The sequence below is a fragment of the Brevibacillus sp. YAE8 genome (assembly GCF_057543335.1).
The window spans coordinates 54,982-109,913 of sequence record NZ_BAAIYG010000010.1 but is presented as its reverse complement, the minus strand read 5'-3'; the positions used below and the strand labels follow the sequence as shown (position 1 = coordinate 109,913).

At 53.5% G+C, this 54,932-nt stretch carries 61 protein-coding genes, 3 pseudogenes and 1 riboswitch (2 of these 65 only partly in view); of the genes and pseudogenes, 27 read left to right on the top strand and 37 right to left on the bottom strand.

Features of this window, described 5'->3' with window-relative positions; translation table 11 throughout:
- Nucleotides 1-231: the 5' portion of an MFS transporter gene (locus tag AC27IT_RS14765; protein ID WP_005827679.1), read on the bottom strand. 63 nt of this gene lie to the left of the window's left edge; the window shows 231 of its 294 coding nt (coding positions 1-231); it begins with the start codon at nt 229-231; its stop codon lies beyond the left edge, outside the window.
- A 156-nt stretch (nt 232-387) separates the two neighbouring features.
- On the opposite strand from AC27IT_RS14765, the gene AC27IT_RS14760 reads away from it, so the two are divergent.
- Together AC27IT_RS14760 and AC27IT_RS14755 are read left to right on the top strand one after the other, a co-directional pair.
- Nucleotides 388-1,383, top strand: a complete 996-nt coding sequence (locus tag AC27IT_RS14760; protein WP_025845497.1) for a metal-dependent hydrolase — start codon at nt 388-390, stop codon at nt 1,381-1,383.
- Nucleotides 1,384-1,545: 162 nt separating this feature from the next.
- Complete coding sequence (locus AC27IT_RS14755; protein WP_005827675.1) at nt 1,546-2,091, top strand: pyridoxamine 5'-phosphate oxidase family protein; 546 nt, start codon at nt 1,546-1,548, stop codon at nt 2,089-2,091.
- Between the two features lie 97 nt (nt 2,092-2,188).
- On the opposite strand, the gene AC27IT_RS14750 is transcribed toward AC27IT_RS14755, so the two are convergent.
- From AC27IT_RS14750 to AC27IT_RS14735, 4 genes are all read right to left on the bottom strand, one after another.
- On the bottom strand, nt 2,189-2,635 hold the full coding sequence (locus AC27IT_RS14750) for a carboxymuconolactone decarboxylase family protein (RefSeq protein ID WP_025845496.1): 447 nt from the start codon (nt 2,633-2,635) through the stop codon (nt 2,189-2,191).
- Between the two features lie 39 nt (nt 2,636-2,674).
- Nucleotides 2,675-2,965 carry a sigma-70 family RNA polymerase sigma factor family protein gene (locus AC27IT_RS14745; protein ID WP_005827671.1) on the bottom strand — a complete coding sequence of 97 codons (291 nt, stop codon included), beginning with the start codon at nt 2,963-2,965 and terminating at the stop codon, nt 2,675-2,677.
- 158 nt (nt 2,966-3,123) lie between these two features.
- Nucleotides 3,124-3,918, bottom strand: a complete 795-nt coding sequence (locus AC27IT_RS14740; protein WP_025845494.1) for a dioxygenase family protein — start codon at nt 3,916-3,918, stop codon at nt 3,124-3,126.
- Between the two features lie 227 nt (nt 3,919-4,145).
- Complete coding sequence (locus AC27IT_RS14735) at nt 4,146-4,754, bottom strand: superoxide dismutase (RefSeq protein ID WP_005827667.1); 609 nt, start codon at nt 4,752-4,754, stop codon at nt 4,146-4,148.
- A 192-nt stretch (nt 4,755-4,946) separates the two neighbouring features.
- Here AC27IT_RS14735 and AC27IT_RS14730 point away from each other — a divergent pair, with 192 nt between their 5' ends.
- A complete protein-coding gene (locus AC27IT_RS14730) occupies nt 4,947-5,717 on the top strand; it encodes a TSUP family transporter (RefSeq protein ID WP_005827665.1) in 771 nt (256 codons plus the stop codon).
- Nucleotides 5,718-5,852: 135 nt separating this feature from the next.
- Here AC27IT_RS14730 and AC27IT_RS14725 read toward each other — a convergent pair whose 3' ends face one another.
- Nucleotides 5,853-6,038, bottom strand: a complete 186-nt coding sequence (locus AC27IT_RS14725) for a hypothetical protein (RefSeq protein ID WP_005827663.1) — start codon at nt 6,036-6,038, stop codon at nt 5,853-5,855.
- Nucleotides 6,039-6,056: 18 nt separating this feature from the next.
- A complete protein-coding gene (locus tag AC27IT_RS14720) occupies nt 6,057-6,287 on the bottom strand; it encodes a YneF family protein (protein ID WP_005827661.1) in 231 nt (76 codons plus the stop codon).
- A 152-nt stretch (nt 6,288-6,439) separates the two neighbouring features.
- Here AC27IT_RS14720 and AC27IT_RS14715 point away from each other — a divergent pair, with 152 nt between their 5' ends.
- Nucleotides 6,440-7,255: an N-acetylmuramoyl-L-alanine amidase family protein gene (locus AC27IT_RS14715; RefSeq protein ID WP_025845491.1), complete on the top strand. Its 816-nt coding sequence runs from the start codon at nt 6,440-6,442 to the stop codon at nt 7,253-7,255.
- 19 nt (nt 7,256-7,274) lie between these two features.
- Nucleotides 7,275-7,568 carry a hypothetical protein gene (locus tag AC27IT_RS14710; protein WP_487091874.1) on the top strand — a complete coding sequence of 98 codons (294 nt, stop codon included), beginning with the start codon at nt 7,275-7,277 and terminating at the stop codon, nt 7,566-7,568.
- Here AC27IT_RS14710 and prpE read toward each other — a convergent pair.
- The 7 genes from prpE to AC27IT_RS14675 all read right to left on the bottom strand — a co-directional run bounded on the left by prpE (nt 7,553) and on the right by AC27IT_RS14675 (nt 13,021).
- On the bottom strand, nt 7,553-8,374 hold the full coding sequence (prpE, locus tag AC27IT_RS14705; protein ID WP_005827655.1) for a bis(5'-nucleosyl)-tetraphosphatase PrpE: 822 nt from the start codon (nt 8,372-8,374) through the stop codon (nt 7,553-7,555). The genes AC27IT_RS14710 and prpE overlap by 16 nt on opposite strands.
- 109 nt (nt 8,375-8,483) lie before the next feature.
- The gene (locus tag AC27IT_RS14700; protein WP_005827653.1) at nt 8,484-9,113 is read right to left on the bottom strand and encodes a response regulator; all 630 of its coding nucleotides are present in this window, start codon (nt 9,111-9,113) and stop codon (nt 8,484-8,486) included.
- A 7-nt stretch (nt 9,114-9,120) separates the two neighbouring features.
- On the bottom strand, nt 9,121-10,269 hold the full coding sequence (locus tag AC27IT_RS14695; protein ID WP_283858763.1) for a HAMP domain-containing sensor histidine kinase: 1,149 nt from the start codon (nt 10,267-10,269) through the stop codon (nt 9,121-9,123).
- Nucleotides 10,270-10,282: 13 nt separating this feature from the next.
- Nucleotides 10,283-11,170, bottom strand: coding sequence for a cell wall-active antibiotics response protein LiaF (gene liaF / locus AC27IT_RS14690; RefSeq protein WP_005827649.1), 888 nt, complete (start codon nt 11,168-11,170; stop codon nt 10,283-10,285).
- Nucleotides 11,171-11,184: 14 nt separating this feature from the next.
- The gene (locus AC27IT_RS14685) at nt 11,185-11,763 is read right to left on the bottom strand and encodes a class I SAM-dependent methyltransferase (protein ID WP_283858762.1); all 579 of its coding nucleotides are present in this window, start codon (nt 11,761-11,763) and stop codon (nt 11,185-11,187) included.
- Nucleotides 11,764-11,855: 92 nt separating this feature from the next.
- Nucleotides 11,856-12,551 (bottom strand): PspA/IM30 family protein, encoded by a 696-nt coding sequence (locus AC27IT_RS14680; protein WP_005827645.1) that lies wholly within the window; start codon nt 12,549-12,551, stop codon nt 11,856-11,858.
- A gap of 65 nt (nt 12,552-12,616) precedes the next feature.
- Nucleotides 12,617-13,021 carry a LiaF transmembrane domain-containing protein gene (locus tag AC27IT_RS14675; RefSeq protein WP_005827643.1) on the bottom strand — a complete coding sequence of 135 codons (405 nt, stop codon included), beginning with the start codon at nt 13,019-13,021 and terminating at the stop codon, nt 12,617-12,619.
- Nucleotides 13,022-13,330: 309 nt separating this feature from the next.
- Nucleotides 13,331-13,468: riboswitch (cyclic di-AMP (ydaO/yuaA leader) on the top strand.
- A 4-nt stretch (nt 13,469-13,472) separates the two neighbouring features.
- Between AC27IT_RS14675 and AC27IT_RS14670 the strand changes: the two genes are divergently transcribed.
- The 3 genes from AC27IT_RS14670 (at nt 13,473) to AC27IT_RS14660 (ending at nt 16,299) form a co-directional block, all read left to right on the top strand.
- A complete protein-coding gene (locus tag AC27IT_RS14670) occupies nt 13,473-13,994 on the top strand; it encodes a C40 family peptidase (RefSeq protein ID WP_007777201.1) in 522 nt (173 codons plus the stop codon).
- A gap of 220 nt (nt 13,995-14,214) precedes the next feature.
- Complete coding sequence (locus tag AC27IT_RS14665) at nt 14,215-14,934, top strand: response regulator transcription factor (RefSeq protein WP_005827638.1); 720 nt, start codon at nt 14,215-14,217, stop codon at nt 14,932-14,934.
- Nucleotides 14,935-16,299: a sensor histidine kinase gene (locus AC27IT_RS14660; protein WP_005827636.1), complete on the top strand. Its 1,365-nt coding sequence runs from the start codon at nt 14,935-14,937 to the stop codon at nt 16,297-16,299.
- Nucleotides 16,300-16,453: 154 nt separating this feature from the next.
- Here the strand turns inward: AC27IT_RS14660 and AC27IT_RS14655 are convergent, their stop codons facing one another.
- The 3 genes from AC27IT_RS14655 to AC27IT_RS14645 form a co-directional block, all read right to left on the bottom strand.
- The gene (locus AC27IT_RS14655) at nt 16,454-17,797 is read right to left on the bottom strand and encodes a cytochrome P450 (RefSeq protein ID WP_487091873.1); all 1,344 of its coding nucleotides are present in this window, start codon (nt 17,795-17,797) and stop codon (nt 16,454-16,456) included.
- Between the two features lie 114 nt (nt 17,798-17,911).
- Nucleotides 17,912-18,481, bottom strand: a complete 570-nt coding sequence (locus AC27IT_RS14650; RefSeq protein WP_487091872.1) for a biotin transporter BioY — start codon at nt 18,479-18,481, stop codon at nt 17,912-17,914.
- A gap of 79 nt (nt 18,482-18,560) precedes the next feature.
- Entirely contained in the window at nt 18,561-19,124 is a 564-nt protein-coding gene (locus AC27IT_RS14645) for a hypothetical protein (protein WP_283858761.1), read from the bottom strand.
- 175 nt (nt 19,125-19,299) lie between these two features.
- On the opposite strand from AC27IT_RS14645, the gene AC27IT_RS14640 reads away from it, so the two are divergent.
- Nucleotides 19,300-19,605, top strand: coding sequence for a hypothetical protein (locus tag AC27IT_RS14640; protein WP_007777213.1), 306 nt, complete (start codon nt 19,300-19,302; stop codon nt 19,603-19,605).
- Between the two features lie 234 nt (nt 19,606-19,839).
- Here the strand turns inward: AC27IT_RS14640 and yhfH are convergent, their stop codons facing one another.
- The 3 genes from yhfH to AC27IT_RS14625 form a co-directional block, all read right to left on the bottom strand.
- Nucleotides 19,840-20,001 (bottom strand): protein YhfH, encoded by a 162-nt coding sequence (gene yhfH, locus AC27IT_RS14635; protein ID WP_005827625.1) that lies wholly within the window; start codon nt 19,999-20,001, stop codon nt 19,840-19,842.
- 182 nt (nt 20,002-20,183) lie between these two features.
- The gene (ilvA, locus tag AC27IT_RS14630) at nt 20,184-21,431 is read right to left on the bottom strand and encodes a threonine ammonia-lyase IlvA (protein ID WP_007777217.1); all 1,248 of its coding nucleotides are present in this window, start codon (nt 21,429-21,431) and stop codon (nt 20,184-20,186) included.
- A gap of 500 nt (nt 21,432-21,931) precedes the next feature.
- The gene (locus tag AC27IT_RS14625) at nt 21,932-22,273 is read right to left on the bottom strand and encodes a hypothetical protein (RefSeq protein ID WP_005827620.1); all 342 of its coding nucleotides are present in this window, start codon (nt 22,271-22,273) and stop codon (nt 21,932-21,934) included.
- A 175-nt stretch (nt 22,274-22,448) separates the two neighbouring features.
- Between AC27IT_RS14625 and rlmD the strand changes: the two genes are divergently transcribed.
- Entirely contained in the window at nt 22,449-23,828 is a 1,380-nt protein-coding gene (rlmD, locus tag AC27IT_RS14620; RefSeq protein ID WP_487091871.1) for a 23S rRNA (uracil(1939)-C(5))-methyltransferase RlmD, read from the top strand.
- A 145-nt stretch (nt 23,829-23,973) separates the two neighbouring features.
- Nucleotides 23,974-24,681, top strand: coding sequence for a DNA alkylation repair protein (locus AC27IT_RS14615; RefSeq protein WP_327920732.1), 708 nt, complete (start codon nt 23,974-23,976; stop codon nt 24,679-24,681).
- A 153-nt stretch (nt 24,682-24,834) separates the two neighbouring features.
- Here AC27IT_RS14615 and AC27IT_RS14610 read toward each other — a convergent pair.
- A pseudogene (locus AC27IT_RS14610) lies at nt 24,835-25,129 on the bottom strand (DUF418 domain-containing protein); the annotation flags it as partial.
- A 28-nt stretch (nt 25,130-25,157) separates the two neighbouring features.
- The gene (locus AC27IT_RS14605) at nt 25,158-25,622 is read right to left on the bottom strand and encodes a cytochrome-c oxidase (protein WP_327945238.1); all 465 of its coding nucleotides are present in this window, start codon (nt 25,620-25,622) and stop codon (nt 25,158-25,160) included.
- 596 nt (nt 25,623-26,218) lie between these two features.
- Between AC27IT_RS14605 and AC27IT_RS14600 the strand changes: the two genes are divergently transcribed.
- Nucleotides 26,219-26,812, top strand: a complete 594-nt coding sequence (locus AC27IT_RS14600; RefSeq protein WP_487091870.1) for a YdeI/OmpD-associated family protein — start codon at nt 26,219-26,221, stop codon at nt 26,810-26,812.
- A gap of 120 nt (nt 26,813-26,932) precedes the next feature.
- On the opposite strand, the gene AC27IT_RS14595 is transcribed toward AC27IT_RS14600, so the two are convergent.
- Nucleotides 26,933-28,672 (bottom strand): ABC transporter ATP-binding protein, encoded by a 1,740-nt coding sequence (locus AC27IT_RS14595; protein WP_487091869.1) that lies wholly within the window; start codon nt 28,670-28,672, stop codon nt 26,933-26,935.
- A gap of 99 nt (nt 28,673-28,771) precedes the next feature.
- Here AC27IT_RS14595 and AC27IT_RS14590 point away from each other — a divergent pair, with 99 nt between their 5' ends.
- The 3 genes from AC27IT_RS14590 to AC27IT_RS14580 all read left to right on the top strand — a co-directional run bounded on the left by AC27IT_RS14590 (nt 28,772) and on the right by AC27IT_RS14580 (nt 33,665).
- Nucleotides 28,772-30,226: an ABC transporter permease gene (locus tag AC27IT_RS14590; protein ID WP_025845463.1), complete on the top strand. Its 1,455-nt coding sequence runs from the start codon at nt 28,772-28,774 to the stop codon at nt 30,224-30,226.
- Between the two features lie 13 nt (nt 30,227-30,239).
- Nucleotides 30,240-31,748, top strand: a complete 1,509-nt coding sequence (locus AC27IT_RS14585) for an ABC transporter permease (protein ID WP_327920737.1) — start codon at nt 30,240-30,242, stop codon at nt 31,746-31,748.
- A gap of 84 nt (nt 31,749-31,832) precedes the next feature.
- Entirely contained in the window at nt 31,833-33,665 is a 1,833-nt protein-coding gene (locus tag AC27IT_RS14580) for an ABC transporter substrate-binding protein (protein WP_487091868.1), read from the top strand.
- 58 nt (nt 33,666-33,723) lie between these two features.
- Here AC27IT_RS14580 and AC27IT_RS14575 read toward each other — a convergent pair whose 3' ends face one another.
- Nucleotides 33,724-34,305 (bottom strand): hypothetical protein, encoded by a 582-nt coding sequence (locus AC27IT_RS14575; RefSeq protein WP_025845457.1) that lies wholly within the window; start codon nt 34,303-34,305, stop codon nt 33,724-33,726.
- Nucleotides 34,306-34,333: 28 nt separating this feature from the next.
- Between AC27IT_RS14575 and AC27IT_RS14570 the strand changes: the two are divergent.
- Nucleotides 34,334-35,388, top strand: a pseudogene (locus AC27IT_RS14570) (RNA-guided endonuclease TnpB family protein).
- 167 nt (nt 35,389-35,555) lie between these two features.
- Nucleotides 35,556-36,416, top strand: a complete 861-nt coding sequence (locus AC27IT_RS14565; protein ID WP_327945230.1) for an alpha/beta hydrolase — start codon at nt 35,556-35,558, stop codon at nt 36,414-36,416.
- A gap of 310 nt (nt 36,417-36,726) precedes the next feature.
- On the opposite strand, the gene AC27IT_RS14560 is transcribed toward AC27IT_RS14565, so the two are convergent.
- Nucleotides 36,727-36,813, bottom strand: coding sequence for a putative holin-like toxin (locus tag AC27IT_RS14560; RefSeq protein WP_221175368.1), 87 nt, complete (start codon nt 36,811-36,813; stop codon nt 36,727-36,729).
- A 261-nt stretch (nt 36,814-37,074) separates the two neighbouring features.
- Here AC27IT_RS14560 and AC27IT_RS14555 point away from each other — a divergent pair, with 261 nt between their 5' ends.
- Entirely contained in the window at nt 37,075-37,950 is an 876-nt protein-coding gene (locus AC27IT_RS14555; protein WP_005830093.1) for a radical SAM/SPASM domain-containing protein, read from the top strand.
- Nucleotides 37,951-37,984: 34 nt separating this feature from the next.
- A complete protein-coding gene (locus AC27IT_RS14550; protein WP_005830091.1) occupies nt 37,985-38,512 on the top strand; it encodes a DinB family protein in 528 nt (175 codons plus the stop codon).
- 43 nt (nt 38,513-38,555) lie between these two features.
- Here the strand turns inward: AC27IT_RS14550 and AC27IT_RS14545 are convergent, their stop codons facing one another.
- Nucleotides 38,556-39,479, bottom strand: a complete 924-nt coding sequence (locus tag AC27IT_RS14545; RefSeq protein ID WP_487091867.1) for a GNAT family N-acetyltransferase — start codon at nt 39,477-39,479, stop codon at nt 38,556-38,558.
- A 178-nt stretch (nt 39,480-39,657) separates the two neighbouring features.
- On the opposite strand from AC27IT_RS14545, the gene AC27IT_RS14540 reads away from it, so the two are divergent.
- Together AC27IT_RS14540 and AC27IT_RS14535 are read left to right on the top strand one after the other, a co-directional pair.
- The gene (locus AC27IT_RS14540) at nt 39,658-40,257 is read left to right on the top strand and encodes a hypothetical protein (RefSeq protein ID WP_487091866.1); all 600 of its coding nucleotides are present in this window, start codon (nt 39,658-39,660) and stop codon (nt 40,255-40,257) included.
- Nucleotides 40,258-40,351: 94 nt separating this feature from the next.
- Nucleotides 40,352-40,798, top strand: a complete 447-nt coding sequence (locus AC27IT_RS14535) for an NUDIX domain-containing protein (RefSeq protein ID WP_487091865.1) — start codon at nt 40,352-40,354, stop codon at nt 40,796-40,798.
- A 176-nt stretch (nt 40,799-40,974) separates the two neighbouring features.
- Here AC27IT_RS14535 and AC27IT_RS14530 read toward each other — a convergent pair whose 3' ends face one another.
- The 9 genes from AC27IT_RS14530 to AC27IT_RS14490 form a co-directional block, all read right to left on the bottom strand.
- Nucleotides 40,975-41,211, bottom strand: coding sequence for an ankyrin repeat domain-containing protein (locus tag AC27IT_RS14530; RefSeq protein ID WP_005830083.1), 237 nt, complete (start codon nt 41,209-41,211; stop codon nt 40,975-40,977).
- On the bottom strand, nt 41,184-41,444 hold the full coding sequence (locus tag AC27IT_RS14525) for an ankyrin repeat domain-containing protein (RefSeq protein ID WP_242507406.1): 261 nt from the start codon (nt 41,442-41,444) through the stop codon (nt 41,184-41,186). Before AC27IT_RS14525 ends, AC27IT_RS14530 begins: the two co-directional genes overlap by 28 nt.
- Before the next feature lie 204 nt (nt 41,445-41,648).
- Complete coding sequence (locus AC27IT_RS14520) at nt 41,649-42,134, bottom strand: RrF2 family transcriptional regulator (protein ID WP_007779530.1); 486 nt, start codon at nt 42,132-42,134, stop codon at nt 41,649-41,651.
- Nucleotides 42,135-42,153: 19 nt separating this feature from the next.
- On the bottom strand, nt 42,154-42,876 hold the full coding sequence (locus AC27IT_RS14515) for a DsbA family oxidoreductase (RefSeq protein ID WP_005830077.1): 723 nt from the start codon (nt 42,874-42,876) through the stop codon (nt 42,154-42,156).
- A 133-nt stretch (nt 42,877-43,009) separates the two neighbouring features.
- Nucleotides 43,010-43,651, bottom strand: coding sequence for an ABC transporter ATP-binding protein (locus AC27IT_RS14510; RefSeq protein ID WP_005830076.1), 642 nt, complete (start codon nt 43,649-43,651; stop codon nt 43,010-43,012).
- Nucleotides 43,648-45,303, bottom strand: a complete 1,656-nt coding sequence (locus AC27IT_RS14505; protein ID WP_487091864.1) for an ABC transporter permease — start codon at nt 45,301-45,303, stop codon at nt 43,648-43,650. Before AC27IT_RS14505 ends, AC27IT_RS14510 begins: the two co-directional genes overlap by 4 nt.
- A gap of 3 nt (nt 45,304-45,306) precedes the next feature.
- Entirely contained in the window at nt 45,307-46,416 is a 1,110-nt protein-coding gene (locus AC27IT_RS14500; protein WP_005830072.1) for a Fe(3+) ABC transporter substrate-binding protein, read from the bottom strand.
- A gap of 117 nt (nt 46,417-46,533) precedes the next feature.
- The gene (locus AC27IT_RS14495) at nt 46,534-47,958 is read right to left on the bottom strand and encodes an ATP-binding protein (RefSeq protein ID WP_026558240.1); all 1,425 of its coding nucleotides are present in this window, start codon (nt 47,956-47,958) and stop codon (nt 46,534-46,536) included.
- Nucleotides 47,955-48,632 carry a response regulator transcription factor gene (locus tag AC27IT_RS14490; protein ID WP_005830069.1) on the bottom strand — a complete coding sequence of 226 codons (678 nt, stop codon included), beginning with the start codon at nt 48,630-48,632 and terminating at the stop codon, nt 47,955-47,957. Before AC27IT_RS14490 ends, AC27IT_RS14495 begins: the two co-directional genes overlap by 4 nt.
- A gap of 161 nt (nt 48,633-48,793) precedes the next feature.
- Between AC27IT_RS14490 and AC27IT_RS14485 the strand changes: the two genes are divergently transcribed.
- On the top strand, nt 48,794-49,318 hold the full coding sequence (locus AC27IT_RS14485; protein ID WP_197187288.1) for a superoxide dismutase family protein: 525 nt from the start codon (nt 48,794-48,796) through the stop codon (nt 49,316-49,318).
- A gap of 216 nt (nt 49,319-49,534) precedes the next feature.
- Here AC27IT_RS14485 and AC27IT_RS14480 read toward each other — a convergent pair whose 3' ends face one another.
- On the bottom strand, nt 49,535-50,380 hold the full coding sequence (locus AC27IT_RS14480; protein ID WP_005830065.1) for a 1,4-dihydroxy-6-naphtoate synthase: 846 nt from the start codon (nt 50,378-50,380) through the stop codon (nt 49,535-49,537).
- On the bottom strand, nt 50,381-51,040 hold the full coding sequence (locus tag AC27IT_RS14475) for a futalosine hydrolase (RefSeq protein WP_005830063.1): 660 nt from the start codon (nt 51,038-51,040) through the stop codon (nt 50,381-50,383).
- Nucleotides 51,041-51,331: 291 nt separating this feature from the next.
- Here AC27IT_RS14475 and AC27IT_RS14470 point away from each other — a divergent pair.
- The 5 genes and pseudogenes from AC27IT_RS14470 to AC27IT_RS14450 form a co-directional block, all read left to right on the top strand.
- A pseudogene (locus AC27IT_RS14470) lies at nt 51,332-51,594 on the top strand (nitroreductase family protein); the annotation flags it as partial.
- 348 nt (nt 51,595-51,942) lie between these two features.
- The gene (locus AC27IT_RS14465; protein ID WP_005830059.1) at nt 51,943-52,143 is read left to right on the top strand and encodes a cold-shock protein; all 201 of its coding nucleotides are present in this window, start codon (nt 51,943-51,945) and stop codon (nt 52,141-52,143) included.
- A gap of 409 nt (nt 52,144-52,552) precedes the next feature.
- Nucleotides 52,553-53,833 carry an ethanolamine utilization protein EutH gene (gene eutH, locus AC27IT_RS14460; RefSeq protein ID WP_005830057.1) on the top strand — a complete coding sequence of 427 codons (1,281 nt, stop codon included), beginning with the start codon at nt 52,553-52,555 and terminating at the stop codon, nt 53,831-53,833.
- Nucleotides 53,834-53,966: 133 nt separating this feature from the next.
- Entirely contained in the window at nt 53,967-54,476 is a 510-nt protein-coding gene (locus tag AC27IT_RS14455; protein ID WP_487091863.1) for an FkbM family methyltransferase, read from the top strand.
- Between the two features lie 249 nt (nt 54,477-54,725).
- A protein-coding gene (locus tag AC27IT_RS14450) for a YitT family protein (protein ID WP_005830053.1) crosses the window boundary here: on the top strand, nt 54,726-54,932 show its start. It continues 675 nt past the right edge of the window; only the first 207 of its 882 coding nucleotides appear in the window; the start codon lies at nt 54,726-54,728; its stop codon lies off the right edge, out of view.

Below are 54,932 nucleotides of genomic sequence, written 5' to 3'. Positions count from 1 at the left end.
ACAGTCGCAAAACGCGCGGTCTGCCAAGCGGTGTGCCTTGATCTGTTCGTATTCGTGCACAGTCTCAACTTCAAAGGCTTCGACAAACAAGCCCGGCTGATCCAGTCCTTCCATACAGCGGTACTGGCGCGCCCCCAACGCCTCCATGCTCTCAGCCATGGATGCGAGCAGCCGCAGAGCCTGATCGCGTTTTTCCGATTGCAGCTTGTATTCGATAAACACGGTTAGCATGCGACATGTCCCTCCTTGATCTATTCATCATACCCTTTTTGCAAAAGCGGGAACAAGCTCACAATTTTTTTCAGCGGAGGAGGGAATTATGTCGCCTCACACGCTATAATAAACAATAACAACAGCCTGGAAGGAAAGGAGGAAGACAACGATTCCATGGATACTGCCACACACTTTGCCATGGGCTTCGGATTGGCCGGGCTCGCCTACCTCGATCCTGTCGTAGCTTCTTCTCCCTCGCTTGCGGCTGCCGTTATGATCGGCACGGTCATCGGTTCGCAAGCACCCGATCTGGATGGGTTGGTCCGCCTCCGCGGCACGGCTGCCTATATACGCAACCATCGGGGCGTTTCTCACTCTGTACCGGCCTTGTTTTTATGGACAGGAGCCATTTTTGGGCTCATTCAGGCATTGATGCCGCAGACCTCCTGGCTGCATCTGCTGGGCTGGATCTTTCTGGCCGTCTGCCTGCACGTCTTCGTCGATTTGTTCAATTCCTATGGCACAAAGGGCTTGTATCCGTTTCGCGACAAATGGGTCGCCCTCAACGCCATTTTCATTTTTGACCCGTTCATTTTTGCCGCTCATCTCGTCGGCTTCATGCTCTGGGCAGCGGGCGCTCACCCCGGGCGAAGCTTTCTCTTGATTTACCTCGTGATCGCCATGTACTACTACTGGCGCTGCCAGGTGCAAAAGCGGACGACAGAGCTTGTTCGCGCGCGCATCGGCAAGCCTGGCATGTACACGATCATCCCTACCCTTTCCTGGACGCACTGGACGTTTGTCGCCAAAACCGAGCAGCACTGGTACGTGGGCGAAGTGCACTCCGGCGACGTGGCGATTTTGGACACTTTCTCCATCAAGCCTGAAAACGAAGTGATCGCCGCTGCCAAAAAAAGCTTCAAGGTCCAGTCCTTCCTCGCCTTCACGCACCACGTTCACGTAGAAACGAAGGAACGCCCCTTCGGCTACGAGGTAAAATGGATTGACCTGCGCTACCGCTCCCGTTTTCAAGGAAAAAGCCACTACATGTTCGTCGCCGTTGTCCATCTCGACTACGAATTGAATATCCGGGACTCCTTCGTCGGCTGGATTCACCGCGGAGAGGAACAGCTCGCCAAAAAGCTCGACTCCAAGCGCCAGCTCGGGTAGCCCGCAAGACAAGACCGCCAACCGCTCTTTTGGGAAAAGGGCGGTTTTTTTGCATCTGACCTGCTCAACTTGATGAAAATTGCACCTTTTTCCCAAGTCAAAAACCGACTACGATCAGGCTACACCCAAAAAACGTTGAGCTGTCAGACGGGAGGACTTTACATGATACCGATTCGCTATTCCAAACGCACGATTACGGACCAGGAACAGATCGCACAGTTTTTGCAGCAGGCCAAGGTCGGCCATCTCGGGCTGTCCAATGAGCGCGAGCCGTATGTGTTGCCGCTCAATTTCGCCTGGTGGAACGGCTGTATTTACTTTCACGGCGCGGACTCCGGTCGCAAGGTCGAGATGATAAACGCCAACAGCCGGGTATGCTTCAGCGTCTGCGAAGAGTACGGCACGATTGCCTCGCCTGTGCCTGCCCATGTGGATACGGCGTACATGAGCGTCTTTTTGGCGGGGACGATTGAACGCGTGCAGGAGCCATCCGAAATGCGCGAGGCGATGCAGGCGCTGCTGGACAAATACGTGCCGGGCTACTTTTCCGAGCCGCTGCCTTTGCAACATGTGCTCAAATACCGCTCGTCCGTGGGCAGCGCGACCGCCATCTTCCGCATCACGCCGGAGACGCTTACAGCCAAGGGCAATCCGCTGGCCGAAGAAAAGCAATTTTATCCGGGGCGAAAAGTGGAGATGGACGTGTAGCACGGCTGAAAGCATAAGCAAAGCAAAACGACACGCCCCTTACGTGGGAACGTGTCGTTTTCGCTTCGGTGGTCACCTGACAAGCCAGACGCCTGCTTTAGCGGTTGTACGGAGCAGACATGCCTGTAGTAATCGCAAGCCGGTTCCAGCTATTGATCGTGTTGATCGCCATAATCAGCGCGACGTACTGGCTCTCGTCAAAATGCTTTCGCACTTGCTCGTAGAGGGCATCGGAAACGCCATTTTGCGCGATCTGCGTCACCGCCTCGGTCAAGGCCAGAACCGCACGTTCCGCATCGGTATAGACAGCGGCTTCGCGCCAGGCGTTCAGCAGGTAAATGCGCTGCTCCGTCTCGCCGAGCTTGCGCGCATCCTGCGTATGCATATCCAGACAAAAGGCGCAGCCGTTGATTTGCGAAGCGCGAATTTTAATCAGCTCGACCAGCTTCTTGTCGAGCCCGCTCTCGTTCACGAATTTTTCAAGCTGCAGCATGGCTTGGTACGCCTGGGGGTTGGCTTGGTGGTAGTTGAATCTCGCTTGCATGTTCATCTTCCCTCTCCACTCGAATTTGACCTTTCAGTCTCAAAGACGAGCGACCTCCCCCGTTTGTGACCGATTGCCGCCATTTATTTTTTGCAGATGCGCCAATTTGTCCGGATTGACGATCAGGTACATCCGTTCGATCCGGTCTTCCTGCTGGTTCAGACTGATCTGTACGATTATTTTCAGCTCGCCTTGCGAAAAGACCGCGATGCCATCCTGCCCATTGATGGAGCGAATTTCCATCGCGGAATGATTCGCCCATCTCGGCCAGATGCCCAGCCAGAACGACGCCACCCGTCTGCCGGAAAAATCGGGCGCAGTGTGCACCAATAGCTTTTCACGTGCCGGATTTCGCTGAGGTCTGCCCCGGCCAGCGCCGCAAACGTTTCCTGTACGATGTCCTCTGCCGCAGAGCCCGTCATCCGGTAGGCGAGCGAAAACAGCAAGCCCTTGTACTCCATGTAAACTTGCTCGATGCTCGCACTCATTTATTCGGCATGACCAAACTGCCAGATCGTATGGCTCAGGCTGCCGTAGCGAAAGCTCATGTGCAGCCGCTGCGCCGCTCGCTCGTCGTCTGCTGCTCCCATCGCGTAAACGAGCGGCACAAAATGCTCGCTGCCGTAGACCGGGACCGCTTTTTCCGCATGCGGCGCAAGCTCGCGATAGCGCGCCAACTCATCGACCTTCCAGCCGGTCAGCGTCTGCTGCAGCCACTCTTCGAACTGCAAGGCCCAGTCGAAGGCGCCTTCCGACGTTTCGCGCATATTCAGGTAGGAAAAGTTGTGAATCGTGCCGCCAGAACCGACAATCAGCACGTCTTTTTGCCGCAGAGGGCTGAGCGCTTTGCCGATCGCGTACTGCTGCACAACCGTCAGATTCGGGTTGACGGACAGAGCCACGACAGGCACATCCGCTTGCGGGAATATATGGCGCAGCACGACCCAGTGGCCGTGGTCAAGCCCTCTTGTCGTGTTCAAGCCGACAGGCACGCCTGCGTCGCGCAGCAGTTGCACTGTCTCTTGCGCGATAGCTTCGTCGCCTTTTGCCGGGTACTGAATCTCGTACAGCTCTTGCGGAAAGCCGCCAAAGTCGTGAATCGTCGGAAACGTCTCCATCGTCCCCACCATCTGGTCAAAAGCTTCCCAGTGAGCGGAAAACATCACGATCGCGCGCGGGCGGCGCGGCAGTTGGCTGGACAGTTGTTGCAACGCTTGTGTATAGGAATTGTTTTCAATCGCAAGCAGTGGAGCGCCATGTGCAACGAACAAAGATGGCATCATGAGAAACACTCTCCTCTATATTTTTAAAACCAGGTTACTTTTCGTAAGTATTATAACCGATCTTTGTTCGCCTGACTATCCTCTGGAAAAAATAAAGCACGGCCCGCCCGAGGCGCTGCGCTGATGCACTAACCCCTACGGCAGCATTGCGCTTTTTTGACACGATAAAAAAGGCTTGTCGCCCATACAGATGCGACAAGCCCTTTATGATTGCTCAAAAACCAAGATTACTTCGCAGCAGCAAAGCGTTTGCTTACTTCATCCCAGTTTACTACGTTCCAGAACGCGCTGATGTAGTCAGGGCGTTTGTTTTGGTAGCGCAGGTAGTAAGCATGCTCCCAAACGTCCAGGCCGAGGATAGGTGTTTTGCCTTCCATGATCGGGCTGTCTTGGTTAGGAGTGGAGGTGATTGCCACTTTGCCGCCTTCAGCAGTCAGCCAAGCCCAGCCGGAACCGAAGCGAGTAGTTGCTGCTTTTGCAAATTCAGCCTTGAAGTTGTCGAAGCTGCCAAAAGCCGCGTTGATCGCGTCAGCCAGTTCGCCAGTTGGTGCGCCGCCGCCGTTCGGGCTGAGGATTTCCCAGAACAGAGTGTGGTTAGCATGTCCACCACCGTTGTTGCGAACAGCAGTGCGGATCGACTCAGGCAGAGCGTCCAGGTTGCTAATCAGCTCTTCCACGCTTTTTTGTTGCAGGTCAGGATGAGCTTCCAGAGCTGCGTTCAAGTTGTTCACATAAGTAGCATGGTGGCGTCCGTGGTGGATTTCCATGGTTTGCGCGTCGATATGAGGTTCCAGTGCGTCATGTGCGTAAGGCAATGCAGGAAGTTGATGTGCCATTGTAACATTCCTCCTCAAAATATGTATGGGTCAAGCTACGACCTTATTATACTGCAAGACAACTACTTTTACAACAAATCGGTATGCAAAGTATATTAATCTAGCAATTCTTTTTAAACATTTCCAACTTGCAATCAAAAAGGAGAGTGCTAGACTTGGTTTATTACATACTTAGAGAATCAGGTGATTTCAATGGAAATGGACTTACTCACGGTATTGTTTCTCGCATTCTTCGGATTTGTCGCCGCTTTCATCGACAGCACGGTCGGCGGCGGCGGTCTTATCTCCCTGCCTGCGCTGCTCGGTCTCGGCCTGCCTCCCTATCTGGCGCTCGGCACCAACAAGCTCGCAGGCACGATCTCTTCTGCGACCAGCTCCTTCACTTTTATCCGCTCGGGCAAATACGACAAGAAACTGATGTTCATTCTTTTCCCGGTTTCGCTCGTAGGCGCTTATTTCGGAGCAAAGACGGTGCTGTTCGTTCCCCAGGAGCTGTTGAAGGTGCTCGTCATCGTGATGATGGCGCTGATTTTTGTCTATACCTTGTTCAACAAACGGTTCGGGCAAGACTCCAACTACAAAGGGATGACCAAGTTTACCCTTGGCATCGGCATTCCTTTTACCTTTTTGATCGGATTTTACGACGGCTTCTTCGGACCGGGCACCGGTTCTTTTTTCGTTTTTTTGATGGTGCTGCTGTTCGGCTATGACTTCGTGATCGCGGCAGGAAACGGGCGGATTTTGAATCTGGCCAGCAACCTCTCTGCGCTGTTCGTCTTCTGTCTGGAGGGCAAGGTCATTTTCCTGACCGGGCTTGTCATGGGGATCGCCATGCTGCTCGGCGCGAGCATCGGCGCCAAGGTCGCTATCAAAACCGGGGTTCGCTACGTCCGGCCGCTGTTTTTGATCGTCTCGATCACCTTGATTACGAAAATGATCTACGAGCTGATTTTTACCCAATAAGCAAAACCGCTATCGAGGCATGCTCAAGAATGAGCGACCGCGGGCAGTTTCCTCCCGCAAGTTTAGCCGGATTGCCGTATGGCGATCCGGCTTTGTCATGCCAAAAATAAAAAGCCTGGCCAAAGCCAAGCTCCCCTACTCTTCTTTCCCTTTTCGTTGCTTCATGCGCAATATGATGCCGTCGATGAGAAGACCAATGCCCGCTCCGTAAAAAGGTGCTGCGAATCGGGTCCCTTCCCCCATCGGCAGATCTTTTAAATACACGACCAATACACCTGCAATAAAACCGATCATCGTGTAACGCAGACGGGTCGGTCCCATAACGACACCCCCTCCGCACTACTTCCCGAATTTATTTGGCATTTTCATATTTTTCATGGTACGGCTCATTTGTTTGAGCTGCTTTTGATTGAGGTTCATCCCCATAGAACGGGCCATGGCTTGCAGTTGTTTTTCGTCCATCTGCATGTTGGACATTTGTTTTTTCAAGTAATAAGTGCCTCCGGCAAAACCGCCCACGAGGCCGAGTAACAGTGTAACGATCGGGATTACCCAGTTGTACCAAGCCATCAATACATTACCATCCTCTTTGCGTAGTTACGAACTCTTTTATTGTACCATAGATGGGCATTCTGTACATTGCAACCCGCGAAATTGGTGAGACTGCCCCAAGCCATCTCGGCCATTCCAAGCATATCCTAATGGCAAGAGGTGATGCACAAATGGCTCCTATCCTGATTGTGGACGCCGGGCACGGTGGAGTCGATCCTGGCGGCGGCAACAACGCCCAGTTTCTCGAAAAAGATATGACTCTGCAAATTTCTTTGTATCAGTTCAATCGCTTCAAGGAACTGAACATTCCGGTCGCGATGACGCGAACAAACGATACTACGCTTTCCAGCGATGCACGGACGACTCTTGTGCGAAACAGCGGCGCGCGCTACTGCATATCCAACCATATCAACGCAGGTGGCGGCCGAGGCTCCGAGGTCATCTACTCGATCTATGGCTCCGCCGCCTTTCCCCGCATAATCCAGGAGGAGCTGGAAGCGGAGGGAATGCCCAATCGCCGGATTTTCACCCGGACGCTCCCGAACAATTCCAACCGGGACTACTACTACATGCACAGGGAAACCGGCAGCGTCGAAACCGTGATTATTGAGTACGGCTTCGCCGACAACCCGCTGGACGCCGACAAGCTCGCCAGGGATTGGAAACGGCTCGCCGAAGCGGTCGTCCGCGCTTTTTGCGAATACGCCAAGCTGCCTTACCGTCCTCCGGCCACACCAACCCCTGCTCCGACCCCCGCTCCGACTCCAGCCCCTACTCCCGCTCCCACGCCGTCGCCAACGACTACTCCCAGCCCAGGAAACGGAGGTGGAGGAACGTTGCCAGATTGGAAACAGGAAGCAATCGACTGGATGTTTGACCAGGGTCTTTTGACCAACGAAGATTGGCGCAGCCAGGCTGACAAGCCTTTGCCGCTCTGGGCGGAGGCGATCATCTTGAAGCGCCTGTATGAGCTATTGAAAAAATAAGAAATGGAGGCAGTGTCCCGTGGGCTTCGATCTCGGCTTAATCATCGCCTTTGCCCTGGCAGGCACCGCTACCTTGTCTGATGTGCTTCGCATCCCCAAAAAGCTGCGCAGTTGGGTAGCCGTTGTCTTGATTGTCGGGCTGTACATGGTCAACCAATGGCTGTACTCGTCGGGCTTTGACTGGAAAACAGCGCTGATGGAAGGCGTAACAGCGGGCTTGGCCAGTGTCGGTATTCACTCGTCCGCGAAGAATACGATCGAGCAAGTCAGCAACAGAAAAAACCAGAAAAACGATTCTCAATCCGCCGTATAGCGCGTCAGCGGCGTATCTGCCAGACCTGAATAATTTTTCTTGGCCGGCACACTCAACACCTCGTCCTCCGGAAAGCGATAGGCGGTCAGCATTCCGCCAAACACGCACCCTTGGTCGATGTTGATTGTGCCGTTTTTTCGTTTCGGCTCCGGGTGGGGATCGTGTCCCCAGACGATAATCGGGCTTGTCACTTTTCGTTCCTTGGCCCACTCCCGGCGAATCGGACGGCCATCAGGCCCGGTCCCGGCTACGTCCCCGTAACGGCAAAACGTATAGACAGCCGGCGATTCCATGCCGATGTAGTCATCCTTAATGCCTGCGTGCACGGCAACGGCTTCCAGCTTGTCATGGCGGCGAATCATCATGTGCGATGGCGAGGAGAACAAGAGGCGCCGACTCTGCTCCCGCAAAAGAGACGCTTTTTTCGGCCCGAACTCTTGCTGGTAGAGCCGCAGCTCCTCCTCCACCTTTTCATCGCCATGTGCCAGTGTAACAGGTCTTCCGTCCAGCCAGCGGGCGATTTTCCAGCCGTGATTGCTGTCGACCATCTCCGCCAGCCCGGCTGTGACGTGGAGGTGGAAAAATTGCAGCATCTTGATGGAGTACGGCCCGCGACTTGTAATGTCTCCGAGGGAAAGGAGCTTTCGGCCCTGGGGGTGACGATAGGTGCCGTCCTGGCTCCGTTCGTACCCCAGACGCTGGATCAATTCCATAAACTCGTCGTAACAGCCGTGAACATCTCCGATAATGTCCACGCCATTGTCCGCCGAAAGCACCTTGGAGCGTGTCTGAGGTTTGTGCCTCATAGCCCGTCCCCTCCTTTCCCAATCTGTTACTTACTATCTTTACCACATCCGCAAAAAAAACTCAAAAAAGCCCCTCATAACGAGGAGCATTTTCGCTTTTTTCACGCTGTTAGCCAAGATTATGCGTGTGCACGTAAATGGCCGCCTGTGTGCGGTCCTCGACATTCAGCTTGGCGAGGATATTGCTGACGTGCGTCTTTACCGTTTTGATCCCGATAATCAGCTCGTCGGCAATTTCCTGGTTGGACTTGCCCTGGCCGATCAGCTTTAAAACTTCAAGCTCGCGCGGGGTCAACTGCTCGTGCGGGTGCGATTCCTGTCCGTGCCGGAAACGGGCCATGATTTTTCCTGCCACTCGCGACTCCAGTACAGGCTCTCCTGCTGCAGCCGAGCGGATCGCCTTGGCGATTTCGGCCGCACGCGAAGTCTTGAGCAAGTAACTGAAGGCCCCCGCTTCGATGACCGGATATACTTTTTCGTCGTCGATAAAGCTGGTGAGGACGATGACTTTGCTCGCTGGACAAGCTTCACGAATGCGCCGGGTCGCTTCCACACCGCCAATGCCCTCCATGACCAGATCCATGAGCACGACATCCGGTCGCAGCTCTACCGCCATCCGCACTCCTTCTTCTCCGCTGCCCGCTTCTGCCACCACCTCGATATCATCCTCGGTTGACAAGTAAGCAGCCAGCCCCATCCGCACCATCTCATGATCGTCTACCAGTAATACGCGAATCACAGAAATTTCACCCTTCCCGTTCCGGCTGTGACATCAAGGGAATCCGCACCTCGATTTGCGTCCCCTTGCCGATCGCTGAATAAATCTCCATCGAGCCGCCTACCTCGGCCACCCGCTCCTGCATGCTGCGCAGGCCGTACGACGTCATTTTTTCTCCATCCGGATCAAAGCCGACGCCGTCATCGGTTACCCTGAGCCGCACCTGCTCCTGCAAGGTAAACAGCTTGACCGCAATCTGCCTGGCTTTGGCATGCCGCAGCGTATTGGACAACGACTCCTGCAAAATCCGGAACAGATGATCCTCAATGCCGCTCGGCAAGCCTTCGACGTCTTCAATCTCCCACGTCAGCTCCATCGTATTTTTACGTTCCAGTTCATCCAAAAGTTCCAAGATCGCTTCTTTCAGCGACTTGTTTTGCAGCGTGGCGGGGCGAAGATGCAAGAGCAATGCCCGCATCTCCGCCTGGGCGGCCGCTGCCATTTCTTCCACCAGCTCAATCTGCTGGGCGGCGCGCTGCGGATTTTTCTCCACCAGCCGCCGCATCGCTGCCGTCGTCATGGCGATCGCAAACAACTGCTGACTGACCGCATCGTGCAGCTCGCGTGCCAAGCGCTGCCGCTCCTCGGTGACGGCTGCCTGCTTGACCTGCTCTGCCAGGGCCGCATTGTGATTGGACAGACGCTGCAAGGACGCGACCTGCTCCTCCCACTGCGAGGCCAGCCGATTCAACTGCCAGCCCAGCTCGCCGACTTCATCGACGCCCAAATCCGGCACGCGGTAGGAGAGCATCCCCCGCCCGAGCTTCATGGCGGCTTCCCACAACACGCTGAGCCTTTTCTTGAGCAGGTTCCCGACGATGTAGGAGATAATCAGCGCCACCAGCACACCGACCGGAAGCGACACGACAAACGCCGCCAGTTGCACCAGCCCGTCAGGCTGCGCGGGCAAGGTCACTCCCAAGTAATCTTCCATCCACAAAACGACCTTCGGATCGCCAATCAGGCTGTTGTACCAGCGATGAACCTCCGGCATATCTTTCCACACAAAATAGAGCCAAAAGAAACAAATAAACGAAACGACCACTGCACTTCCGGCAAGCAGGACGCCGTAGCGCACATATTGCCACTGAATACTCGCTAATCGCTGTCGACGCATCCGCCAGTACCTCCTAGATGTACTTGACTTTTATATCGCCGACGAGCAGCGAGATATGCACATTCACTTTTTGAGCCGCCTCTTCGTATTGATCGGAGCGAATCATGACGCTGCGGTTGATTCCGCCCTGACGGTGGCTCAGCACTTCCAGATCGCCCAGACTCAGCTCTGCGTTGACAGAAACCGGGAGATCGACGGGAACGTATATCGTGACATCCCCCACCCAGCCTTCCACAACCAGCACCGCTTCATCCTGCATCAGCACCGCGCGGGACAGGTCTATGACCACATCCCCGATCCCGTGCCACACATGCAGGGCGCTCAGTTCAAAACGTCCCGAGGTCAGATGGTAATCCCCGATCAGCGAGCTGCGAGAATCTTTGGGCAAAATCCGTTCACGGTAGGCAGATTCTCCCTCCTGCTCAGGCAGCTTGCCGCGTGAAGGCTTCCATTTGTTCAAGCTGTCCAGCCATTGGGCAGCTTCCTGGCGAATCCCGCTCGGCTGAGCCGTTTGACTCCCGCCGCCCATGGCGGAAGCTGGCGTCTCATCCGGAGCTGAAAACGGCGGAAGGGGCGGACGATTTCCTCTTTCTTTGGTCTTGCCGCGAATCAATCGAAAGCCAAAATAAATAAACAGGACAGGCACAGCGAGTTGAAACAAATCGTCCACGCCGATGCCAAACCACATATCCAGCGCGATAATGAATCCTAAACAAAACAGAATGCCGCCGCCAATCCGCTTGTTCTGTCCCCACAGGCGAACGCCGAAGTAGACGAGCACCATGGGCCACAGGTCAAACAGACCGAACGAAATAATATGCAAACTGTCTAATAAAAGGCCGATTCCTGTCAAAATAATCAGGACGCCGGCCAACATTGTGTGCAAGCGGGACAGTTTCACAAAAGTCTCCTCTCTTACGCCCCATGCCGATCTTTTTCACTTTGTCCGTTACGACATGTATAAATGAATGCAGGTGGGATATTCAGCAAGGTGAAGTCTGTCTCTACCAAGGAAAAACGCGCCTGCAGCTCAGCCTGGAGTTGTAGCGAATATTGGAATGTAATGAACAGACCGCCTGGTTTCAATACCTTTTGCACTTCGTCCAGGATCGCTGTTCGCAACTCTTGCGGAAAATTGGCAAACGGCAGGCCGGAAATAATGACATCTGCCTTGCCAAGCTCCAGCTCCTCCAAATATTGTCCGAGTCTCGTCGCTTCTTCCCTGACAGGAAGATCAGGAAAGCGTGATTGAAGGATGGATCGAAACTGGCTGTCACGCTCCACAAGCACATAGTCGGTACCAGGATTGATTTTTTGATAAATGGTTTGGGTAAAAGCGCCCGTGCCAGGTCCCAGCTCAAGAATGACATCTGTTGAAGCCCAATTGACGTGGCTCAACATTCGCTCACATAAATACCGAGAGCTGGGGATCACGCTGCCTACACGTCCAGGCTCAGCGATGAACCTTCGCAAAAAGACCATGAAGTCTGCCAAGAATCGTACCTCCTAGGGGAAAAGCAGCCTGCTATACAGGCTGCCTGATTGACACACTCTATTCTACAACCAATCCCCCAGTTCCTGTCCAATCAAGATTGTTCCGGCTGGGCGGACGCTGGTTTTTTCTCCTTCAACGACGCCTTGATGCTGGCAAGCTCCGCATCCAGATCGTCTTTTTCCAGGTCAGACAACGCGCTCTCCCAGGCGAGGTTCGTTTGGCGCCATTGGCCGCTCATTTGTGCCTCCGCCTCCATACGCATCACTTTTTCTTCCATACGAGCGAACCCGCGGCCTGCGGACTGATTGCCAATCCCTGCTACCGCATGATTCACCTGCTTTTGCGTGCGGGCTACTTGTGCCCGTGCCATCAGCGTGAATTTTTTTGCGCGCATTTTATAGAACTCTTCCTTCAGTTCGGCCAGCTTTTCACGCATTTGCGTAGCGGCCTCGGAAGCTGCCAGATAGAGTGTTTCGTACTCGGCTGCACGAGCTTCATACTGCTTTTTGTCCGCAAGAGCGCGGCGGGCAAGCTCGTCTTCCCCTTCTGTCAACGCGAGCTTTACTTGACGGTCGCGCTTTTCGATCAAAGCGTTCGCTTCGTCCAGTTGCTGGCGGAATTTCTTTTCCAATGCTACCTGGCGGGCGACAGCCACTTCGACCTGTCCGATTTCCACTTCCATATCCCGCATGTATTGATTCAGCATAACTACCGGATCTTCCATCGAATCCAGGGCGTCATTTACCGAAGCTACTGTCAGGTCACGCAAACGTTTGAAAATACTCATTTTCAATTCCTCCTCATCATATCACATCGTGTCATTTCATCCAAAAGCTCTCGCGACATGGCTGCTTATGGCTGGCGGCGGGTCATTTCTCTTTCCCACGCGTCCAGCGTGTCTTCTTTTAATACTTTTTGTGCCCACTGACGTTCCCAGGCTGGCGGCGCTTCTTTGGGGACATGGCCGGGGCGCAGTAAGCGATACCCCAGATAAATCACACCAATGGCCAGTAAGCCGTGAAACAGCAGATGGAGCTTGCCGATCAGCATCAGGAACCCGAACAGGAAGATCACGATTCCCCAAAAACGCGAACCGGATTGTCCCATGATTTTTCGAGCGCCGTACAGCATGATGATCGCCGGAATCAAAAGCCCGATCAGATCACCAAAGTCGATTCCTACTTGATCCAGGAGAACCAACCCGCCGATCAGCAAGAGAACTAGCCCGAGCAAAACCTTTCCAGACCGTTCACTCATTGCTCGCTTACCTCCTATCATCTTTTGCGTGTGTGGTGCTTGTTGAACCTTATGGCCTTATTGTAGCCCCCCGCATAGGCTCCCCATAACGGGCGTGCGGTTGGTTTTTCCCTCCGTCCTTGGACGGAGAGCATTTCCTGCCATAATCGGACGAGCCTGCTCCTGCCCTTTTCTCGACCCGGCGCTTGCATTGTCGAAGCAAATCGTTACAGCATCAGACAAAATTTTGTGACAAAAAGGTGAACAAGCGGTTACAAAAGAGGGAAAACGGGAAAAGCGTAGAATCTTCGTAAAGTGCGTGTAAAAAAACATCGAAAATAGCCGAATTCCGCATGTCGGAAACGGGGGAACCAGTTTTTTGGGGTGAATGATTGCATGTTGGCAATCTAGGGCGTCCTTTCGACCGAACCCTTCAGCTAACTTCGTAGGCTCACGAAAGGAGCAGTTTCTTTTGCGCAAGGTGGTACTGTCTTTACTTATGGCCGGAATGCTGGCTATGGGAGCCGGCGCTGCACACGCGGCCGAGGGTGCAACACTCGAAGACGTGGTCAGCGAACTGTATGGCGTCCCTTACAAATCATCCGGTACGTCCAAAAAGGGCTTTGACTGCTCCGGTTTCACACGCTACGTATTTGATGCGTTAGGTGTAGACCTGCCTCACAATTCTGCCGCCCAATACGAACTGGGGACAGAGGTTGCCAAGAAAGACTTGCAGCCTGGAGATCTTGTGTTCTTCAATACAAACGGACGAAGCATCTCACACGTAGGCATCTACATCGGGAATGGCACATTCGTGCATTCGGAATCTGGCCGCGGCGTCGTCAACACCAAGTTGAACGACCCGTACTACTGGAGCAAGCGTTATGTTGGCGCCAAGCGCATCAGCACACCTGTTCTGGAAGCGGCAGCTCCGAAAAAGGAAAACGCGGTGCAAGCTGCATCGTTGTCGGAAAATCAAGCACAAAAGAAGTAGTTCGGCAAAAAATAAGAGCCAGGGACATTGCGTCTCTGGCTTTTTCTGACGAAATTTAGGACCAGGTCTAAAGAGGTGCCCCTACCTATAAGTAAAGATGCATGAATGGACGGATACTTGCCCTTATCATGTGAAAGCATGTTATGATAGACAGGATTAGTTCTTTGTGCCATAGCACCTCATCCACCTATTATATTAGAAGTAACTGGGGGTAATTCCGGTGAAAGATCACATTTTGATCGTTGATGACAACCAGGAGATTATTGAACTGCTTGAAGATATTTTGGAAAACGAAGGCTTCCAGGTTTCCTCGGCGGAAAATGGCGAGGATGCGCTTGCTCTTCTGAGCCAGGGCGAGCGGCCCAACCTCATTTTGCTCGATATCATGATGCCGAATATGAGCGGCTACGAGCTGTGCTCGCAAATTCGCCGCGAATGGGATTTGCCGATCCTGTTTCTCAGCGCGAAAAGCAAGGCGGTCGACAAAGTCGTCGGCTTCGAAATCGGCGCCGATGACTACATTACGAAGCCGTTTGACACCGAAGAGCTGCTGGCTCGCATCCGCGCTCATCTGCGACGCTACGAGCGCATTCGCAAGCATACCGAGGAGCAGCCGGAAAAAGAGACGCCCAGCTCCCCGATCACCGTCCTGAAGTTCAAGGACTTGGAGATCCACAAGGAAACGTACTCTGTCTACGTCAACGGCCAGAAGATTGAGCTGTCCACAAAAGAGTTTCAACTACTGACGTTCCTCGCCGAAAATGCCGGGATCGTGTTCACGCGGGAACAAATTTACGACCGCGTCTGGGGGTACGGCTACGGCTCCCTCAACACCGTGACGGTCCACATCAAAAACTTGCGCGAGAAGCTGGAAACAGAACGACAATTCATCAAAACACAATGGGGGACAGGCTACGTATTCATCGGGGAGAAACTGTAGATGAGTCTTCGCAACAAGCTTTTTCTCTCCTTTATCGCCTTGATTACCCTCAACATCCTGCTGTTCAAATTTGTCTTCCAGGACATCATCATCGACCAGTTGAAAAACGACCGTCACAACCAGTACCAGGCGGAAAAGGATGCGGCAGAAAAGGTCCGGCTCAACCAACTACTGCGCTCCAGCAACTTCAAGGACCCGATCGAGCGCCAGGAACTGGAGAAGCAGTTGCCGGAAGACGTCATGTACCGGATGGTCGTGAAGGACGCGAGCGGCAACACGATTTACCACAGGCCGTCACAAGCCTACTCCTTGAAGCTGTCCCTCCCTTCCACCACGAAAAGCGACCTGAAAGTCGTGGCAGAGTACCATTTTCAGCAGGAGCCTCCCCGTGCGGGAGAGATCGTCGTCTACTTCTACACGGACGATTACGACATGATGGCTACAACCGGAGTCTCCATGATGCTCTGGTTTATTTACGGAAGCCTCGTCCTCGTCGGCCTGCTGCTGCTCGCCCTGTTCCTCCGCTGGATTTTGCGCCCGGTCAATGAGCTGGCCCGCGTCACGCAGGAAATTCGCGAGGGCAAACGGCTTGTGACGTTTACGTACCGCTCGCACGACGAGTTCGGACAGCTTTTTCGCTACTTTGGCGACATGGTCGACGAGCTGCGCTTTTCCGAAGAGAGACAGTCGGAAATGATCGCCTCCATCGCCCATGATTTTCGCACGCCGCTGACCACGATCAAAGGCTACGCCTCCTACATCGGCTCCGGGCGGGTCACGGACCTGACGCGGATTCAGAAGCAAATGGGCAAAATCGAAGTGAAGACGAGCGATCTGGAAAAGCTGCTGGACGAGTTGCAGGACTTCACGGTGCAAAGTACGGAGGTGCGGCTCAACATTAGCCGCATTCACGTGAAAGGATTTTTGAAAGGAATTATCGAGGACTATTTGGCGCGGGTAAAGGAAGCCGGCCTGACGTTTCAATGGAAGTTGCGCGTATCCAATGAGCTGCACATCGAAGCCGATGAAACAAAGCTGCGTCGCGTCATGGAAAACTTGCTGAACAACGCGATTCACTACAACAAGCCGAATGGCTCGATTTTGGTTACATGCGACCAGCGGGAAGGCCACGTGCTGTTTTCCGTCATAGACAAAGGGGAAGGAATCGCAGCCGAGGATTTGCCCAAAATCTTCAACAAGTTTTACCGCGCAGAGAAGTCCCGCAACCGCAACAACGGCGGCACAGGGCTTGGGCTGACCATCTGCCAGAGCATCGTGCGCCGCCACGGCGGAGAACTCACGGTAAACAGCGAACAGGGAATAGGAAGCAGCTTCTCCTTCACCATTCCCTTTTATCACAGTTAGTTTATATAGATTTATTAGCAGTTAATTTATTTTTTATATTTCTCTGCTAAAGTATTTCTTGTAAGCATGTTGCTTTCAGTGATAAATAACCCCCAGTTCGGTATCTGACACATCACGGCGAAACCGTAGTGCAAAGATGCCTCTTTTTTTTGCCTTACTCCCGCTTTTCCAGGCGCATCGGCAGGCCGTTTTTCGGACGCAGCGTAACGAGCGGCTCCGGCTCCACTACATGACCAGGCTCTGCCAGCCGCAGGCGGTAGCGCTGCGCGATCGTCGCCAAAAGCAGGGCAGCTTCCATCAGAGCGAAGTTGTTCCCGATACAAACCCTCGGCCCTCCCCCGAACGGAAAATAGGCATACGTCGGGTTGCGTTTCAGCAGATCGCCCGCGAATCGCTCCGGAATAAACTCATCCGGCTTCTCGTAGTAGCGCTCCAGACGATGCATGACAAACTGGCTCATCATCAGCGTATCGCCAGGCTGATACGTGTGATCGCCAATCTGTACCTCTTCGACCACTTCCCGATTAATCGTCCAGGCAGCCGGATACAGGCGCAGCGTTTCCGAAACGATGAGGCTCGTGTAGGTAAGCTTAGGCAAATCGTCGACCGTAGGCAGCCTGCCGTCCAATACAGTCGCCAGTTCCTCGTGCAGCTTGGCCTCGACATGCGGATGAGTCGCCAACAAATAAAAGATCCACGACATCGTATTGGCTGTCGTCTCGTGACCGGCAACGAAAATCGTCATGACCTCGTCTCTCACCTGCTCGTCTGTCATCCCCTGGCCGTCGTCCTCATCCCGCGCCGCAAGAAGCATCCCCAACAAATCGTCCTGTCTGTCGTCTTGGCTGTTTCGCCGTTCTTCGATCAAGGAATAAATCGTTTGATCCAGCGTTTCATTCGACTCCAGAAACTGTCGATTGCTTTTTGTCGGAACCGACAACGGAATGTCGATAAAGGAGGAAGCTTTGTTCGCCACATATTTCAGTCCGACGTCGATCGCATGTCCGATTTTGTCGGCGCCCTCCTTGATGCTTTTGCCAAACATCGTTTCCGTAATGATCGCCAGCGTCACCCGCATCATATCGTCGTGGATGTCGCGGACTTCCCCTGCTTTCCAGTCCTCCAACAGCTCGACAGCCTGGCGCACCATCGCCTGGCCGTAGCCGGCAATCCGCTCCCGGTGAAAAGCCGGCTGCATCAGTCTGCGCTGGCGCATGTGCTTCTTGCCTTCGCTGGTGAGAATCCCGTCGCCGACGACGGCTCTGGCGACCTGCAAGCCTTTTCCTTTTTTGAAATGGTCTTGCTTGGTCACGAGCACTTCTTTGATCTGGTCGGGATTGGTCAGCAAATAGACATGCCTTTTCGGCCCAAAACGAAAGTGAACGACATCGCCATGCTCGGCAACAGCGTCGCGGATAAACTGCAGCGGGTCTTTGCGAAAAGCAAGCAAATTGCCGGAAATCGGCAAGCCGCGTGGTCCTGAGATTGTCACACCCATGGAAATCCCCCTCATGTGCTTCGATTAGATTACCGATAGTATCCGGCATGAAAAGGAGTTTATGCGAAAAAAAGCCACCTGAAAATTTCAGGTGGCGAAAAAGGCGTACCGTTGTTAGCGTGCGACAGGCTGCTCTGCGCGCAGCAGGCGAGAAGCGATCAAACGCTCCCGCACTTTGATGCCGATCAGCGCGGCGAGCACCGCTTTGATAACGCCTACGACCAAAAACGGCGTAGCGCCGAAGGCAATGGCTTTGTCCCACGGGATATCCAGCACGTATTTGAGCTGAACGCAACCGAAGGCGAGCGTCACGAACATGCCGATCACGTTGGCGACGACCGCATGCTTCAAGGTGAAGCCGAATTTTTCCAAAAAGAGGCCTGTTACATAGGCAGTGGCGATGAATCCGAAAATAAACCCACCCGTTTTGCCGACCAAGACTTGTACCCCGCCGCTTGCTTCCGCAAAGACGGGCAAGCCGACTGCTCCAAGCAACACGTAAATCAAAAGAGCGAGCGTGCCGTAGCGACTGCCCAGAATCGTCGCAGCAAGCCCTACCGCCAACGTCTGCCCCGTGAACGGGACCGGAATGAGCGGCAACGGAACGGTCAGTTGGGACAGCACTGCCGTGACAGCGGCAAAAATGGCGGACAACAAAAGCCATCTCAAACGTTCGTTTCTCATGCGTAATAGCCTCCAATGTTAACTAAAAATATAATAAGGTTAACAAAATGATAATACGCATGAATGAAATTGTAAATCCCTATGTTTGCTTGACGTAGTTTTGCAGACCGGCAAGCGATTGAATCGTGTGCTCGATCAGCAGCCGCAGGTCGTCGATGTTGCCCTCGTCGATCTTGCGGTGAAAGTCCAGCGTCACGCGGTTTTCCCAACTTGGCGGCGGCCATTCGATCCGGTGCTCCGGCAGCTTCGCCGACAGCGTCTGGGTAATGTACGGGCGCTCTCCCCAAATGTCGTTGAGGATCGCCGTAATCTCTTTTGCGCTGTTCGGAATGTCGCCGGGCTTTTCAAGCTGCATGTAAAAATGAATGCAAATCGTGCAGCCGATATGCTCCACGAGCGGCGTTTCCAGTTGCTCCGCGGCTATGTCGCCCAGGCTCGTGCGCAGTTGCATTTGCGCCCGCACGCCCTGGTCATTTTCCGCGTACTCGGCCAGCTTGAAGTCGATCTGGAACAAGCGTTGGAACGTCGCCATATCCATGACGTCCGACCGATTGGTAATCGTGATCGCCCCGTCAAAATCGCGGTCGTACACCGCGCCTTCCAGCACCACTCTGATATTGTCAAATACCAGCGGATGAAACATGGGGTGCCCTCCTTTTGTTCTCACTGCCTGGACCTGTGTTACAGGCCCCGTTTGGTTTTCTGTCACTAGCATGCCTGCTTTTTTGCGCATTTGCAAGCAAGAACAGACTTCCCCATAGCGAAAAGCGCTCCGGGAGTGGTACCATGGGAGGGAACCAACGTCAGAGGTGACAAACATGTTTCTCATCGGAATTTTAGTCGTTGTTGCGATTTTCGGTGAAATTTTTCACCGCTTGAACCCGTGGAAAAAGCCCGAGCCGGCCTATGAGGAGCTGGTCGCGCAAATCAAGGAGGCGGACTGGTACAGAGAGCTTTCTCGCGACGAGGCATGCCGCCGCGTGCTGGAAAACGATCCGCACGTCCAAGCCTACTATGCCAGCACCTACGAAGCCCAGCGCTTGCTGACACAGGAGGGCTTCCAGCTCGGCCTGATCGACTACGTAAAGGAACAGGCCGCCAAGTCCCAGGCCAAACCGCATTGAATGGCAAAGTGCCGCTGCCAGACAAGCAGCGGCTTTTTTGTGGAAAAAGCTTCCGGCGCTTTTCATAAAAGTAGGGGAGAAGCGCATGCGGCACGGTTTGCCCAAATGAGAAAACTTAGGCTATTGGCGCAGCCCTGGGTGCACTGATACCGGATAAGAAGCTGATCGCACAAAAAAGGCATACCCTCTGGCTCCAGCCGTTCGGTACACCTGATCTATGCTGTATTCATCTGCTTACCGTTTTTGGTGGTAGTGCTTGTAGGCGTCGTAGGATGCCTGCTCCTGGCAAGTGAAGCATTCGTTCGCGTAAGACTCAGCCTGCTCGTTGATGGTCTGGCCGCAAGCTGCGCAGCATTTTGCTTCGAGGTTTCGGAAAAACGTAGTGATTGGCGTCATGATTATAACCCCCCGTGTGTTGTTATCTGTATTGTATTACAACAGCGCCTGTTTTATAAAAGTTTGTTATAATACATTACGCCACAATACCTTCTTCTCTCGCTCAAATGCTCCCGTTTGCTCCATTTTTCTCTGTATTCATACATTTTTGCAAATTCGGCATCTGTTGTAACACAATGTTCTTAAATCAACAGGTTAAACAAATACGGATCGTTGGTGATCTCGACATAGCGGATGCCGTGCTGCTTCATCCGGCTAATCAGCGGCTGGTAGTCCTCCTGGCACTTCATCTCGATGCCGACCAGCGCCGGGCCGTTTTCCTTGTTGTTTTTCTTCGTGTACTCAAAGCGCGTGATGTCGTCGTGCGGACCGAGCACCTTTTCCATGAACTCGCGCAAAGCCCCGGCGCGCTGCGGGAAATTGATGATGAAATAATGCTTCAAGCCTTCATGCAGCAGGGAGCGCTCCTTGATTTCCTGCATCCGGTCGATATCGTTGTTTCCGCCGCTAATGATGCAGACGACGTTTTTGCCCGCGATCTGCTCCTTGTAGTAGTCGAGCGCGGCAATCGACAAGGCCCCGGCAGGCTCGACCACGATCGCGCTGCTGTTGTACAGCTCCAGAATCGTCGTGCATACTTTGCCCTCTGGCACGAGCACGATATCGCTCAGCACCTCGCGGCAAATGCTCATCGTCAACTGTCCGACCTGTTTGACTGCCGCTCCATCCACGAACTTGTCGATCTCATCGAGCGTCACGACGTCGTCTCTCTCCAGCGCCGCTTTCATGGATGCCGCTCCCGCAGGCTCCACCCCGATGATTTGCGTATCCGGGCTGATGCCTTTTACATACGTGCCGACCCCTGCCGCCAGGCCGCCGCCGCCGATGCTCATGAAAACGAAGTCAGCAGGCTCCTCCAGATCGTTCATGATCTCCAGCCCCACCGTGCCTTGCCCTGCCACCACCAGCGGATCGTCGAACGGATGGACAAACGTCCGGTCTTCCTGCAGGCAATATTTCATCGCTTCTGCGAACGAGTCGTCAAAAGTGTCCCCGATCAGCACGACCTCCACATACGAGCCGCCGAACCGTTTGACCTGGGAAATTTTTTGGCGCGGGGTCGTCGTCGGCATGAAAATCGTGCCCTGGATTTGCAGATTCTGGCACGAGTACGCGACTCCTTGCGCGTGGTTACCCGCACTGGCGCACACTACTCCGCGCTCGCGCTCCTCTGCGGACAGGCTGCGCATGAAATGGTACGCTCCGCGAATTTTAAAGGAGCGGACGACCTGCAAATCTTCCCGCTTCAAATAGACGTTGCAGCCGTAGCGCTCGGACAGCACGTTGTTTTTTTGCAGCGGTGTCTTCTCCACTACGTCTTTCAATCCGTGGTTTGCCACCACAATTTCTTCCACTCTCACTGTATGCATGACTCTCTGGCCCCTCCCAAACGTTGGTTGTCTCTTTTTTTCATAGAAAAAGCCTCCGCCTCGCCAGCAGCGCTTGGTTTGCGCACGGCTGGCTGAGGCGAAGGCATCGCGGTACCACTCAGCTTCTCTGTCTTCCTCACGAAAAACAGACTTGTAGAAGTTCCACGTGGGGAACTCCCGTCCGGTAACGGAGACGAATCCGTTGTCCTCTACTCACCGCCCGATTGCGGCGGCTTTCCAGAACACTGCTCCAAGGTGATTTTCAAAACAGGCTAGGCGGCCATTCTTTCAGCACGGGGAACGGCTCTCTGCACGCTGCTCTCTGTTCCTACTCTTCCTTTTCTACGCAACTGATAACGAACTATTCAAATTATTAGTTACAAATTATAATGCGACTCTGTTTTCTTGTCAAACAAAACCGCATCCTGCTTTGGATCGCGCACAAAAAAAGAGAGCTCACACCCGGGTGGCTCTCTCTTGCTTTATGCTATCGTCGGCTGTTACACCGCTTCGTAGATGGCTTCGTAGCGCTTGCCGATCTCTTCGTCGGTCAAACCGGCTTCACGCAGACGGCCGATCAGCGCATTTGCCCAAATCTCGGTGCGTTGCGCCATTTTCGCGTATTTTTTCGCTTCCTTCACTTTGCGCTTGGCGCGATCTTCGCCGTTCGATTTGAGGTTGTCGAGGATGAACAGCATGTGCATCGTATCTTCCTCGTTCAGCTCTTTCCAGTTATCGTTCAGAAACGCGACTACTTTTTTGTAGTAGCCATCAAACTCTTCAAAGGAAATTTCGGTATCCATGTTGAGGTATTCTTTCATTTTGTCAAATAGCTCTTGCATCTAGCGTCACAACTCCCTCAGTATTCTCCGCACTATTATAACAAAAACAAGGCTGCACAGGAAGTTGCCATTATTTGTGAGCACAGCGCCCGGATGCGTGTGCACCCTCCCCATGCAACAAGTCTCGCAATCAACTATAATGAAAGGATACTGAATCGTCCTGAGGAGAACAAAGATGCCAACACACAAAAAGGAACAAGAGACAACGATACGCGTCGGCCAGCAAATGACGCTCACCATAAAAAGTCTGGGAATCAACGGCGAAGGGATCGGCTACTTCAAACGGAAGATCGTCTTCGTCGAAGGCGCTCTCCCCGGAGAGGTCGTGCATGCCGAAGTGACGGAAGCGCGGGAAAAGTACGCAACGGCCCGGCTGCTGCGCGTCGTGGAGAAGTCTTCCGCGCGCACAGTCCCGCCCTGTCCGGTCTACAAGGAATGCGGCGGCTGTAGCCTGCAACACATGGACTATGCGGCACAGCTTGCGAGCAAGCAGGAAATCGTCATCGAGTCTCTGCGCAAATACGCCCGCCTGTCCGATCCCCCCGTCGCCCCGACCATCGGGATGGACAACCCGTGGTCGTACCGCAACAAGGCGCAGTTCCAGGTGGGCAAGCAAAACGGCAAGCTCATCGCCGGACTGTACCAGACAGGCAGCCACAAGCTCGTCGATCTGGAAGGCTGCCAGGTGCAGCACGAGGCGACGACCAAAATCGTGCAAGCCGCGAAAAAAATCATCGAGGAGCTGGGCATCCCCGTCTACGACGAGCGCAAGCGGACAGGCGTCATCCGCACGATCGTGGCGCGAGTAGCTTTTGCCACAGGCGAAACGCAGCTAACGCTGGTGACAGCCACCAAGGAAATTCCCCGCGTCAAGGAGCTGATCCTGGAGCTGCGCACGCGCCTGCCCGAGCTTGTCAGCATCGCGCAAAACGTCAATCCGCAAAAAACGTCGCTCGTCTTCGGCGACCAGACGTTCTCCCTGTGGGGCAGGCCCGCTATCGCGGAAAAGCTCGGGGAGCTGTCGTTTGACTTGTCGGCGCGCGCCTTTTTCCAACTGAATCCGGAGCAGACGCAAAAGCTGTACGACCAGGTGAAAAAAGCCGCCGCCTTGACTGGCAAGGAGCTTGTGCTCGACCTGTACTGCGGCACGGGCACGATCGGCTTGTGGCTCGCTCCGCATGCCCGCGAGGTGCGCGGCATCGAGCTGATCCCGGAAGCCGTCGAGGACGCCAACCGCAACGCGGCGCGCAACCAGGCGACAAACGCAAGCTTCCACGTAGGCCGCGCCGAGGTACTGATGCCAAAATGGGCCAAACAAGGCACGCGCCCGGACGTCGTTGTCGTCGACCCGCCGCGCACCGGGCTGGATGATGCGTTGATTCGTTCGCTGCTGGATGTGCAGCCAAAGCGGATTGTGTACGTGTCCTGCAACCCGTCGACATTGGCGAAGGACGTGGCGAAGCTGCTGCAGCGGTACGAGCTGGCGAGCGTGCAGCCGGTGGATATGTTTCCGCATACGGCGCATGTGGAGAGTATTGCGTTGCTGGTAAAATAACACGTCAAGAGCAGCCTGGGTGTTGGCTGCTCTTTCCCTTTGTAGACTCCTCCCGCTATGATACGATAGTCTAAATCTGTGGGAAATCGCGACGATCGCTCGCATCTAGCAGGCACACTCTCCAAAAAGAAGGGAGTATGAAACAATGGATCTGGAAACGGTTATGCAGGAACTGGAAGCTCTGGGCAAAGAACGAACGAAGAAAATATACATGTCCAATGGTGCGCACGAACCGCTTTTTGGGGTAGCTACTGGCGAGATGAAGCCGATCGCTAGGAAAATCAAAATCAATCAGCCTTTGGCTGAGCAGCTTTACGCCACAGGGAACTATGACGCCATGTACTTTGCTGGCGTCATCGCAGACCCAAAAGCAATGACTCCGGCAGATTTTGAGCGCTGGATGGATGCCGCTTATTTTTACATGCTTTCCGATTACGTAGTGGCCGTAACCTTGGCAGAAACGGATATTGCGCAAGAGGTTGCCGATAAATGGATCGCAAGCGGCGAAGAGTTGAGAATGTCAGGGGGCTGGAGCTGTTACTGCTGGCTTTTGGGCAATCGCCCGGACCGTGAATTTTCGGAAAGCAAAATGGCCGATATGCTGGAACTGGTCAAAAACACGATTCACGCTGCTCCCGAACGGGCGAAATACGCGATGAACAATTTTATTTACACCGTGGCGGTATCGTATTTGCCGCTCCACGATAAGGCGGTCGAGATCGCCGAGGCAGTAGGCCCGGTAGAAGTCCAAGACAAAAAGGGAAAAAGCAAATTCCTGCGCGCTTCGGAAAATATCCAAAAGGCCATCGCCAAAAACCAGCTTGGTTTCAAACGCAAGTATGTAAGGTGTTAAGGCGTTCGAATTTGCGCTGGCAACTTTCGGTCGAAAGGAAAAAGAAGCGTTTTGCTCACAATTGGTTGAAGTTAGAAGCGAAATTTTTCTTCCATTCCCCCGTTGGCAGGAAAGGCGGCTATCATCAGCCGCCTCTACTTCTCCCTCATTGAATCGCCTCAGAAATATTTCTAACGGACCATTTCGATTGTTTCTTTCCAGCAAAGTAGCCAAAACGACAGAAAGCATCCAAATCCCGGCTGCAATGGCAGAAGCCATACCGTTCGTCACATGTCCTCCCAAATCGAGTGCCACTGGCGATAGAAATAAAACAAGCATGAAAATGGCTGCATACGCTAATCCCCCGGCGATTCCGGTTAGGATGTGCAAGCCATAAAAAGACTAGGTTCCATACGCTTCCGATCAGAGACAGAGGCAGCGCTCCCAACAAAGAAACGGTTAATCCAATGATGATGAGGCGGTCATTCTGAAGCGAATTACTCTTTGCTTGGTTGGAATGCCTTAAAGCTGTACATAGAAAAAAGTACAGCGCCGACAATCACTAGCGCACCTCCCAATCCAGACAAAGGCCCCCCAATGGCTTCCATGCCGGCAATAATCAAATACATCCCTCCTACCAGCAACGGGACCCCGAGCGTATGCAGCCAGAAGTGCACCTTTATCATTTTGGCATGGCGAGGCGACGAAAAAATACAGTACACAACCCCAAATAAAGCGGAAGTCACCCACCCGACCAAATTCACATGGACGTGCAAAGACGTATATTGAAAAAGATTGGTAACGCCCATCAAATACCCGATGAGCAGCCCGAGAATCAAATAAATGGTTGAAATTCGGATAAAGTATTTTCCCATCCAAACAACCTCCAAGCTTTTATTTTTTCCCCAAAATAATCCGGTGCGAAATGCTTTTGCTCTTGGTGACTCTACTTCTCCTGCCAAATGTGCCTGCAACGGAATTTTGCAAAGCGCTTATGGGCACCAAGAAAAACTAACACCGTTAGATTAAAGTCAAAAAAATAATTGATCTGTCTCCTTACAAAAGCATTTCCTTACTGCTTGGATCGAAAAGACATTCCTTTGAACGCCGCTTTGGCAGAAGGGTTGCCTTTCGACGTTTCCAAGATTGATATGGAGAAAGAATTTCGCTTTGGTTTGGAAGTATTGATGGAAGGGTTTAAAAGCAAGGCGAACTAACAGCGGCACCGTTGGTATCCGGTTACGGCTTTTTTCAATGGGTCCAAGCCGTGAGATGCCGCTCAATAAAATCCATGTCCGGGTACTGGAATGAGTTGCCTAAAAAATGCGCAGCATGACCTGGCATGTTTTTCGCTCTCTCATACGCAAGGAGTACGAAAACGTGCCATCGAATAAAAGAACAAGCCGGTCTTTGCACACTGTTTTCTGTCAAGGATACACATATAGCCCTTCACCGATCCGGCTTACGGTTTGAACGGTGCAAAGCCACAAGTAAGGTTTCCCAAACAACTGAAGAGCTAACTGCCAGCAAAACGAAAACTCAATGAGGAGTGTCCTTGATGACAATTAGCGAAAAGCACCCCAAGGTCGAAGCTTTTTTAAGCAAAGAAAAAAAGTGGAAGGCAGAATTTGAAAAGCTGCGCGAAATTGTTCGCGCCTGTGGACTAACCGAGGATTTTAAGTGGATGCATCCTTGCTACACGTTGAACAGCAAAAACATCGTATTGATCCATGGATTTAAAGAATATTGCGCGCTTCTGTTCCACAAAGGGGCTTTGCTGCCAGACCCTCATGGGATTCTCGTCCAGCAAACGGCGAATGTACAGGCGGCACGCCAGATTCGGTTCACCAATGTGCAAGAAATCATCGAGCTGGAAGCCATCCTCAAAGCTTACATTCAGGCAGCGATCGAAGTGGAAAAAGCCGGTTTGGAAGTAGAGTTTAAGCAGGATACAGAAGACATCATTCCAGACGAGCTCCAAGCCAAATTCGCGGAAGACCCTGCCTTGAAAACGGCGTTCGAAGCGTTGACGCCAGGACGGCAACGTGCGTACATTCTTTATTTTTCTCAACCGAAGCAAGCCAAAACCCGGGAGTCCCGGATTGAAAAATACAGGCAGCAGATTCTCGATGGGAAAGGAATGCACGATTAGGCGATTCGCTAAGCGCGTAACCACTCATCTGGGCCGCTCCGCCCCTCATACCAGTAGCCAAAGCGGAAATGCCATTCCAAAAAGGCACCAGTTCATCCGTAGCTGGTGCCTCTTCCTTTTTTACAAGCACTTGGGAACAGCCACCCAATGCCCTTTCCTCACTTCCACCAGTTCGGAATGCTCCAGGCTGTATTTGTCGCCTTCCGTCTGCTCCTCCAGCAGCACGCGTTTCTTTTTCGACTCGATCTGCGGATCGGGGACCGGGATCGCGGCCAGTAATGTTTTGGTGTATTCGTGCTGCGGGTTGGCGTACAGCTCTTCGCTTTCGGCCAGCTCGATAATTTTTCCGGCATACATCACGGCGACGCGGTCGCTGATATGCTTGACCATCGACAGATCGTGCGCGATGAACAAATACGTGAGGCCGAGGCGGTGCTGCAGTTCCTCCAGCAACTTGACGACTTGCGCCTGGATCGAGACGTCGAGTGCCGAGAGCGGCTCGTCGCAGACGATGAATTGCGGATCGACGGCCAGTGCGCGGGCGATCCCGATTCGTTGGCGTTGCCCTCCGGAAAACTCGTGCGGATAGCGCATCGCGTAAGCAGGCTCCAGCCCCACCAGGTCAAGCAGTTCCTCGACGCGCTTCTGCCGTTCCAACTGGCTGCCCGCCAGCTTTTGCACGTCCAGCGCTTCGCCGATAATATCCAGCACCTTCAGCCGCGGATTAAGCGAGGCGTAAGGGTCCTGAAAAATCATTTGCATGTAGCGGCGCATGCTTTTCATCTCTTTTGCCGACAGCCTGTTCACCGACATCCCCTCGTACAGCACATCGCCGCCAGTTGGCTCGTGCAAACGCAAAATCGTCCGCCCCGTCGTCGATTTGCCGCAGCCGGATTCGCCCACGACGCCCAGCGTTTCCCCTCTCTTAATCTGAAAGCTGACGCCGTTGACAGCTTTCAGGATGTTTCCTTTCCCCATGTCAAAATATTTTTGGAGCGACCGGACCTCGATGAACGGCTCGTTGTCTCGCTTGGTCAAAATGAGCGGAGCGGGCTTCGCTTTCTTTTTTTCATCGAGACGCGGAAGCGCGTTTAACAGCTTCAATGTGTACGGATGCCGGGGATTGGCAAAAATCTGTTCCGTCGTTCCCGCCTCTACGATTTCCCCGTCTTTCATAACCACGACGCGATCGCACATGCCCGCCACGACACCGAGGTCATGCGTAATCAGGATGATCGAAGTGCCGAACTTTTCCTGCATCGTTTTCATCAGCGTGAGGATTTGCGCCTGTATGGTGACATCGAGCGCCGTCGTCGGCTCATCGGCAATCAGCAAGGAGGGACGGCAAGCCAATGCCATCGCGATCATCACCCGTTGCCGCATGCCGCCGGAAAACTCGTGCGGGTATTGGTGGTAGCGGGCTTCGCTGTTGCGGATGCCTACCAGCTTCAGCATGTCCACCGCTTGCTGCTCCGCCTCTTTTTTGGACAGCTTCTGATGTTTGATGATGCTCTCCGCTATTTGCATTCCGATCTTCATAGTAGGATTTAGAGAAGTCATCGGGTCTTGAAAAATCATGCCGATGTCCTTGCCGCGAATGCTCTCCATCTCCTGCTCCGTTTTGTCAGCCAGGTTTTCGCCCAAAAACAGAATCTCGCCTTCCTTCAAAAAAGACGGCGGAGACGGGAGCAGGCGCATGATGGACCGGGCCGTCACGCTCTTGCCGCTCCCCGATTCGCCGACGATTCCCAGCGTCTCTCCTTTGTTCAGCTCAAAGCTTACCCCGCGCACAGCCTGGATTTCCTCGCCGCGGGACTGGAAGGAAACGGACAAATTTTGCACTTGTAAAATGGGCTCCATTTTTCTCTCACCTGCTATTGACTATAAATTCTCGCTACCATAAAATATACTAAACATATCGGAATTATGCAATTTAAACGAACGGAGGAAGAAAAGGTTGTGAGGACAGAGACGGAACCGACGAGAAGTTTTGAGCTGCCCGCTGTGACAGCCAGCCTGCGAACGGCCGCATGCAAAATGTTTTTATATCCTCCCTACCGTCTGCTGCTTCTGCTGTTGGGCGCTCCCGTTACGCTTGTGGCGTGGGTTGTTTATTTATACAGGAAAAAAACGGGTCCTTACGCGTCCGAGCTGGCGAAAACCAGGCTGGAACTGACGGCTTCCGGGTACAAGGAGGAGTTGCAGGCGGAGATTGCGGAGCAGTTGCGGCGAAAGCACCGTTTTTTCGGGCAGCAAGTCAGTGAGCGGGAGCTGAACCGCCAGGCCGAAAAGGAAGCGGAAGCCCGGTTCCGGGCAGCGATCCTGGAGCGCACCGAGCAGAAGCTGCAGCAAGCCGAGCGAAAAAGACTGAGCTTTGCCGACACTTTCCAGTCGCTTATCGAGCATCCGCTCTTTTTGCTCGTCTCGCTTTTGCCCGGCTTGCCCATGTACCTGCTACTCTTCATTTTCAGCAATCCGTACCTCAAATACATAGTGGAGCGGCTCGTCATGAGCGTGTTCGTCATTTTTGGGGTAGCTGTCATCGTCTTTACGATTTTGTATCTTTCGCCGTTCAACCCGGCGGCCAACATCCTGGGCGAAACCGCGACAGCCGAGCAGATTGCCGCGTTCAACCGTATGTACGGGCTTGACCAGCCTTATCTCGTCCAGTTGTGGAACAACATCAAAGGAATTTTTACCTTCGATCTGGGCAAATCGTACTCCGGCAACGAGGAGATCACCTCGGCCATCGCGCGAAAGTTTCCGGTCACGCTTGCATTGACGGTCATCTCGCTGCTGCTGGCTATGGCGATCGCCTTGCCGCTCGGAATCATTTCCGCTGTCAAGCGAAACTCGTTTTTCGACTATACGTTCATGTTCATCGCCCTGATCGGCTTGTCGATTCCGAACTTTTGGCAAGGGCTTGTGTTCATTCTCACTTTCTCGATCAAGCTCCACTGGTTGCCGGCCAGCTACAATCCGCAAAACTGGCTGTCCATCATCATGCCGGTCATTGTGCTGGGGACAGGCTTGACAGCGGCGGTAGCCAGAATGACGCGTTCATCCACGCTGGAAGTCATCCATGAAGATTACATGCTGACCGCCAAAGCGAAAGGGCTGAGCCAAAGACAAGTTTTGCTCGGACATGCAGTGCGAAATGCCATCATTCCGATCATCACCGTAATTGGCCTGCAGTTCGGCGCCATGCTGGGAGGTTCGTCTGTGACGGAAAAAGTTTTCAATATTAGCGGGATCGGCAGCTATATCGTCGACATGCAATTCATCCCCGACATCCCGAGCATTATGGGCGGTGTCGTGTACACGGCGATTACCATTTCGCTGGTCAATGTGGTCGTTGACATTTTATACGCCTTTTTTGATCCGAGAATCCGATCCAAGCTGAAACAAGACTAAAGCGGGTGCAATCATGACAACGACGTATGATCGTAAACAAAAAAACCAGTTCAAGCTAAAAGCTTCCCTGGAGTACAGTCAAGCCAGCTTCGCCTGGATTTTGTCTTTGAGCTTGTCTGTCATTTTGCTTTTGAACAGCTATGATTTCGCCGCCCAGGCCGTTCAGCCGTATGTGTTTGCTGCTTTTGTCGCCTACGCGCTGTTTACAGGGCTTCAAGTCATCCTCACGGCAAAAATCAGGCGGGACATTTTGACGAGCGGCGAGATTCAGGGCGCGACGAGGGCTTTCGGCTATGTGCAACTGCTCAGCATGCTGACAGGAAATTTGTTTGTAGCCACCGCGGCATTCACTTTGATTAAAAAACAGAAAAACCCCGCCTACACCTTTGCTGTGTACATGCTGCTGACCGGGCTGGCTGTGATCGCCGTATCGGCATTGAACCTGTTCAAGCCGTTCGTCGCCAATACGTTCCTGCCAGCCATGTTCATATTGTTGGCGATCGCTGTCTTTCATTTGGCCGCTTTCTTGCTCGTCGCGAAATATGCGAGTGGGCACCATGCGCCCGCCTGGCTGAAGCTTCTCGCCTATCCGCTCATTTTGACGGGAGTCACCGGAAATCTGTTTGCGCTGCTTTTGGGACTGCATCTGCTCGCCAAAATTCGCCAGAACAACAGTCCCGCTTCGGCAAAGTGGGAAGACGTCTGGGAGCGGCTCACCCGCCATACGACCTCCATGCTCGGCTTGTTCTTCGTCGTCTTTCTGTTTTCGCTTTCTGTTTGCAGCTATTTTACATTCAGCTACAGCGTGGCGATTCACAACAATTACGGGGCGATTTTGCAATCTCCCAGCCTGGCTTATCCGTTCGGGACAGACAACTTTGGCCGCTGCCTGTTTTCCCGAATTGTCTTCGGCGCCCGCATCTCGCTGATCGTCGGGGTGATTTCCACGCTCATCCCGCTTGTTGTCGGAGGCATTCTTGGCGCGATTTCCGGCTATTACGGCCGACGCACGGACAACGTCATCATGCGGCTGCTTGATATGTTGTACGCCATTCCCGGCATTCTGCTCGCCATTGCGATTATCGCTGCGTTCGGCGCAAACACGGTAAACCTGATCCTGGCGCTGAGCGTCGGGGCGATTCCGACCTATGCCCGCACCATGCGGGCGAACGTCCTGCAAGTCTCTACCTTCGAGTTCGTAGAAGCAGCGCGGGCGTTTGGCGCCGGGAACATGTCGATTATTTTCAAACACATCGTTCCTAATTCTTTTGCGCCCATGATCGTCAAATCGACCTTGACGATCGGCAGCGCCGTCATTTCCACGAGTAGCCTGAGCTTTTTGGGACTTGGCGTAGAGCCGCACATTCCGGAGTGGGGGAACATTTTGAAGCTGGGAAGCACGTATTTGGAGTCTCATCCTTACCTGGCGATTTACCCGGGGCTTGCCATCATGCTGCTGGTTCTGTCCTTCAATTTTCTCGGGGACGGATTCCGCGACGCGCTCGACCCGCGAACAGACTAGACGAAATCACGTTTTTGTTACCAGTCCGTCCGCGGATTTTCTATAGATAAGATAAAAAAATCGTCGTTTTCAGGAGGAAGGAACATGAAGAAACGCTCATTTATCACCTTGGGACTTGCCTTATCGCTCTCCCTGAGCGCTTGCAGCAGCGTGCAGACGGAAAGAGAGGCAATCGGAGACAATCCCGCCCCTACAGGCGACACCCCGCAAGCGCAGTCCGGCGTCACGATTGAACTGCTCGGATCGAGTACCGGAGAGTCCGACATTAATATTATTCGCGACCAACTGACCAAAAACGGCTTCAACGTCAAGCTGAACCTTCAGCCCGACTACGGCAGCTTCAAGGCGCAGCAGGACGCGGGCAACTTTGATATCGCCCTGTCGAGCTGGACGACCGTTACCGGCAACCCCGACTATGCGGTCCGCTCCCTGTTCAAAACTGGCGGCGACTACAGCATTTTGGCTGATCCGGAAATCGACAAGCTGATTGACGAAGCTTCGACGCAAACGCCCGAGCAATACGGCGAGACGTACAAAAAGCTGGAACAGCGCCTCGTCACCGACAAAGCGTATATCGTGCCGTTGTACAATTCGTTGAAGAGTCAGGCGTTCAACAAGGAAGTCGTCGACGAGAAATCCATCCGCCTGTCCAAATCGCGCTCCCTGCCGTGGGAGGAGCTTGATTTTGTAGACAAGTCCAAGCGCGCCAGCACTCCGCTCGTTTTGCAGCAAGCAGCCTCCACCTTGACGTCGCTTGACCCGATCAAAGGCAACGACGGGTCGATCAACATGCTCAACACGAATATGTACGTCCGCCTGGTCAACCTGACCGACGACGACGTCATAACGTCCAAAGGCTCCCTGTCGCTCAATCACAGCATCGCGGAAGGCAATTCCGAATATTACTTCCTGCTCCGCGACAATATCAACTTCGCCAAAGTCGAAAACAAGGCTGCGGTAGATTCCGGCGAGCGCGTCGGCGCGGAAGACGTTGTCTTTTCCCTTTTGAGAGCGAAGGACAAAAATTCCGTCCCCGATCACCGCACGTACACGCTGCATGAACATATCAAAAACGCCGAGATCGTCACCGATCTGAAAGCTCTGGAAGCGGTCAAGCAAGCTGGCGGCAGCGGAACCGTGAAGGAAGCGCTGGAACAAGGACTGGACGCGAAAATTTCCGCGCTGGTCGCCGACAAAACCCAGGCCAACAACAAGGAAGGAAAGTACCAGGTGGTGAAGCTGACCACTACCGAGCCGTTCCCGCAAGTATTGAACTACCTGGCGCACCAGTCGGGCGGAATTGTCTCGAAGAAGCAGGTCGAAAAAATCAATACGTATGACGTCGCGACTTTTGATAAGAACAAGGACATTCCGTACGGGGATCAAAACACGGTAACGGAAGGCGACAAGTACAACAATACGCTGTTCGCAAGCGGCCCTTATATTTTGGCTTACAAAAACGACTACGAGGCTGTCTTCTACAAAAATCCCGGCTATATGAAAGGAACCGAGCATGAGCCGCGAATCTCGCAAATAACCGTCCGCTTCATCAAAGATGCAGACAGCTCGCTTGCCGCACTGCGCAGCGGCGAGATCCATGTGTACTACAGCGTGCCGGAGACGAAGTACGAGATCGTCGAAGGCGACAGCAAGCTCAAGCTGCAAACCCTCCCGAGCAACGCCGTGGCGTACTTGCTGTTCAACACCAAAAACCGCGAAGTCGCCAAGAGCGAAGACTTGCGCAAGGCGGTTCTCTACTCCATCAATCAGGATGAAATTTTGCAGTTTTATAAAAACCACAAGCTCAAAGCGTTCTCGACCGTCAGCCCGCTCGTCAAAACCGGAAACGAGCTGAAAGCCGATCCGGCAAAAGTGCAGGAGTTTTTGAACAAGTACAGGGAGAGCGTGAAAAAATAAAGCAGGTGGAAAGGCTTATGTTCAGGCTGTCGATGATGTCGGCAGCCTGTTTTGGCCTTCATAGAAGCATGCTATTTAGCCAACATTTCGCTTCCGCAGTAAAGCCGCGCTTCAGCAACTGTTGATGTATGAGGTGTATCAAGCCTTTTTTGCTCACTGCCTGTTCCTGGCAATCTCGAATAAATGCCAGTATCGTCTCCAGTTCAGCCGCATTGAGAAAAGCTTCGATCTGTTCCAGATCGCATTCCGGGATTTCTTCCCGAAACCACGGATGGGGGACATATTGTCTGGCTTCCGCTGTTCTGTTCCATGGGACTACTCCCAAACTATCTGAAGTTCTCAGGACAATATTCGCGGAACGCTTGGCCCGTACTTTTTGCACGTAATCAAAAGGGTCTTCGATCGGCGGGAATGAAAATGCGCTGGCCGCTTTTTCCTGAACCAGCTTTTTTTGCCTCGTCCATAGCTCCGCATCAAAGTATGGCGTAGATTTAAGCTCCTGCTGTTCCCGCAAATGCTGCATGTAAGCTTCTTTGGTTGGAAAATCAATAAGCAAAAACGTATCGTGACCAAATAAGCTGAGAGCGAAGAAATCCTTTATATTTTCGGCAACAATCCTTACACAATGGCCAAAATCCATGGGAGAAACGCATATCACTGGTGAACTCATGCAAGCTTTCACTGTAAAAGTCCGAATTTTCCTGAACATCCAGATGTTCTCCGCCAACTAGGAAAAGAGTATATTCGCGTAGTTAACCAACTGAGTGAACAGGCGGAACAACTTGGAGTTTTTCCGAAAGTGACAACCAAAGATGTAGAATCCCGCCTTCCCTCTGCCGTCTGTAATCAAGCCATTCGTGATGCCAAGAGTGTGTACCGTAAAACTAAGAAGCGGGGCACTCGCCCTATTCTCAAAAAACCTGTCTATTTCATCAACAATCAAAACTATTCCATATCTGAAAATACGGTGGCTTTCCCTATCGTCGTTGATGGTAAGACAAAGAAAACAACCTTTCTTGCTACTCCAACGAATCGAGACATGGAGTTGTTAAGTAAAGCCAAGCTTGGACTGATGCGAATCGTTGAAAAATCAAGAAAATGGTACGCTCAACTATCGTTAGAAGTTCCAACAACCGAATCAAACGGTGAATACATGATGGGGATTGATCTTGGTCTGAAAGTTCCTGCTGTTGCTGTAACTTCTACAGGGAAAACCAGATTTTTTGGAAATGGCAGACAGAACAAGTACATACGCAGAAAGTACCAGCAACGGAGGCGGAAATTAGGGAAACTTAAAAAATTGTCTGCCATTCGGAAGTTGGGCAATAAAGAGCAACGTTGGATGAAAGATCAAAACCATAAGATTAGTCGTCAAATTGTCCATACAGCCATTCAAGAAGGCGTGTCGGTCATCAAGCTTGAACGACTGGAGAATATTCGCAAGACGGCAAGAACAAGCCGAAAAAACGCAAAGAATCTGCATAGTTGGACTTTCTATCAGCTTCAACAATTCATCTCCTACAAAGCAAGCCTTGTCAGCATAAGGGTTGTGGAGGTTACTCCTGCCTACACTTCTCAATCTTGCCCTGCCTGTGGGGGGAAGAACAAAGCGAGAGACAGAAGATACGAATGTTCATGCGGATTCAACGCTCATCGCGATCGGGTTGGAGCTATCAATATCATGCGTCAACCTGTGGCAGATGGTAACAGTCTGTCAGCCTAAGATGCTATACGCACTGTCTTAGGACGGGCTGATGAGACAGCCCTGAACTTGGGGGAACTACGGATAGCAGAAATGCACTTCCGACTACCACCCAAGAATCCCACTGATACCGAAAGGCTTCAGCTTGCGGCTTTAGCCGTGGGAGTCTCAAAAATGGTCATTTCCATATGGCGGGCGATCTCTATTTGCCAGCCCGCTTTGACGAAAGCAAACAATACCCGGCGATTGTCACCGTCCATCCAGGCGGCGGAGTCAAGGAACAAACAGCAGGTTTGTACGCACAAAAGCTGGCCGAGCAAGGCTTCGTTGCCTTGGCCTTTGACGCTTCTTGCCAGGGAGAAAGCGAAGGCGAGCCGCGTTTGCTCGAAGACCCTGCTGCCAGAGTAGAAGACGTGCGCTCTGCGGTTGATTATTTGACGACGCTTCCGTTCGTCGATGAGGAAAAGATTGGCGCACTCGGCATTTGCGCTGGCGGCGGCTATGCCGTAGCGGCGGCCCCAACCGAGCGGCGCATCAAGGCAGTAGCGACGGTCAGCGCGGTCGATATCGGTGCCATGTTCCGCGGAGAGGACAGCGCTGCGGCCCTGCAAACGCTGGAAGCGGTCGCGAAGCAGCGCACGGCAGAGGCAAAAGGCACAGATTCGCTGTTCCTGAACTGGGCATCGAATACGCTGGAAGAAAGCCGGCAAGCGCCTTCCGTACTCATGCGTGAAGCGTATGACTACTACCGGACGCCTCGGGCGCAGCACCCAAATTCGACGAATCGCTTTCTGTTCAGAAGCCTTGACAAAGTCATGGCCTTCTCAGCGACAACGTTAATCAGCACCTTTTTGACGCAGCCTCTGCTGCTGATTGCAGGCAGCGAGGCAGACACGCACAGCTACAGCGAACAGTTCTATGCCCTGTCGAACGGGCCGAAGGAGTTGTTCTGGGTAGAAGGGGCCACTCACATCGCCATGTACGACATTCCGGAGTATGTCGGACAGGCTGTAACCAAACTGGCCGAGTTTTTTGGCAAAAATCTGTAACGAGCGCGTAGCAAAAGGCAGCCAGCAGAAAAAGAAATGCTCGTTGACTGTACAAAAAAGTCGTTTCCTAAACATTCGGGAAACGACTTTTTTAGTTGCTTTTCATGCGCTGTTTTCGGTTTGCTGCTCAAAAATTGACATATCCCGCAAACTGATCTATCCTAAAATTAACAGTAGCTGTATATACTACAAAGAAGACCGCCCCGGCGGCAACCGGAACGGTCCATGCAATAGCATATCCCCTACCAAGGGGTGCGGCTCCATTCGTTACATGAGAAGTAACCGTCAGAGTTGGTAGCTCAAGGGGCGGTTACTTCTTTTTTCTGTCGAAGGACAAGATCAACACGATCAACGTTGCAAATGAAATCATCAACGTCAGTGCTTGATAGACCTCCATATTCTCACCCCCTCCCTGTTCGGGATAGAGAGTGAGCCGCCGCCCCTCGGGAGCCTATGCTATTGCAGGAAGATTATACCACATGTTTTCAGAACTTTTCTACAACTACAACCTTTCTCCAGATGCGTCGCTCACGCACGGCGAGAGAGCATTGCGACAACTGCCCCCCATAATACACCGTTACCCCTCCCCCGCCTCCTATGGTACTATGTGAGGTATATTCGCACTTCACAATAGGACAACTGGAATGGGGACAATATTTTGAAAACGTTTAAAAAAGTTTATATAGAAATTACGAGCATCTGCAATCTCGCCTGTACGTTTTGCCCGCCGACGGAGCGCAAGGCTACGTTTATCTCGGTGGACAGCTTCGCGAAGCGGCTGGATGAGATCAGGCCGCACACCCGGCACATTTACTTGCACGTAAAAGGAGAGCCGCTGCTCCATCCGAAAATCGACGAGCTGCTCGACATCAGCCATGAAAAAGGCTTCAAGGTCAACATTACGACCAACGGCACATTGATTGCGAAAAATCGGCATAAGCTGCTGGGGAAGCCAGCGCTAAGGCAGATGAACTTTTCGCTGCACAGCTTTGACGGCCACCTCGGCTCGACCGACCGTGAAGGTTACTTGCGGGAGATTCTCTCCTTCGTCCGCGACGCTGCGGAGCACAAAGTCATCTTTTCCTTCCGCCTGTGGAATTTGACCCAAAACAACATCACGAACATTCAAAAGAGCAGAAACCGCCAGACGCTTGCAATCATCGAAAAAGAATTTGCGCTCGATTACCAGATCGAAGAAAAGGTCGAGCCGGGTAGCGGCGTAAAAATCGCCGAGCGCGTCTACTTGAACCAGGACCATGAGTTTCAGTGGCCGAGCATGACAGCTCCACGCGACGAGGGCCGGGGCTTTTGCCACGCCTTGCGCAGCCAGGCGGCGATTCTGGTCGACGGGACAGTCGTTCCGTGCTGTCTGGACGGGGAGGGCGTCATCAACCTGGGCAATATTCAGCAAGCGTCGTTTACGGACATCGTGGAAGGCGAGCGGGCCAATGCCATCGTCGAAGGGTTTTCTCGCAGGGAGGCTGTCGAGGAACTGTGCAGAAGATGTGGATATCGCCAACGTTTTGGCGCGTAGTGGATCAACCTGAATCGGACAAGGGGGCGTTTTGATGAATTTCAGCATGCATGAAGCTGTCGAGGTGTTGGAGCGTACGCCGTTGCTGCTGCAACAATTTTTATCCGGTCTATCGACGGGGTGGCTGACCTGTAACGAGGGCGAGGACACGTGGAACGCCGTGGAAGTGCTGGAGCATTTGATCGAGGCAGAGCGAACGAACTGGATACCGCGGCTGGAACTGATTTTGCAGGAAGGCGACAGCAAGCCGTTTCCCCCTTTTGATCGCTTTTCGCACCTGAACCGACGCACGGAGCAGTCGCTGGCGGAAAAGTTGCGCGAATTTACAGCGATTCGCCAGCAAAATATCGCTAGGCTGACGGAGCTGATCGATCCAGCGCTGCACCTGGAGTTGACTGGCCTGCACCCGGCATTCGGCGCGGTAAAAGCGCGGGAGCTGATTTCCACCTGGGTCGTCCACGACTTGACACACATCGCGCAAATCGTGCGGGTCATGGCGAAACGATACGGAACGGACGTCGGGCCGTGGAAAGCGTATTTGGGCATTTTGCAAAACAAATGACGCTTCCGGCAAAACCATGAGGGGATGGATTTCCCCCTCTTTTTTATGCCAGCTCTGTAAAATACCTGATCTCTTCGCTCTCCACATAAAAGCCGACCGACTCGTAAAGGAACAAAGCCGACTGATTGGTCGTCAGCACCGTCAGGCAGGCGTACGGCAGTCCATGTGCCTGCAAGTAAGCAAGTCCCTGCGTCAGCAAAAACTTGGCGAAGCCGCGCTGCCTCCACGGTTCGCGGACAAACACATCCTCAATAACCCCGTGCTCCTCCTCTTGCCACGCCATTAACCCGGCTGCGAGCGTGCGTTTTTGCCGGATGACGAGCGATGTCCAGAGCGGTTGCTTTTTGTATTCGGCGAGCCGTTCCGCCCCAAGCGGCGTGTCCGGCCAAATCTCCGCTTCCACCTGCATATATTGCCGTTCCTCTTCAGGCGTCTCCATCTGCCACGGCGCAAACTGAAAAGCTTCGTCCAAAGCCCTCTCTTCAACAGGCTGATCGAGCTCGCGCCGCATCCGAAACAGGCTGTTCAGGTGGCGGAAGCCTTGCCGGATAAAAAACCCGTTGTTGGCCGCTGCCGTCGAGTCGTTGCCCACACACAAAATCGTGTTGTACTCCTGCGACAAGCTCTGCTTTAGCTCGCTAGCCTTTTGATAGAGCAGACGGTACAGCTTTTCCAGCAGCTCGTCGTCGTCCTCCCTCTCCGGTACAGTTTTCAGGTTGAGGTAGATCGCATGTTTGTTTTCCGGCAGCCGTCCGGGTGGCACGACATTAATGATACTGACCTGTCCCTTGGCCACCATCCTCCCGCCCTCGAATGCGCAGTAAACGTTGCCCCAGTTTTCTTCATCGCCCACCCACCAAAAAGTGGCGTTTTCTTTTGCCGTCACAGACTTGTACAGCGCGCCAAGCAATGGCATGTCTTCCTGTTGAAAATGGCGGATCGTCGTCTTCGTGGATGGTTGGCTCATGCCTAATCACTCGCTTCCTTGTTATTCCCACCACTATAGCACCATTTCCCGAAAATTCCCTATTTTTTCGCGATGTCTTCCACTGTGTGATAAAATGCTAGATAGTTCCAAATGCCAGGCCAACGTTTGGCGAAAATGCTTGGCCGCATCGACTTTTTCAGCCCAAGGAGAGCCGCCCGTGAAAAAACTCGACCAGTTGCAGCTTGAGCATTTTCAACAGATGGAGCAGCTTGAGCTTCAATATTATAGCGCCGATTTCATTACGCCCAGCCAGGAAAGCTACAACTGGTACTGCTTCCGCCCGGACAGCATCGTCGCGATCGAAGCCGATAACCGCGTCGTCGCTTTCCTGAATTTGCTCCCGGTAAAAAAACATGTCTACGAGCAAATCGTCGCCGGCCGCTTCAACGACAGCTTGATGACGACTGCGGATATCGAAAATCCGGAGCAGTCGCCGGAGTCGGCGTATTATTTTTTGTCCTGTGTCGTTGTTGCTGATGCTTACCGGAAAAGTGCTGCCTTGCCGCTGATGCTCCACCATTATCTCGGCGTGCTGGATGGCGTGGCCGCAAGCGGCATTCGCATTCACTCCATCGCGATGGAGGCGGTGACCGCTGCCGGCAATCGGTTTGCGGAGCGGCTCGGCATGCGGCTTTTGTGTGAGAGCGACCATGATTCGCACGTCTACGCATGCGACTACGCAACTTTCCGAGAGCACGTGCATGCCCGCTATCCGCTACCGGAAGCACAGCCCAGGCAAGCCGATGACCCGCAATAGCCAGACAAGAGGGCGGCGACTCGGTGCTGTCGCTCGCCATCCAGCGAGGAAACGAAAACGTCGCGAACTTTTTGCGGCAACAAGGAGCGAAACCATGACAACGAATACGAATACTATGGCACTTCCCCGCTTGGGCGTAGGCGCGGTGATCCGCAACGAGCACGACGAGATATTGCTCGTGTGGCGCAATCGTCATCCGGAGAAAGATACATGGAGCATTCCGGGCGGAAAAGTAGATCTGTACGAGCCGCTGGAGGCGTCGATCATCCGCGAAGTAAAAGAAGAAGTAAATCTCGACGTCGAAATTACCGGCTTGCTCTGCATGGCCGAGACGATCCGACCGGACGAGGCAGAGCATTGGGTGTCCGCCATCTACGAAGTCCAAGTGCAAGCGGGAACCGCACGGAACATGGAGGAAGGCGGAGCGATCGGGGCAGTCAAATGGTTCTCCCTCGCCGAGCTTCCCGCCAATCTCGCTTGCTTCACCGTGCCTGCAATCGAGCAGTTGCAAAAACGAAGAGTGCAAACAAGCTGTTCCTGAAAAAAGGACTGCGCAATCCTCGTGCGCAGTCATGTTCGAGACTGCCACGTTTTTTTCATACTTTTCCCTACTGATCCACAGATGCGGTCGACCGCCCGCCTTCCAGCAGCGAGACACCTGGCGCGGGGAGTGGCGTGCAGCAGGGGTGCAACGTGTGGCGGACGCCATGCCGCACGTTAGCCAAGCAGCAAGGCAATCTCCTCTTCCTCGCGCCCCCGGGCGATAGCGAGCGGGGTCAGCCCCCGTTTGTCCCTCCGCGCTTTGTCCGCTCCATGCTCCAGCAATACTTCGATGACATCCAGCCGCTCCTCTCCGTCTGCTACTTGCGTGTGCAGCGGCGTGCTCCCGTCGTCCGCCGCTGCGTTCACGTCTGCTCCGTGCCGGATCAGGAGGGCGGCAATCTGCGGATACAAAACGATATGCAGCGGGGTAATTCCTCGTCGTTACTGGCGCGGACATCTGCTCCTTGTCCTAGCAAAAATTCGATCAGCTCCTCGTTCTCCGTCATGACGGCCGCATGCAGCACGGAAAACTCGTACTCATCCTTGCCGTGAATCAAGGCAGGCTGCTTCTGCAAAATTCGTTTTACTTCGTCGAAATCGTCCATTTCCGCTGCCTCGTACAAATCCTCGAACGTATATGCCATCTTCAACGCCTACCTTTCCATGCAAACGATCGGGGAAAGCGCTGCTCGTACAGCCGCGTCAGCTTCTGCACCTTCGCCCACGCTCCCTTTTCCGTGTGAGAAAACTTGGCTGCGCCAAGTTATTCGTGCAGCCTTGGTTGCACTTATCCGGAATAAGAGTCTTACCCATTCTTATCTGTACCAAAAAACCGACTCCTGCTACTGCTACAAGAGTCGGTTTTCCTGCTTGATCTCCAACAGTTCCTCGCTTGGGCCTACCTGCCCGAAGCCGATGCTGTCCATCACATCCGCCAGCGTGTACTGCCCGAGAAATAAAACAAGCTGCTGCTCGGCCTGGTTCATCAGCGCCTCCAGATGGCGGTCCAGTTGCACGCCAACCTCGCCGCAATCCAGCTCCTCCTGACTGTCTTCCTCGCGTTCGTCCGGAAGGGAGCGGTAAATATCGGCGAGCGTCAACTCCTTCGGGCACCTCGTCATGTAGTAGCCGCCGTCGCGTCCTTCCTTTGCCTCCACGATGCCAGCCCGGTTCAACTGGGCCATGACTCGGCGCAAAAAAGTCGCATGCGTCTTCACCTGTGCGGCAATGGCGGAGCTGGACAGCACACCGCCGCTTTGCGCCAGCCAGACCAGCACGTGCACGGCAATCCGGAAGCGCGGCTTGGCAATCTGATCGATTCGATTCAGCTTCATGCAACCACAACCTCGCCGTTTACAGCTTGCAGGAACCGTCCGCGCAGTTGTCCCCGGCTGTCTTTTCCTTTTCATCCTGACCGACAAGCGTCAGAGGGGCAGCGGCGTTTTCTTCTTCCCATACTTTGCCCAGCACTCCCAGGAACACTTCGTCCGGCTGAGCGCCGGAAACCGCGTATTTGTTGTTGAACACGAAGAACGGCACGCCTTTGATGCCGATTTCAGCGCCTCTGCGCTTGTCTTCCTGCACCTTGTCGCTGTACTCGCCGCTTTTCAGCATGGCGAGTGCCGCTTCGCGGTCCAGCCCGACCTCGGAGGCAAGCTGCGCCAGCACCTCGTGGTCTCCCAGGTGAAGCGACTCGGTGAAGTACGCTTTCAGGAGGCGCTCCTTCATTTCCGTCATTTTGCCATGGGCAGCGGCAAAGTGAGCCAGACGGTGCGCGTCAAACGTATTCGTCGGAATCATCGTGTCAAAATGATAGTCGAGCCCGACGCTTTTTGCTTGCTGGGCCACGCGATCATTCATGCTTTTGGCCTGTTCCAGCGGCATGCCGTATTTGCTAGCGAGCACGCTGTGTATGTCCATATTCGTATCGCGCTCCATGGTCGGATCGAGCTGGAAGCTGCGGTAGACGATTTCTACCTGATCCTTGTTCGGGAATTGCGACAGTGCGCCTTCCAGATGGCGCTTGCCGATATAGCAAAACGGGCAGGCAAAATCAGACCACACTTCTACTTTCATGTATGCATCCTCCTCATATTCAACGGTTCAGCGGCAATCGCGCCAAACCGTAAACTGCAATCGTCACAAGCACATTATACACGATGCAGGGGAATGCTGCTGAACTTTTCAGGAGGAAGCGACACTTTGCCCGTCAGCGAGCCATGCGGATGATCCGGTCGCAGATCGTCTCCGCATCTTCTCTGTCATGGGTCACCAGTATCGTCGTGATGCGCGCTGCCCGCAGCAACTCCTGCAATTCCTCGCGTATTTTCTTTTTCAACTCTGCGTCCAGATTGCTGAACGGCTCATCCATCAACAGAATGGCGGGTCGAGGTGCCAACGCTCTGGCAAAGGCCACCCGCTGCTGCTGCCCGCCGCTCAGCTCATGCGGGTAGCGCTTGCCGAAGCTCTCCATTTGCACGAGAGCAAGCATTTCCCGAAGCCGTACCTCCCGTTCTTTTTTCGTCAGCCGATGCAGTCCAAACAAAATATTTTGCTCGACCGTCAAATGCGGAAACAGTGCATAGTCCTGAAAAATCATTCCGACTCCGCGATGCTCAGGCTCGACGAACTGCCGCGCATCGACCAGCACCCGTCCGTCGATGAGGATTCGTCCGCCCGCAGGAGCTTCCAGCCCCGCGATCAAGCGCAGCAGCGTGCTTTTTCCACAGCCGCTGTTTCCCAAAATCCCGACGATCTCGCCCTGCTCCATGCGCAGCGAAAAATTGCGCACGACAGGCCCGCTCCCCGCTCCGTAGCCAAACGTGATATTGTCCAGTTGAAAAAAGCTCATTTTGCCTGTCTCTCCCCTACCCAGTGATAAAAAAAGACGGAAACGATGCCGACCGCGACGATGAACAGCGACGGAATCGACGCTTGCTGGATTTGCTCATCGCTTGCGTATTGGTACGCCTTCGTCGCCAGCGTTTCGAAGTTGTAGGGGCGGAGCAGCAAAGTCAGCGGCAGCTCCTTGACAATCTCCATGAACACGAGAATAACCCCGGTCATGACCGCCCCTTTGATGAGCGGCAAATCGACCTTGAAAAAAGTCCGGGTCATCCCCATGCCGAGCATTCGCGCCGCCTCCGAATAGCGGTTTCCCGTCTTCTCAAAGCCGGCTTCGACCGCATTGAAGCCGACCGCCAAAAAGCGGATGATATAGGCAAAAACGAGCATGAACAGCGACATGCTAATCACCAGCTTGCCCTCTGGAAAGCCCAGCCAGGCGTACAGCGGACCCAGCTCTTTGTCGAGCGAAATCACGACGGCCAGCACGCCGATTGACAGCACCGCCCCCGGAATCGAGTACCCCATGGAAATCAGCCGCGTCATAACCATGGCGAATACAGATGTGCGGGAATAGCGAATGACGTTGGCGACCGTGACCGCAAGCAGCATCAGGAGCGCGATGGAAACAACAGAGATCGACAGCGTATTGGTCAAAAGCTGCACGAACCGCTCGTTCAGCACTTCCTGATACGTCCATGTTGCCCAGACCGCAAGCTGTGCCACAGGAATGAAAAAAGAAAGGGAAACGATCACGATACAAAAGCATAGCGCGGCATACATGGGCAGCCCTGTCAGCTTTCTTCTGCGCAGCGTCGTGACCCGGTTCGTCGGCGAACTGAACTTTTTGCGCTTGCGCACCAGCCGCTCCACGACAAAAATGCCGATAATCAGGCTCATCAGCCAGGCAGCCAGACGGATTGCCGAATCGACGTCGTACATGCCGAACCACGTCTTGAAAATCGCCGTTGTAAACGACTGAATGCCGAAGTGGTTAGTCACGCCAAAGTCGTTCAGCACCTCAAACGCGACCAGGCTCGCTCCCCCCGCAATAGCGGCCTGCGAGAGCGGCAACACGATGCGAAAAAAGATGTGAACCGAGTTTTTCCCCAGCAATCGGGCGTTTTCAATGAACGCCGCACTCTGCTTTTCCAGAAACGTTTTCGTAATCAAGTACACGTACGGAAACAAAAACAGCGTGAAAATAAAAATGGCGCCCTTCATGGACATGATGTCAAAGTAGCGCTGATCGAACGTCCAGCCCCAGCCATTTCGCAAAAAAGTCTGGATGCTTCCGGTATAGCTCAGCATGTTGCCGTACGTGTAGGCCGCAATATACGGCGGGATCGCCAGCGGCAGCACGAAGGCGAACGCGAAAAAACGGCGCAGCGGAAAATCGTAGGCAACCACCAGCCAGGCGAGCGAAACGCCTACGATGATCGTACAGGCTCCTGTTCCCAAGACGAGCCACAGCGATTCCAGGGCGTAATCGAGGAGCATGTACTCCTGAATGTGCTGCCAGTTTTCATTCGTGTGCGCAAACAGGCCGAGCAAAATGTAAAGAGACGGGAGAAGGGCCAAAATGGCCCCTGTCACGCTCAGCGCTACCCACCCGTTCAGCTTCCGTTTCAGGCTTCTTCGCAACGCAGCTCCCGTCATCGTTTATTTCCACCCTGCTTTGTTCATCAGCTCAACCGCTTTTTTGTTGTGCTCGCCAAGCTTGGCAAAATTGAGCTGCTGCGTCTTGAACTCGCCCCATTCTTTCAACAAGGCCGGCTTCTCCGCCTCCGCATTCACCGGGAACTCAAAGCTGCCTTGCGTCAACATCGACTGGCCTTCCTTGCTCGTGATGTATTCGATCAGCTTGACGGCGTTGTCTTTGTTTTTCGCATGCTTGGTCAAGCCGATGCCGCTAATGTTCACGTGCGTACCTGTCGTGTTTTGGTTCGGGAAAAAGACGCCGACGCTTTCTGCGACTTTCACTTCTTCCGCGTCTTTGGAATGCAGCATTTGCCCGACGTAGTACGTGTTCATCAGAGCGACATCTCCGACTTTGGCCGCGATCGCTTTCGCCTGGTCGCGGTCTCCGCCCTCTGGCTTGCGCGCCAGGTTGTTCGCCAGGCCCGTTGCCCAATCTTGCGCCGCCTGTTCGCCATTCAGCTCGATAAAGGAAGCGACCAATGACTGGTTGTACAAATTCGAGGAAGAACGAACGAGCACTTTGCCCTTCCATTTGTCGCTCGCCAAATCTTCATAGGTGGACAAATCTTCCGGCTTCACGCGGTCTTTTGCGTAGACGATCACGCGCGCGCGGGTCGCCATGCCGATCCATTCGTTGTCAGGATCGCGCCATTGGCTCGGCACGTTTTTTTCCACCTCTGCGGAGGCGATTGGCTGCAGAACGCCGTTTTGCTTGGCGTAGTTCAGCACGCCGCCGTCCACGGTGATGAACAAATCCGCCTCCGAGCTTTCGCCTTCGCGCTTCAGGCGCTCCACCAGTTCCTCGGCTGTGCCTTTTACTTCATTGACCTTGATCCCCGTCTGTTTGGTGAACTCGGCAAACAGCTTGCTGTCTATCTCGTAGTGCCTTGCCGTAAATACGTTGACGACCTGGTCCTTGTCCTTCGCCGCCGTCTCCTCCGCTTTTGGCGCGGTAGTGCCGGCTTGCGGCTGGCTCGCGCTGCTCTCTCCCTGACCAGCTCCGCAGCCCGCCATGAATGGCACAGTCAGCATCGTAAAGAGCATGAGACTGAGCATGCTTGTTTTTCTCATTTTCGAATCTTCCCCTTTGCCTCAAGTTGTTTTGATAATGAATATCATTTCCAATCGACAAGGCTTATTGTAGCGAAGCAAAATGAGAAAACGATGAGAAAAACAAAAAAACTTTTTTCAGACGCTCTCCGCAATCGAGCGAATCGGCAACAGCACGTTGACAGTAGTGCCTTCCTGCTCGACGCTCTCGATCGTCAGCGCTCCGTTGTAACGCTCCACAAGCCGCTTCGCAATCGACAGCCCCAGGCCGTTTCCGTCCATGGCGCCGCTTTTTCTGTTTCGCGCTTTGTCTACCCGGTACAGCCGATCCGTGACATACGGCAAGTCTTTTGCCGGAATGCCGATTCCCGCGTCGATAATCTCCAGGCGGGCTCGCTCGCCCTGAATGGCTGCCCTCACCGCGATTCTTTTTCGTTCCCGCGAATACTTGACCGCATTGTCCAAAAGAATCAGCAAAATCTGCTCCAGATGTTCTGCGGATATGGCCAGCTTCACCCCGGACAGCGCCTGCAGATCGCGCTCTATAATGAAGGCGGGATGAAGCACATTGACCTTTTTGACCGTTTGCGAAATGACCTGCTCCGGCTCGCATACTGCGGCCGCTTCATCCATTTGCAGATTCTCTGCCCGCGTCAGCACGAGAAGCTCCTCGACCAGCGCTTTTAATCTGGACAGCTCCTCCACGGATATTTGCAGCGATTCCTCCAGGACGGCCGGATCGTGCTTGCCCCAGCGGCGCAGCATGCCCAGGTGCCCTTCGACGATGGCGATCGGGGTGCGCAATTCATGCGAAGCATCCTCCACGAATTGCCGCTGCTGCTGAAAGGACCGCTCCAGCTTGTCCATCATCGCATTAAACATCTTCATCGTCGTGGCGAGTTCATCGTGATTGTCGTAAAACTCCACCCGCTCGGACAGACCCTTTTGCTTCACGTTTTTCATCGTTTCGTTCATCGCCTGCAGCGGCTTGACCAACTGCCGGGCCAGCAGTCTCCCGCCGAGTCCGCTTACAATGACCGCCGCGAGACAGCCGATCGCCATGAACCGGAACAACGCTCCGCTCAGCTTCTCGAACTCCTGGATGTTTTTCACGATCTCCACCGTGCCGTCAAACTGAAAAATCGTGATCGGCCGCTCCATCAACAGCAAGTTTTTGCTGATGTGCACACTCCGCCATTGCTCGCGGGGAGCACGCGTGATCGTTTCAGCTAGGCTGTCTTCGATCCCGTCCGACACGACGGCAACCGGCACGCCTTGCCCGTCGAGGATACGGATTCGCTGGTTGTGCTGGTTGATTTTTTGCAAAAAGCTGCGCATTTCGTCGAGATCGGCTCCCGCGAAGGAGATTTCCCGCTCCAGGGCAAAGTTGAGAATCTCGCGCATCGTCTGCTCGGCCGCTTGCTCCTCCTGACGCATCATCCACTTTTCCACAAAATAATATTGAACGGTATTGTAGGCGATGAACACCAAAAAGAGCAGCACGGACGACCAAAGCGTCAGCTTCCATTTGATCGGGAGTCTGGATGGGGCGTATCTTTTCATTTTCTCATCACGTAGCCGATCCCGCGAACGGACTGGATGTAGCTGCGCTCCTCAGGCGCGTCGATTTTGTTGCGCAAATACCGCACGTACACATCGACGACGTTCGTTTCGACGGCAGACTCGTACCCCCACACCGTATCGAGCAGCACGTCGCGCGGCAGGACGCGGTTAATGTTTTTCATAAACATCACGAGCAGATCGTACTCCCTTTTGGTCAATTCGAGGCTCTGTCCGCCTTTTGCTACCGTTCGCGCCTCCAGGTCAACGGTCAGCTCGCGAAAAACAAGCTTGGCCCGCAGCGCGTCGGTCTGCTCCTCCTGCCTGCGAAACACGACACGCATTCGCGCGAGCAACTCCTCAATCGCAAACGGCTTGGGAATGTAGTCGTCCGCGCCGCTGTCCAAACCCGAGACGCGATCATCCACGCTGTCTCTTGCCGTCAGCATGATGATCGGCGTTTTTTTGCGCTCGCGAATCTTGCGGCACACTTCCATCCCGTCCATTTCCGGCAGCATCAAATCAAGCAGGATGAGGTCCCACTCTTCCTTCAACGCGAGGTCCAGCCCTGTTCTTCCTTCATCGGCAACCGCCACGAAAAACGATTCGTGACGCAGCTCCAGCTCGATGAACCTCGCCATATTTTTTTCATCTTCAATCAAAAGCACTCGTTTCATCGTTTGCTCACCTTTTGTCCCCGCGGGGGAAGTCCATCTGATTGTAGATGATAATAATTATCAGCGTCAACATTCGCCGCCCATCGAAAAGATGAACCATCCGCCCATTCGCGACATAGGATGAACATCGTAACGATCACGAAAGCGAAGGTGGAGTGTACATGAACGGATATCCTCCCTATTTTTACGATACGCGCATGATTTCTTCCCACTATGCGCACACCCCGACACAGGCTTATGCCCAGATTCAGGGCGGTCCGCTGGCTCCGAACCTGAACGGCTATATCGTCTTCACCGATGTCCCGTACGGAACGGAGATTTACGTCGAAGTCATCGGCCTGCCTCCTTACAAGCCCGCGACTGGCAATCAGCAGCCGATTGGCCCTTTTGGCTTTCACCTGCATGAACATGGCGTCTGCACCGTCGGCAATCCGGACGATCCGTTCACCGCAGCCGGCTCCCACTGGAATCCGACCAACCAGCCGCACGGCAACCACGCTGGCGACTTCCCTGTCCTGTTTTCCAACGACGGCTATGCGCGGATGAGCTTTTTCACCAACCAGTTCAGGGCGGCAGATGTCGTCGGCAAATCTGTCATCATCCACCAAAGCCCGGACGACTACCGGACACAGCCTGCGGGCAACAGCGGCAAGCGGCTGGCCTGCGGGATTATCCAGCCTGCCTAGCGACCGCGCCATTTTTGCTTCCGCTATGCGAATCCATCAGGCGAGAGCAGGACACAGCCGTGCCGTGGACAGCTTCGTACCCTCGGCTGCCGTGGCAATAAAAAAAGCACAGAGACTCAAGCCCCTGTGCTTCCTTCGTTTTCTTTTGTTATGCGCAAAGACTTGTCACATCGGCAAAAGGCCAGTCCTTCGCGCGACCGCCATTTCTGTTGCCTGTTATCCGCGCAGCAGCGACAAGTCGAATCGAGGGACAAGCCCTTCCTCGGCAGCGCGCCCCAGCAAGGCGGTGATAGCTGCGTAGCCGTCCTCTCCGAGATTGCGCGTAAATTCGTTTACGTACAGGGCAATGTGTGCCTGAGCAACCTCGAAGGACAGCTCCTGGGCGTGGCACATGACGTACTCCTGCGAAGCGGTCGGATGAGCCCAGGCGTATTCTACAGACGCGCGCGTCCAGTTCGCCAGCGCTTCGAGATCCATTGATCTTTTGGCGATGATCGCCCCGAGCGGAATCGGCAGATTGGTGTCTGCTTCCCACCAGTTGCCCAGATCGGTCATGAGGGCCAGTCCGTAGTTTTGATAAGTAAAACGCGCTTCGTGAATGACCAGGCCCGCGTCGATTTTGCCGTCGCGCACGGCAGGCATGATTTCGTGGAACGGCATCACGACGATTTCCCCTACACCGCCCGGGACGTTTTGCGCAGCCCACAAACGGAACAGCAGGTACGCCGTCGAGCGTTCGCTGGGAACGGCCACCCGCTTGCCGGAGAGCCGGGCCGGGTCGTTGGCGCTTGCGCCTGCATCACCCTGTGTCAGCACGAGCGGCCCGCAGCCTCTGCCCAAAGCCCCGCCGCAAGGGAGCAACGCGTATTTGTCCAGCACCCACGGCAGTGCCGCATAAGAAATTTTCATCACTTCCGGCCCCTCGGCACGAGTCGCCAGCGTGTTCGTAATATCAATGTCGGCATACATGATGTCCAACTCGGGCGCACCCGGAATCAGCCCGTGTGCCCAGGCGTGAAACACAAACGTGTCATTTGGACACGGAGAAAACGCAATCTTCATTTACAGCACCTCCCGCAAAACTGAGCTTCCTTTTCGCAGCGCTTCCAGCGCGTCCTTGATTCGCCACGCCGACTTGTCGCGCGGGCCAATCGCGTTGGAAACCGTCCTGATCTCCAATACAGGCACGCCAGCCGCATGCGCAGCGACCGCCACACCGTATCCTTCCATGGCTTCCGCGAGCGCTTCCGGCATCCTGTCAGCCAAAGCCTGTGCCGTTTCCGCCGTTCCCGTCACCGTAGACAGCGTCAGGATCGGTCCGCGACCAACGGGCAAGCCCGCTTTTTGCATGGCGCGCTCCACACGCTCTGCCAGCTCGCCAGCCACGGGCACACGCGCCGAGCCAAACCCCAGCTCGTCCACGCTGCAAAAGCCATCCGGCGTCTCCGCTCCCAAATCTGCGCAGACGATCTCACTGGCTACCGCAATCGAGCCGACCTCTGTCCGGCCGACGAAGCCGCCGCAAATCCCCGCGCAAACCACCAGGTCGTACTGCACCTTTGCCAGCGCCCGCGCGGTACTGGCAGCGGCCGAAGCTGGCCCCACGCCTCCGACGGCCACCGTGAACCGTGCGTCCTCGCCCAGCCCTTGCATGACCGCATCCCGCTCTGCCGCTACCGATGTCACGACGAGAATGCGCTGCTTTTTTTGCTCATCAAGCATTTCCAGCCTGCCCTCCTTCCTCTGCTTCCCTTCTTTATTTCGTACAGCTTTCTTGAAAAAACATTTCCTCCTCCACGTTATCGCTACTTGTCCTTCGTGTAAAGAGTTTGGGGTGTTTGACAGACAAATGCGCCGCTGCTGTCGCCAAAACGCATCCGTCTGCTGGAAAAGGATTAACAACGATTCTTCAATAAAATATATTTAGTTACGAAAAGTAATTATATTACATTGAATAAGTTTTGCATTTTCCATGCATCCTGTTAAAGAAAAAAAGCCATTGGAGGTATGAATCTGAGTAAAGATTTTTTCACAGCCGTAAAAGACAGACGCACCTATTACGGAATCAGCAAGGAAGCTGTTGTCTCTGACGAGCGTATTCGCGAGCTTGTCGAAGAAGCCGTCAAGCATACGCCTTCCTCCTTCAACTCGCAAAGCGCCCGCGTCGTTGTGCTTCTGGGCGAACACCCATGCTGTGGAGCATCACCAAGGAAACGCTACGCAAAATCGTGCCAGCCGAAAGCTTCGGACCGACAGAAGAAAAAATGAACGCGTTCGGCAAGCCAACCGCACAGCCTGGCGAAAAACAGTTCCAGCCCATCGCGGAACGAGTGAAGTTTTTCTCCTTATCGCTAGGTAAATTCCCCCATTAATAAGGCGGCGCGCGAGACATCCAGTCTTTTCGCCGTCTTTCCTTGTTTTTTTGCTGTACGGATCTGAAAGTAACTGATTGATTTCCGCTCCTGCCTGTGGTAGTATTAATTTAAACAAAAGAAGTTTCAAATGAGTGTTCACATATTGTAAAGGGTTTACAGTTATGTTTGAACCTTTCACAATGTGTGAATTTTATTTTATCCACAAATAAAAGTTGCATATTCATTTTAACTTTGTTGGAGGTAACACCCATGCAAACAGGTACAGTAAAATGGTTCAACGCTGAAAAAGGTTATGGTTTCATCGCAGTTGAAGGCGGAAACGACGTATTCGTTCACTTCAGCGCAATCACTGGCGAAGGCTTCAAAACTCTTGAAGAAGGCCAACGCGTTGAATTCAACGTGGTAGAAGGCAACCGCGGACCACAAGCTGAGAACGTAGTAAAACTGTAATTGGCTCACAAAGCTGCCCTTGCTTGATAGCAGGGCGGCTTTTTTTCGCTCTTTCTCAACCTGCGCGGCCGCTTTTTGTCGGTCACCCGCCATAAAATTCGGACTTTGTTCCTAAAGAGCTGTTGACAACAGACAAAGCTCCCCATATAATCACGGTATAATGCAGCGAAAAGCAATGGCGCTTTCCAGCATGAAGTTTTCAAAATTTACACAATGATACAAGCTGAGACATCATTCCTTCGCTTATTTTTTAGTCTCGTTTGAAAGCGGTTCCAGATGATTTATCAATCTTCAAGCTGTTTAAACAAGTCCATACGAAAATAAGCAAAGGCGCTTAGGGCAAATCCCCGGTTTTCAGGGATCCTAAGCGCTTTTATTGTTTACATCTTTCAAAAAGGTGGGGTTGTCCATGGAGCACATTGGAAGTGTCATTATTTACATCATCATGCTATGCGCAGTCATCGGTGCTGTCGCCGCAATCCGCAACAGCGATGAAGGGCTTGGCAAGGAGTTCATGGAAGGAATTCACTCAACCGGCTACATCTTCGTTCCCGCAGCCGGGATCATGGCCTCCCTCCCTTACATCTCGTGGTTTGTGGAAAAAGCGGTGTCGCCGATTTTCCACAAAATCGGCGCCGACCCTGCCCTCGCGGCAACAGCCATTTTGGCTTCCGACATGGGTGGCTACCAGTTGGCGAACATCTTGAAAAGCTCGACAGAAGGCTGGGTAATGGCTATGGTCGTCGGTCTGATGGCTGGTGCGACGATCGTTTTCTCCATTCCAATGGGGCTGGCCATGCTCGACAAGCGCGACCACAAATACATGGCGCTTGGCGTCATGTCCGGGATTTTGACTGTTCCGATCGGCGCTTTCATCACCAGTGCCATTCTCTCTCTGTCAAACGCGCAAGTTCGTGCTGAAATCTCTACAAACGCTGACTCCACGTATGCGTTTGCCATCGGAATCGGCCAGGTGCTTTTGAACTTGTCCCCTATCCTGATTTTTGTTGTGGCGATTGCCGCAGGTCTGCGCTTCATGCCTGACCTGATGATTCGCGGATTCATGATCTTTGGTAAAACAATGGACGCTGGCATCAAACTCGTTCTCGTGTTTTCGATCGTGGAATACTTTACAGGCATTTTCTCTACCGTATTCGGCTCTTGGGGATTCGATCCGATCATCGCCGACCCGAAAGACCAATACCGCGCGCTGGAAACAGCCGGTTACATCGGAATCATGCTCTGCGGTGCGTTCCCGATGGTGTACTTGCTGCGCAAATACGCGGCGAAGCCACTGGAAGCGCTGGGCAACAAGCTGGGCCTCAGTCCTACAGGCAGTGCGGGGCTGCTGGCAACTGTCGCCAACATTTTGGCCATGTTCCGCCTCGTGCGCTCCATGCCGCCAAAAGACAAAGTCATCAACATCTCCTTCGCGGTATGTGCGGCGTTCTTGCTGGGCGACCACTTGTCCTTCTCCGCGAACTTCCAGCCTAACATCATCTTGCCGGTGATGCTCGGCAAGCTCGGTGCAGGTGTGATCGCCATCGCGCTCGCCTACTGGCTCTCTGTGCCAAAAGCGCTGGAGCTGGAGAAACAAGACCGCGAAGCTGGCATCATCGGTCCTGACGAATACATGGACGGACACGGCGAGCAAAAAGCTTCTACTGAAGTAGCGGCTACCAAAGAGTAAGACAAAGTCACGCTTTTCCGCATAACAAAAAGGCTGTCCCTGGAGACAGCCTTTTTTCTTTTGCCCTTTTGCCATGCCGTAATGAAAGCAACACGTCTCAAAACGTCCTGCTTTACATAATCTGTAATGTATTTTGCAAAACCACCAAGGAGGTAATTCCCGGATTTTTCACGATCGGGTTCACGCCTATCCGCTGGCCGCCTTTTCCCGGCCGTCCCGCATCGCGTTCTACGCCTCCCGCCGCTTCCTCGGCAACAGCTCCCTGCACCAGCACAGCGCAGACTACCACAAGCACTACAAGGACGAATTTGACTGTATCGAAGCAGAAGCCGCTGCCGTCGATGAGCTTATCCGTGCCGACGAGCGCGTCGACTTTGTCAAAATCGACATTGAAGGCGGCGAGTATCAGGCTTTTCTCGGCATGGAAAGAATCATCGCGAAGCAGGCGAAAACCGTCGTTTTTGAACTGAACCGCCATATGCTCCAGGCGGATTGGGAGCCGTTTACCCAGCTTTTGCACGACTATCGGCAGACGTTTGCCAAGCGCTTTTTCGTCCTCGATGCAACAGGGGCCACCGTCGAGATCGACCTCGACATCGTGCTTGCTACCGGGGAGTGCCCGTATCTGGTCATGTCAGACTGATCTGCCAGACGCCAAATTTTGGCGCGCAGCACAAAATCGTCCTCGCCTGCTTTCGGCGCCGCTTTCCAGACTAGACTGGCGAGCGCTTGCGTCCAGGCCATCCCGTGCAAGCTGCGTGCCTTCTCCCATATTTCATTATCCATATCAGATTTTGCTATTTTTTTCGTATAATGTGCAATTGAGCAGTAGTCAATCAAAAATGAATGTTATAATAAGAGAGTAGAAAATTTCACAATGGGGAGAGAAACGATGGAACAACAAAATGCAATTTCGACTCATCAAAAATTACCCATTGGAAAGTTGCTGAAGAGAATCTTCTTTATTCTCGTCGGTGCTTCCCTTGTATCGGTAGCTTTGGAGATTTTCCTCGTGCCGAACAAGATCATCGACGGAGGAATTGTAGGTATCTCCATCATTGCCTCGCATCTCACTTCTCTTTCTCTTGGCATTTTCCTG

What these genes read in the sequence shown, in the direction of transcription:
- AC27IT_RS14760 (WP_025845497.1), top strand. Translation starts at nt 388, where the DNA reads ATGGATACTGCCACACACTTTGCCATGGGCTTCGGATTGGCCGGGCTC.
- AC27IT_RS14755 (WP_005827675.1), top strand. Translation starts at nt 1,546, where the DNA reads ATGATACCGATTCGCTATTCCAAACGCACGATTACGGACCAGGAACAG.
- AC27IT_RS14750 (WP_025845496.1), bottom strand. Translation starts at nt 2,635, where the DNA reads ATGCAAGCGAGATTCAACTACCACCAAGCCAACCCCCAGGCGTACCAA.
- AC27IT_RS14740 (WP_025845494.1), bottom strand. Translation starts at nt 3,918, where the DNA reads ATGATGCCATCTTTGTTCGTTGCACATGGCGCTCCACTGCTTGCGATT.
- AC27IT_RS14735 (WP_005827667.1), bottom strand. Translation starts at nt 4,754, where the DNA reads ATGGCACATCAACTTCCTGCATTGCCTTACGCACATGACGCACTGGAA.
- AC27IT_RS14730 (WP_005827665.1), top strand. Translation starts at nt 4,947, where the DNA reads ATGGAAATGGACTTACTCACGGTATTGTTTCTCGCATTCTTCGGATTT.
- AC27IT_RS14725 (WP_005827663.1), bottom strand. Translation starts at nt 6,038, where the DNA reads ATGGGACCGACCCGTCTGCGTTACACGATGATCGGTTTTATTGCAGGT.
- AC27IT_RS14720 (WP_005827661.1), bottom strand. Translation starts at nt 6,287, where the DNA reads ATGGCTTGGTACAACTGGGTAATCCCGATCGTTACACTGTTACTCGGC.
- AC27IT_RS14715 (WP_025845491.1), top strand. Translation starts at nt 6,440, where the DNA reads ATGGCTCCTATCCTGATTGTGGACGCCGGGCACGGTGGAGTCGATCCT.
- prpE (WP_005827655.1), bottom strand. Translation starts at nt 8,374, where the DNA reads ATGAGGCACAAACCTCAGACACGCTCCAAGGTGCTTTCGGCGGACAAT.
- AC27IT_RS14695 (WP_283858763.1), bottom strand. Translation starts at nt 10,269, where the DNA reads ATGCGTCGACAGCGATTAGCGAGTATTCAGTGGCAATATGTGCGCTAC.
- AC27IT_RS14680 (WP_005827645.1), bottom strand. Translation starts at nt 12,551, where the DNA reads ATGAGTATTTTCAAACGTTTGCGTGACCTGACAGTAGCTTCGGTAAAT.
- AC27IT_RS14675 (WP_005827643.1), bottom strand. Translation starts at nt 13,021, where the DNA reads ATGAGTGAACGGTCTGGAAAGGTTTTGCTCGGGCTAGTTCTCTTGCTG.
- AC27IT_RS14660 (WP_005827636.1), top strand. Translation starts at nt 14,935, where the DNA reads ATGAGTCTTCGCAACAAGCTTTTTCTCTCCTTTATCGCCTTGATTACC.
- AC27IT_RS14655 (WP_487091873.1), bottom strand. Translation starts at nt 17,797, where the DNA reads ATGGGTGTGACAATCTCAGGACCACGCGGCTTGCCGATTTCCGGCAAT.
- AC27IT_RS14650 (WP_487091872.1), bottom strand. Translation starts at nt 18,481, where the DNA reads ATGAGAAACGAACGTTTGAGATGGCTTTTGTTGTCCGCCATTTTTGCC.
- AC27IT_RS14645 (WP_283858761.1), bottom strand. Translation starts at nt 19,124, where the DNA reads ATGTTTCATCCGCTGGTATTTGACAATATCAGAGTGGTGCTGGAAGGC.
- AC27IT_RS14640 (WP_007777213.1), top strand. Translation starts at nt 19,300, where the DNA reads ATGTTTCTCATCGGAATTTTAGTCGTTGTTGCGATTTTCGGTGAAATT.
- yhfH (WP_005827625.1), bottom strand. Translation starts at nt 20,001, where the DNA reads ATGACGCCAATCACTACGTTTTTCCGAAACCTCGAAGCAAAATGCTGC.
- ilvA (WP_007777217.1), bottom strand. Translation starts at nt 21,431, where the DNA reads ATGCATACAGTGAGAGTGGAAGAAATTGTGGTGGCAAACCACGGATTG.
- AC27IT_RS14625 (WP_005827620.1), bottom strand. Translation starts at nt 22,273, where the DNA reads ATGCAAGAGCTATTTGACAAAATGAAAGAATACCTCAACATGGATACC.
- rlmD (WP_487091871.1), top strand. Translation starts at nt 22,449, where the DNA reads ATGCCAACACACAAAAAGGAACAAGAGACAACGATACGCGTCGGCCAG.
- AC27IT_RS14615 (WP_327920732.1), top strand. Translation starts at nt 23,974, where the DNA reads ATGGATCTGGAAACGGTTATGCAGGAACTGGAAGCTCTGGGCAAAGAA.
- AC27IT_RS14600 (WP_487091870.1), top strand. Translation starts at nt 26,219, where the DNA reads ATGACAATTAGCGAAAAGCACCCCAAGGTCGAAGCTTTTTTAAGCAAA.
- AC27IT_RS14595 (WP_487091869.1), bottom strand. Translation starts at nt 28,672, where the DNA reads ATGGAGCCCATTTTACAAGTGCAAAATTTGTCCGTTTCCTTCCAGTCC.
- AC27IT_RS14585 (WP_327920737.1), top strand. Translation starts at nt 30,240, where the DNA reads ATGACAACGACGTATGATCGTAAACAAAAAAACCAGTTCAAGCTAAAA.
- AC27IT_RS14580 (WP_487091868.1), top strand. Translation starts at nt 31,833, where the DNA reads ATGAAGAAACGCTCATTTATCACCTTGGGACTTGCCTTATCGCTCTCC.
- AC27IT_RS14575 (WP_025845457.1), bottom strand. Translation starts at nt 34,305, where the DNA reads ATGGATTTTGGCCATTGTGTAAGGATTGTTGCCGAAAATATAAAGGAT.
- AC27IT_RS14565 (WP_327945230.1), top strand. Translation starts at nt 35,556, where the DNA reads ATGGCGGGCGATCTCTATTTGCCAGCCCGCTTTGACGAAAGCAAACAA.
- AC27IT_RS14560 (WP_221175368.1), bottom strand. Translation starts at nt 36,813, where the DNA reads ATGGAGGTCTATCAAGCACTGACGTTGATGATTTCATTTGCAACGTTG.
- AC27IT_RS14550 (WP_005830091.1), top strand. Translation starts at nt 37,985, where the DNA reads ATGAATTTCAGCATGCATGAAGCTGTCGAGGTGTTGGAGCGTACGCCG.
- AC27IT_RS14545 (WP_487091867.1), bottom strand. Translation starts at nt 39,479, where the DNA reads ATGAGCCAACCATCCACGAAGACGACGATCCGCCATTTTCAACAGGAA.
- AC27IT_RS14535 (WP_487091865.1), top strand. Translation starts at nt 40,352, where the DNA reads ATGACAACGAATACGAATACTATGGCACTTCCCCGCTTGGGCGTAGGC.
- AC27IT_RS14525 (WP_242507406.1), bottom strand. Translation starts at nt 41,444, where the DNA reads ATGGCATATACGTTCGAGGATTTGTACGAGGCAGCGGAAATGGACGAT.
- AC27IT_RS14520 (WP_007779530.1), bottom strand. Translation starts at nt 42,134, where the DNA reads ATGAAGCTGAATCGAATCGATCAGATTGCCAAGCCGCGCTTCCGGATT.
- AC27IT_RS14515 (WP_005830077.1), bottom strand. Translation starts at nt 42,876, where the DNA reads ATGAAAGTAGAAGTGTGGTCTGATTTTGCCTGCCCGTTTTGCTATATC.
- AC27IT_RS14510 (WP_005830076.1), bottom strand. Translation starts at nt 43,651, where the DNA reads ATGAGCTTTTTTCAACTGGACAATATCACGTTTGGCTACGGAGCGGGG.
- AC27IT_RS14505 (WP_487091864.1), bottom strand. Translation starts at nt 45,303, where the DNA reads ATGACGGGAGCTGCGTTGCGAAGAAGCCTGAAACGGAAGCTGAACGGG.
- AC27IT_RS14500 (WP_005830072.1), bottom strand. Translation starts at nt 46,416, where the DNA reads ATGAGAAAAACAAGCATGCTCAGTCTCATGCTCTTTACGATGCTGACT.
- AC27IT_RS14495 (WP_026558240.1), bottom strand. Translation starts at nt 47,958, where the DNA reads ATGAAAAGATACGCCCCATCCAGACTCCCGATCAAATGGAAGCTGACG.
- AC27IT_RS14490 (WP_005830069.1), bottom strand. Translation starts at nt 48,632, where the DNA reads ATGAAACGAGTGCTTTTGATTGAAGATGAAAAAAATATGGCGAGGTTC.
- AC27IT_RS14485 (WP_197187288.1), top strand. Translation starts at nt 48,794, where the DNA reads ATGAACGGATATCCTCCCTATTTTTACGATACGCGCATGATTTCTTCC.
- AC27IT_RS14480 (WP_005830065.1), bottom strand. Translation starts at nt 50,380, where the DNA reads ATGAAGATTGCGTTTTCTCCGTGTCCAAATGACACGTTTGTGTTTCAC.
- AC27IT_RS14475 (WP_005830063.1), bottom strand. Translation starts at nt 51,040, where the DNA reads ATGCTTGATGAGCAAAAAAAGCAGCGCATTCTCGTCGTGACATCGGTA.
- AC27IT_RS14465 (WP_005830059.1), top strand. Translation starts at nt 51,943, where the DNA reads ATGCAAACAGGTACAGTAAAATGGTTCAACGCTGAAAAAGGTTATGGT.
- eutH (WP_005830057.1), top strand. Translation starts at nt 52,553, where the DNA reads ATGGAGCACATTGGAAGTGTCATTATTTACATCATCATGCTATGCGCA.